The following is a 57,671-nucleotide window of genomic DNA, read 5'->3' as shown; positions in this document are numbered from 1 at the left end:
CGGCTTTTCCACCACAATGCGGTCGTGCTCCGGGTTGCTGGCGATGCCAACTAGTCCCAGGTTGATGGTGATGGGCTCAATAAAACGTGGCGACACCGACAGGTAGAACAGCCTGTTGGCGCGCGTGCCCCACAGGGCCTCGATGCCCTCGATCTTATCGGCCAGTTGCCTGTAAGCCTGCGGGTCGTTGATGTCGGATGACAGGTAATAGATCGAGTTCTGGAATGATTCCCACTGCACGTCAGCCGGCTTGCCGCTTCGCGAGAACTCGCCAAGCCCTTCGCGCAGGTGATGCTGGTAATCCTTGTCGTCGGACTCCGAGCGACCCAGGCCGATGACGGCGAATTGCTCGGGTAGCCATCCATCCAGAAACAGGTTGTAAAAGGCAGGTATGAGCTTCCGCTTCGCCAGGTCTCCTGTACCGCCGAATATCACGGCTATGGTAGGGCCCGTTTTATGGGTTTCTTTCATTAGGTGTTATGTAATAGGTATTGAAGGCGGCAAAAAGCTGTCTCAGCCGCCCGTGGCTATGCAAAGGTAAAGTATGGATTCTTCAGATCTTGTATTTCCGCTTTAAAAAGACTACCCCGAAGCAGGCACGTTAGCTCCACTGGGTATGGAAAAGGCCCTCCTGATCGATGCGCTCGTAGGTGTGCGCACCAAAGTAATCGCGCTGTGCCTGTATCAGGTTCGTCGGCAGAGTTTCGCTGCGGTAGGCGTCGAAGTAGCTGAGCGAGGCCATAAAGGCAGGCATGGGCATGCCTTTGTCGATGGCCAGCTTCAGGATGCTTCTGATGTCCTGCTGGCGGTCCAGCAGGTCTTTGCCGATTTTGGGGTCCAGCAGGAGGTTCGGCAGCTCAGGGTTTTTATCGTACGCCTGCCGGAAATCCTCCAGGCACACGGCACGGATAATACAGCCACCGCGCCAGATCTTGGCCACCTCCTGCAGTTGCAGGCCATAATTGTAGGCCTCGGACGCCAGGCGCAGCTGGGCCATGCCCTGCGCGTAGGTAGACACCATGGCAAAGTAAAAAGCGTTACGCAGGTGGTTCACAAGCTCGTCTCGCTGAGCAACTGTACTTGCCCCCAACGTATGGTTTGGTAAAAGTTTGGCCGCCTCCACGCGCTCCTCTTTATACTTCGACATGTCGCGCATCAGCACGGCCATATCAATGGACGGAACGGGCGCCTGCAGGTCCATGGCATTCTGGGAGGTCCACTTGCCCGTGCCTTTGGAGCGGGCCCTGTCGGAGATCACGCTCACCAGGCGCTTGCCTGTAACTTCGTCCTCTTTCTTGAGGATCTCGCCCGTGATCTCGATCAGGAAAGATTGCAGCTCTGTCTGGTTCCACTGCTCAAAAACAGCTTGCAGCTCCTCATCCGAAAAATTAAGCCCGCGCTTGAGCAGGTCGTAGGTTTCAGCAATCAGCTGCATAATGCCGTACTCGATGCCGTTGTGCACCATCTTTACATAGTTGCCCGCTGAGCCGTTGCCCAGGTAGGTGACGCATGGCTCGCCGTTAACCTTGGCGGCCACGGCCTCGAAGGTAGGGCGCAGCCGCTCGTAAGCTTCGCGGTTGCCGCCCGGCATCATGCTTGGGCCGAAACGCGCGCCTTTCTCGCCCCCGGAAATCCCCATCCCGAAGAAGTGGATCCCTTTCTCGGCCAGCTCCGTGACGCGACGGTCGGTGTCCGGGAAGTAGGAGTTGCCGCCATCCACGATAATATCGCCCGGCTCCAGCAGGGGCAGCAGGCTGGCGATGACCATATCCACAGGCTTGCCCGCCGGCACCAGCAGCATCAGCGCGCGCGGCCTGCGTATCGACTTCACGAATTCTTCGGCGGAGGTGGTACCACGGACCGGTTTGCCTGCCCCGGCCTCTGTTTCGAGCGCGCCGGCTTTTTCCGGGTCCAGATCCAGGCCAATCACCGCGACGCCATGGTCGGCCATGTTAAGCGCCAGGTTACGGCCCATCACGCCAAGGCCAACCATTCCGAATTCGTATAGTGTATTGTTCATTTGCAGGTTTAGGTTAAGGTTCCAGCAAGCGAAGGCCACACCGCCCGAGCAGGTGCAGAGGCCGTGTTGCTGATCTTCGGCTTTATTTTTAGGTAAAACTACAACATAAAATAAATCTATACATCAAAAAAAGCACGAATGTGTTTGCCGGAGAAGAGGATAGGCAGGGATTTATACTTTGCCTGATGAGACTTATACTTTCATCCTAAACTTAAATTAGAGCGGATGCAAAAGTATAAGAGGGGTGTTTTCATACTTTAAACAGAAACGAAGGATGGGTTCTGCAATGGATCAGGAGGAAGCCTCCATACTTGATTCCTTATCATAAAATCTATATTGCCTGAGTGAAAGTAATTTCCTTAAATCGCTATATTAGTTATATGAAGCTAAGGAGCAAACAGTACTATATCCGCAAATCGCACCGCTATCTGGGGCTTATACTTGGGGTGCAATTCCTCTTATGGACAGTCGGTGGACTGTATTTCAGCTGGAATGACATTGACGAAGTGCATGGGGATCACCTGCGGAAAGAAAAGAGACATATCCCTGCATCTGTTAGTATGGTTTCGCCGCAGGTGGTGCTGGATAAGCTAAAGGCGGAGAGCCAGGTAGATTCCATCCTTTCCATTCAGGTAATTGAGCTGGGAGGGGAGCCAGTTTACCAGCTTCGTTATTTTTCCGGAAGTACAGACCACGCAGCGCATGAGGCAGGAGCGCACGCTGCAGGCCAAGCCTCCAACATAAAAGTGCAGTTAGCAAATGCCGCCACCGGCTCCCTATTACCCGCGCTTACCGAAGCCCAGGCTATTGCCGTTGCCAAAAGCCAGCTAGCAGGCCCGTTCAAGGTTGAAAAAGCGGTGTACCTGACCGAAGTGGGATCGCACCACGAGTACCGCCATAAACCGCTTCCGGTGTGGGCCATCACGCTCAGCCAGCCTGCCGAATGCACAGCTTATGTAGCGGCGGAACTAGGTACCTTTCAATCCATTCGCCACGACCAATGGCGCGTGTTCGATTTCCTGTGGATGCTGCACACCATGGACTATGAGGGGCGGGATAATTTCGGGAATATCCTGCTGAAGGCATTCTCCATTTTTGGCCTGATGACGGTGGTCTCAGGCTTTGTACTGTATTTTATATCCTCTCCGTCTGCAAGAAAAGGCAAGAGGCGCCTACTTAAGGCTGGTTAGACAGGCCCAGGCTGGCGGGTAGCACTGTTGGGGGCATTTCTCTAAAGCGACACCTCCAGCTCATACTTCTTCCGTTCATTGTTCTGCTCCAGCTCCACCTCATACAGCAAATGAGTGCCTGCCGGAAAATAATCCTGGTCTACGTACGGCGACCTTGCCTGCTCCGTCAGGGTGTCCCAGGGGCCATTGTTCACGCTACGCCTCACCCTTACATCGCCCAGGCAGTCTTTGTTGAATGATATGCTGCGCCCCTGCTCCAGAAGTTCAACAGCAGGTAGTCTGTCTGGATGCTCTGTACTTACGTCTGTCATTTTGCTAAGTGTTTTGGGTTAAAGATGCCCCTCCCGAACTAAGGTTTTGGTAGTGTTCAAGCCTGGGGTAGGTCGTATTTTATTTGGTGGTATTGCTCATATTCTTCATCGCCTGCTGGTAGCAGTTCTCACCCATCATGCCTTTCTGGCGCATCTGCTGCATCATGCCCTGCATCAACTGGCGGTGCTGGGTCATCATCTGCGCCATCTGGGTGCAGTTAGCCGAGTCTTCGGCACAGGCGGCTATCATTTGCTGCATCATCGTGCGCATGTTTTCCCGGCTCATGCCACCCATCATAACGGTATCGCTCATCATGATGGTCGTATCCCCCATCATGCGGTCCTGGCCCATCCCGCTTCTTCCCATCATCATGCCGCCCTGCGGATGCGCGCGCATGGCCTGCATCATCTCCTGGCGCATCTCGGGGTTATCCATAATGGTGGCGTATACTTCTTTGCGCTGTGACTCGGAGTCCATTACCTCCTGCACGCTTGCCTGCCGCTGACAACTGCTTGCTGTTAGAAGAAGCAGGAAAATGGCTGGTGCTATTAAGTTTTTCATAGTTGTAGGGAGTTATATTTTTATATGTACGCGCGCTACAACGTATAGGGCCTTCCTTTCCTCAAAGTATAGCCGGTTTTACTTGATCTCCCTGCGCAGCAACTGGGCATTAATGGCCACGATCACCGTGCTCAGGCTCATCAGGGCAGCGCCCACGGCGGGCGAGACCATGATGCCCTGGTGGTAGAGCACGCCTGCGGCCAGGGGCAGGGCGATCAGGTTATAGCCGGTGGCCCAGATCAGGTTCTGAATCATTTTGCGATAGGTGGCTTTGCCGAAAAGGATAAGCGAGGCGATGTCCTGCGGGTTGCTGTTCACCAGGATGATGTCGGCCGTTTCGGCGGCCACGTCAGTGCCCGAGCCCACGGCGATGCCCACATCGGCCTGCGCCAGGGCAGGGGCGTCGTTCACGCCGTCGCCGGTCATGGCCACGAACTCGCCTTTTGCCTGCAGCTCTTTTACCTTCTCCTGTTTCTGGTGCGGCAGCACGTTGGCCAGGAAGCCATCCATCTGCAGGTGGTCGCTCACGCTTTTAGCTACCCGCTCGTTGTCTCCGGTCAGTAGCAGGTTCCGGATGCCATGCTGTTGCAGTACCTGTATGGCTTTAGCCGATTCTTCCCGTATCTGGTCGCGCATGGTAATGTAGCCAACCGGCTTTTTTTCCACCAGCACGTACACCACTGTTTCCACGCCTTCCTCTGCCTGACTGGCGGGCACGGAGATGTTGAATTCCCTGATGTAGTTCGGGCCCACTACTTTTACGTCTTTTCCTTCCACCATACCTTCGAGCCCTTTGCCCGGCAGGTAGTTAAATGCCTGTGAAGGAGGCACGGTTATACTTTCTTCCTTTGCCCTGCGAAGTATACTTTGGGCAATAAAGTGTTCCGAGTTCTGCTCCACAGCAGCGGCCAGGCGCAGCATTTCCTGCTCGTCCATGGCCTTGTCAAAAAGCACGACAGAGGCAATTTCATGGGAGCCCTGGGTCAGGGTGCCTGTCTTGTCGAAGATGACGGTGGTGATCTTGCGGGAGTTTTCGAAGGCAGTTCGGTTGCGGATAAGCAGGCCGTTGTTGGCCGAAACAGCCGTGGAGATAGCTACCACCAGCGGCACTGCCAGCCCCAGTGCGTGCGGGCAGGAGATCACCATTACCGTCACCATCCGCTCCAGGGCAAAAGCCAGGTTCTGGCCTAGTAGAAGCCATACGGCAAAGGTGCCGAAGCCGGCCGTTAGGGCCACGTACGTCAGCCATTTGGCAGCCCGGTCGGCCAGGCGCTGCGTCTCTGACTTAGTTTTCTGCGCTTCCTGCACCAGGGTGATCACTTTGTTGAGGTAGCTTTCCTTGCCCGTAAACTCCACCCGAATCCGTAGCGCCCCGTTGCCGTTTATGGCGCCGCCGATGACTTTTTCGCCCCTGGTTTTCTTCACCGGCTTGCTCTCGCCAGTCAGCATACTTTCATTCAGGTGGCTTTCCCCGTCCTCCACCACGCCATCGGCGGGCACTTTCTCGCCTGGCTTTACTAATATCAGGTCGCCTTTCTGCAGCTCCTCGATCGGTACTTTTACTGTTTCCCCGTCGCGGATCAGCATGGCCTCAGCAGGCATCATACTTACCAGCAGCTCCAACGCCTTGGAAGCGCCCAGCACCGAGCGCATCTCGATCCTATGGCCCAGCAACATGATCACAATCAGCGTGGCCAGCTCCCAGAAAAAGTCCATTCCCTCCAGCCCGAAAACGATGGCGGAGCTGTAGAGGTAGGCCACCGTGATGGCCACCCCTATGAGCGTCATCATGCCCGGCGCGCCTTTCTTCACCTCTTCTGCTAAGCCTGTTAAAAAAGGCCAGCCGCCGTAGAAATAAATGACAGAAGATAGTACAAAGGCGATGTATAGGCTGTAAGGAACATCCAGGGAGAAACCCAGTATGTGCTGCACCATCGGGCTGAGAATGATAACGGGCACAGACAGCACCAGCGATACCCAGAAGCGCTTCTTAAAGTCCGCGATCATCATGCGGTGGTGGTCGTGTCCGTGCTCACCATGCGGCGGATGTGTATCGCCGTGCATGGCTTGCTCGTGGCCGTGCAGCGCTTTTTCTTCCAAGCGTTCGGTTGCCTGGTCTTTCTGCTCCGTGGCCTGTTGGTGGTGATTTTTATTGTGCTGGTGCTCGTGGTTCATCTTATTTGCAGTTTGCCCGGTTTCAGAAGTTTATACTAAGGGGTATCGATTGTGTTGTCAATCCGGAAAATTGTGTAAATGATTTCTGTTTTTCTGTAAAACCATGATCAGCAGGGAGAACGATGCAGGCAAGAGAAGCTACTGGCACAAAGCCTGGTGTTTCGGCACCCATAACTTCTAAGCGGTGTTTGAGATGATATAAAGTAGAGAACCCGGAGAAATGATAGGAGAAGTAGCTGCTAGAGGGGAGGCACCTGCAGGGTAGGGGTAAAGTATAGCAGGAGGGAAGTAAGAAGGCCACGCATAGTAAAACGCCTCTCTGGCGCAGGCGTCCGCTTGTGCCTTTGCCGCTGCTATATTTCATCCTATCGCTGGCGCGAGTTTGCAACTCGTGTCCTACGATGGTGTCGGGTTTGCAACCTGACTGGCTCGGAGAGCCATACTTCAACTTTGGCTTTACTTCCTTAGCCGCCTCCCTGGCCTTTCGCTGGCGCGGGCTTGCAGCCCGTGCCTTTTATACTTGAGCCATACTTTATACTTTGGCTCTACGCTTCTAGCCGCTGCTTCCTGCAACTGGACACAAGCTATACTTAATAGCTACCGTTCATCCACTGCTTTACATCTAGCTCGTTTCATTTCTGGCTTTGGTGCCCTCCAGCCCGGGAGGGCTCGTCTTCCCGCATCGCGCTGTGTTCCCTTCCTTTGCTACCCTTCGGTCGCAATGCCGCCAAGGCGGCACCGGAATCTCACAAGGCGCTCAACGGAAAGACTGGGATCGGATTCGATAGCCACTGCTTTAGCGACGGAGCAAGTATAAGTGGAAGTGATTTTTACTTTGCCTCTTTTGTCCTAAGTCACATAGTCTTTCGTCCGAAATTCCGGATAGATCTCTCGCCCTGCTCGAGCTGACAGGGAAAGGAGCAAGTATAGCTCCCTCCCCTGTTCTTAGGGGAGGGCTGGGGAGGGGTAGTCCTCCTCGGAGGGTAGGGGTGGATGGGACCGGTGCTAAAGAATTCCCCTCCTCGGAGGGGCTAGGGGTGGGTTTATACTTGTAGTTGCAGCTTAGCCTCCCTTCCTCCAGGATCCTTCCAGGATGACAAAGAGGAAGGCGTAATTACGGTTCTCCTCAGGACTAACCAACACGCGGGTTTTGATGGAGCGAGCGTAGCTCCCAGGGGTAGGTTAACGGCAACTTGATACTCCCACATATCTGATAACGCTGGGAATTGAATGAGGGAGGTATAGCAGGATAGGGTTTCAGGATAAGCAGATCATCTTAGTAATTCCTTACAAAACACATGCACGAAGCATCTCTGTGTTTTGAGATGTTTCGTGCATGTGTTTTGAAAAAGTACTACCTGACTGTAGAGTCGCAGATTAAAGGGCTATTACTTCACCATCCTGCGGAATGATTAGCTTCTCTTTTGCGATTCCCGATTCCTCAGCTTTCTGGCGCAGCGTGGTTCTTGTGGTGCGGCAATGGTCCAACGCATCCATATGAACGGCTATTACCCCGGCATTTCCGCTTTCCTTTATCAGCGACACCGTCTGTTCTTCGTCCATCAGAATAGGCGTTGCTTCAAAGCCAGGGAAAGCCGCACCGCCCGAGTTCGTTACAATATAATCCGGTTTATACTTTTGGATGCTCTGCTCCACTTCGTCAATCCAGATGCTATCGCCCACAATATAAATGGTAGGCTGGTTCTCTGCTTGCAACACAAAGCCCGAAACAGTGCCCATTTGTTTCAGGATTTCTCCGCTGCCGTGCTCGCCACCTGTTCTGTAGATGGTGATGCCGTTCCAAACGGTGCTCTCCTGTACTGTTTCTGCATTGGTGAAGCCTTCCTTCTGAAAGAATTCCTCATCGGCAGGCTGATTGATTAGCTTTATACTTTTGTTCAGCGTTGCACTGGCCACCGGATCGAAGTGATCGGGATGGGTATGGGTTACCAATACCAGGTCTACGTCCTTCGTAATTTCTTCAATAGACGAAGGTAGATCAACCATTGGATTTCTTGCCTTGCCTGCCAATGGGTCGATGGACTCCTTCGGCATCAGCATAGGGTCTACCAAAATCTTCTTGCCGGCATAATGAACCACCAGAGTAGCATTCCGGACTAACTGTATACTATTGCTTTTTGACATATCGTATTGAATTTAAATCTATTAAGTTCAATGCAAAGGTAAGGGCGCAGTTGTTGTGCTTAGGTACCAAAGCTATTTGCCTTGCTACCATTTTGATAATCGGCAAGGAAGGCGGAGGTGGTTTGGCCGGTTTGGGTCTTGAAAAAGCGCATCAGGTGGTTGGGCTCCGAGAAATTCAACTCGTGCGCTATATCGGCTACCGTTAGGTCCGAATGAATCAGGTAATTTTTGATTTCGAAGAGCAGCCTCTGCTTAAGTAGGTGTGTAGCCGTTACGTTGAATTGGGCCTGTACCGATTTGTTGAGCGTGATCCTGCTTATCCCCAAAAGGTCCGCATACTCACTGATCCGCTGTTTTTCCTTGATTTGTAGCTCCAGCAGTTTCTTAAACTGATAGGCATAGTTGTTCTCCGGCTTTTCGAGCGGCAGGTTATTCTGGTGCGCGTAATCCCGGTTGAGCCTGAGCAGTAAATAATAGAGAAGGGAGCGGATGAGGTGTTCGCTGTCCGGATTGGCTTCTTTCAGCTCGGTATGGATCTCCGTAAGTGTACTGCAGGCTTTCTGGATATACTCTGCAGAAACGTTCATGCGCAGCGGATGATCGAGCTGGTAAAAGTATAGAAGCCGGTACGTGAACAGCTTATCGGCAAAAAAGTCGTTGAGAAAATCTTCCTGAAAGATCAGAAACGTGAAGTCCAGGTGGTCCGGGTCTAGTTGCCATTGCCGCTTCTGGAAGGGTGAAATAAAGACAATAGAATTATCGCTCAGGTTGATCTTTCGCTGGTTTAACAGCACGTGCCCATTTGCCTTCCGGAAAAGCAGAACCTCAAAGTAATCGGTGTTGTAAACCTCTGTGTCGGTGTAAGCTTCTTTTAACTCATTGCCTGAACCTACCCGAAGCAGGACTTCTACGCCGCACTGTGTTTTATCGAATTTTATTGTTCTCAAAAGTTCGGTCTTTTTCTGATGTACGCTTGGTGAGATGGTGAAAGTATACTGAACGGTTTAGAACTTTGTGTTGTGGAGGTAAGCCCAGCCTATATCTAAAAGCCTAATTGAAAAACTAATGTATAGCCTTTGATCGTCCGCCCACCACAACACAAAACCCATGTTGGCTGCAGGCTATTGTCATTTAATTTAATGCTCAAATTTTTTAGACGCAATATGAAAGAAGCAAATTCTATTTTTCATTAAGAAGCATCCACGACGTTCCAAACTTATCACGGAGCATAGCAAAGCGATTCGCAAAGAAAGTCTTTTCCATCTTCATAAAGATTTCGCCATCACTGGAAAGCAGGTTATAAATGAGTTCTGCTTTCTCCGGCGTGTCAAGTCTAAGCGTTAGATAGGCGCTGCGCATAGGTTCGGCATCAGGAATGTCGGCACCCCTGACCACAGTACCGCCAATCTCTATTATTGCATGAAGAATTGGTTTCTTCCATTCTTTTGGAAAATTGGGAGGCGGTTGTTGGTGAGGTGTCATCATTGTTATTTTTCCGCCAAGATGCTGCTCGTAAAACCGGAATGCTTTTTCGCAATGCCCGGGATAGTTGACATAGATGTCAAGTTTCATGGATTGGTCGGTACTCATAAGTCATGTTTTTTTAGCTTGTTTGATGGAAGGTTAAATTCTCCGTAAAGATGATTTTGACTTTCAAAATTTAAAGTGTGGAGTTACAATAAATTGAAGGCATAACTGCGTTAGTTATAAAAGATTCGTTTTAGTACGTTTGGTTCGACTCTAACCGGACGGCAGCTTATACTTCATACACCTTTTATATTTTCGTCGCGAAAATCAGAATCCGTACTTACCACCCAATCCCATAATCTTCGCCGTGGTTGCTGGAGCCTCCCCAGAGGCTGTTGTGTTTCCAGTCGAAGTATAGCGCGTTGATCGGGCCGCTGGTGCGGTCGTCGAACGTCAATGTATAACCCATCTTCTTGAGCTCGGTTCGTACAGTTTCGGGGGTGCTGTCGTGGAGTAGGATGTGGCCTGGCTTGGGCTGACGGTCTTCGGTTTTGGTGCCGCCCAACGAGAGCCACAGTTGGTTGGTGTTGAAGTTAGCCGCCTCGGATGCTTGCTGTACGTTCATGCCAAACTCCACAACGTTGAGGAAGAACTGCAGCAGGTTCTGGTCCTGCGTGTCACCGCCCTGCACCGCGAAAGATAAGTATGGCTTGCCGTCTTTTAGCGCCATGGATGGGGTTAAGGTCACGCGCGGCCTTTTGCCCGGTGCTACCACGTTAAAGGGGTTCAGCTGCTCATCCAGCACAAAACTCTGCATACGCTGGCTCATGCCAATACCTGTGTTGCCGGCAATGCAGGCAGGTAGCCAGCCCCCGCTCGGCGTAATCGACACCACCCAACCTTCTTTGTCTGCGGCTTCTATCGTAGTGGTGCCGCGCCACAACCTGTCCTGGTACTCCACCATAGAGGAGCCGTTGCGGATGTCGTGGGTCGGAGCGAAGTTGCGGCGGGTAGTATCAAGCTCAAAACCTCTTTCTTTCAGGAGCTTTAAGTAAGGGTTTTTCTTTCCTTCGAAAGGGTAGGGGTCGCCGGGGCCAATTTTTGCATCGTTTTTATCAAGATGAATAAGCGCGGCACGCTGCTTGGCATAGTCCTTGCTCAGTAAGCCTTTCATCGGTTCCTGTGGCGCAAAGTAGGGGTCGCCGTAGTAAAAATCGCGGTCGGCGAAAGCCAGGTTCATACTTTGGTAGAGCGTGTGGATGTACCTGGAGCTGTTGTAGCCCATACTTTGGAGGTCGAAGTTTTCGAGGATGTTGAGCGCCTGCAGCATGGTCGGTCCCTGCGTCCACTGCTGCAACTTGTACACGTCAACGCCTTTATAGTTTGTTACCAGCGGCTCTTCCTCCAAAACCTTCCAGTTGGCCAGGTCCTTCATCGTGATCAGGCCGCCCTGCTCTTTGCTGCCGCGCACAAACTCTTTGGCAATATCTCCTGTGTAAAAGCGGTCGTAAGCCGCCATAATGGCCTCTTTGCGGCTTTTGCCTTTTTTTAGTGCCGCCCTTTCTGCTTCTACCAGTTTGGTGAGGGTTTGCAGCAGGTCTTGCTGGACAAAGATTTCACCGGCCATGGGGGCTTCTCTTTCCTGACCCGGGTGCGTCAAAAAGACTTTTTTGCTGTAGGGCCACTGCTTTATTTTATCCTTTCCGCGCTCGATGCTGTTGGCAGTTTGGGCTTCGATGGGGTAGCCGGCAGCCAGTTCCATGGCGGGTGCCAGTACTTCTTCCAGGCTCAGGGTGCCGTAGTTGGCCAGCATGTGCATCAGGCCGCCGGCTGTACCTGGTGTGGTAGCCGCCAAAGGGCCCTGCTCCGGCGGGAAATTGTAGCCTTTGCTTTTGAAGAACTCCGGCGTGGCACCCGTTGGCGCAACTCCCAGGGCATTAATGGCAATGACTTTTTTCGTTTTGGGATTGTAGATCAGAGCCTGTGTTTCGCCTCCCCAGCTTAGCACGTCCCACATGGTGCAGGTGGCGGCCAGCATGGTGCAGGCAGCATCCACGGCATTGCCGCCTTTCTGAAAGGTGATGGCGCCGGCGGTGGCTGCCAGCGGTTTCCCGGTAATGGCCATCCAGTTTTTACCATGCAGTACCGGCTTCTGGGTTTGCTGGGCCGAGACCGTAAGTATGGCGGAAAGTAGGAGGAGCAGGGGTAGAAGCTGTTTCATGGAAGTGCCCGTTCATTTACTAAATATAAGTATAAACTAATTTAATGCTACTGACCCCAAGCGTTTTCGGTGGATATTTTCCCTTTACCAAAGTATAACCGCAACCACCCACCGGTAACAAAGTATACTTTCCATACTTAAACCACACGCATGACCAATTTTACCAAACTGCAAATCGGCACATCCGGCTGGAGCTACCGCTGGCAGGAGGTGCTGTACCCTCCGGAGCTCAAATCGGCAGACTACCTCAGCCACTATGCCACCCGCTTTAACGCCACCGAAATCAACAGCAGCTTTTACCATTTCACCATGGCCAAGACCATCGAAAAGTGGCTTTCGCAGACACCGACTAATTTTAAGTTCGCACCCAAGCTGCACCAGGAAATCACCCATAAAAGAAAGTTTAGGGACATAGAGGAGCCGCTGCAGAAATTTATGTCGCGCTACCTGCTGATGGGGGAGCGGCTGGGGCCGGTGCTGGTACAGATTGCAGCCAGTTTCCGCTTTGACAGGCTTGTGGCAACAGACTTTTTCCATACGTTGCGCGAGCTTTATCCGGAGCATGTTTTTGCCCTGGAGGCGCGGCATGTTTCCTGGTTTACGGAGGAGGCCCTGGACCTGCTCCGGGAGTATGACATTACCACCGTCATCGCCAGCGCCGGCAAGCGTTTTCCGGGGACGGAGGTGACGACCACCAACACGGCCTACCTGCGCCTGCACGGCGACGAAAAGATGTACTCCTCGGCTTACTCGGACGATAAACTAGAGCGCTATGCCTACATGGTGAAGGACTGGCTGGAAGACGGCAAGCAAGTATGGGTTTTCTTTAACAACACCATTCTGGGCAATGCCGTGACGGATGCGGATAAGCTGCGAAAGCTGGTGGAGGAGCTGTAATTCAGGAAATCAAAGTATAAGCTACAATTAAAATGGTTGTGCTATCTGGTGGTGTCCCGCCACTTTATTCCTATACTAAAATTTTAAGCAGCCAGAAGCTGCCTCGTACAGCACACGCGCCGGAGGCGAGCGAAGGCCTTTAAATGGGTGAGTTGATAAGAGTACACATTTCACTTTGCCCCTGCTTATACTTTCTATGATAGAAAGTATAAGCAGGGGCAAAGTGAGCAGCAGATCTCATACGTTGGCTAAACCCTGCTGATCGCTTAGATCCCGCGGCCCGGGTGCAAGTAATCCATTAAGTATAACCAGCCCTGTTTTTACTGCATGATCAGCAGGACGAGGTATCCGATGTAGAGGGCGAGGAAAACACCGCCTTCCCAACGCGCCAACTGCCTTCCCTTGCCCGTAAAAATGAACACAAAAAGCAGCAGGCCGGCGATGATGTTGACCACAATGTCTGTCAGCGACCCGGCATTCACGGCAAGTGGGGTAACGACGGTCGAGACACCCAGGATCAGGAAGATATTGAAGATATTGGAGCCTACCACATTGCCTATGGCTATGTCCACATTACGTTTCCGGACTGCCACCACGGATGTGGCTAACTCGGGAAGTGAGGTGCCGATGGAAACGATCGTCAGGGCAATGATACGCTCCGAAAGGCCCAGGAGCTGGGCAATGCTCACGGCGCTCGTCACGATCAACCGCCCACCGATAATCAGCCCGGCAAGACCCAGAACAATGAAAAGTCCGGATAGGAGGAACGAGTATTGCTTGGCTGGGACCTCATCCTCTCCGGTGCCCCCGGCAGCCAGGGTAATATTGTAGACCAGGAAAATAGCGAAAAACAGCAGGAGCACAATGCCATCTCCCCTGGCAATTAAATTGGTGGCTGCCCCATCCAGGAAAGCATCGTTGGCAACAACAAGCACAGCAATGGCCGCTAGCAGACTCAGCGGGATCTCGATCCAGGTGGTATTGGATTTAACGGATAGGGGATAGATGAGGGCGGTGATACCCAGGATGCCCAGCACGTTAAAGATGTTGCTGCCCAGCACGTTTCCGAGCACCATTTCCGTGTTGTTGTTAAGGGAGGCGAACAGGTTAACCACCAGTTCCGGGGCCGACGTGCCGAAGGCTACAATGGTAAGGCCGATAACGATGTTCGGGACACCGAGCCTGGTGGCAAGGCTGGAGGCGCCGTCCACTAATTTTGTGGCACCAAAAATCAGGGCAACGAAGCCCACGAGGAGGAGGAGAATGTCAACCATGCAGATGAAAACCTATAAAAGGGCTGTAAAGTTACTTTAATTTAATTCTGATCTGCAAGAAGGGGCTGGAAAGTATAATCATCCCTTATGAGTGCCGGTTTTCGGCTGGTGTTGGCTAACTTGCAGGCGCTGTTGGTCAAAGCACTTGCCCGGCTAGAGAGAGGGAGCATGGCCCGGGTCGGTGATGTGATGCATCCGACTTCCAGCTACACGTTTCACTGCCGCAGAGGTATCAATAAAAGTATAAAGTATGCAGAAGGCACTGGTTTTGATGTTTGTTGTTGTGGGCGTGGCCTATTTCCTGTTCTACCCGTGGCTAAAGCACGCCATTGGCAGGAAGCGGCTGTTCCGATGGTTTATGATTATCTACGCCATCGCCATGCTTTTATCCGCCGTAAATAACTACCTGCTGGACTAAACTTCTACGTCAAGTTCATTTGTGATTTTTGTAGGAAGACTTGTAGCTTAGCTCCAGCCACGGTTTATCCCAGACAATGCACGTTTTATACTTTATAACCACACTTTTAAAACTCTTAAGTTCTGGCTCTACTGCTGCTAAAGCGTTTGCCAGGCTGTAATAAACTGGTAGAAAAGGAGGGCGTCCCGACAGGGTAAGCCACACTACTCGCCCACAAAATCCTTACAGGATGACAAAAACAGCATGTATAGAGTCTAATTTCCCCGTAGGTTAAGGTTATTCTAGTCGCTGCCAAACTACTCCGAATCAAGTTCTAGGTTTTCAGTTTTCGGAATAATGAGTAAGTCAGAACGTAACAGACCTGATGGTCATTGGGCTATAATAACAGGTTTTTGATGTGGAGGTATACTTTCCTCCTATCAGAAATTAGGATTAGCATGCCAGGGAGCGAAGGCAATCGTCTAAATTATACTACCTTTGCCCCCTTAAATTTAGGATTATGATTTCAGTAGACGCGGTTGCAGTAGAGTTTAACGGGGCAGCTCTTTTCAGCAATGTTACCTTCAATATTAACGAGAACGACCGGATAGCCCTGATGGGGAAGAACGGGGCGGGTAAATCTACCCTGCTAAAGATCATCGCGGGCGTGAACAAACCCACCCGTGGTAAGGTTTCGGCTCCGAAGGATGCCGTAATTGCCTACCTGCCGCAGCACCTGCTCACCAACGACGACTGCACCGTTTTCGAGGAAGCCTCCAAGGCCTTTGCCAAGATCCTGGAGATGAAAAAGCAGATGGAGTTCCTGAACTCGGAACTGGAGACGCGCACCGATTACGAGTCGGACGAATACTACGCCATTATAGAACAGGTGTCGGAGCTGAGCGAGAAGTATTACTCGGTGGAAGAGATCAACTATGATGCGGAGGTAGAGAAAACGCTGAAGGGGCTGGGCTTCTCCAGGGCAGACCTTACGCGGCCCACCAAAGAGTTTAGCGGTGGCTGGCGCATGCGCATCGAGCTGGCCAAAATCCTGCTGCAGCAGCCCGACCTCATTCTGCTCGATGAGCCCACCAACCACCTCGACATCGAGTCCATCCAATGGCTGGAGGATTTCCTGGTGAACAACGCGAAGGCGGTGATCGTGATCTCGCACGACAAAGCCTTTGTCGACAACATCACCAACCGCACCATCGAGGTAACGATGGGCCGCATCTACGACTACAAGGTAAACTACAGCCAATACCTGCAGCTGCGCAAAGAGCGCCGCGAGCAGCAGCAAAAACAGTTTGAGGACCAGCAGAAGGAGATAGCCGAGATACAGACGTTCATTGATCGCTTTAAAGGTACTTACTCCAAAACGCTGCAGGTGCAGTCGCGGGTGAAGATGCTGGAGAAGATGGAGATCATTGAGGTGGATGAAGTGGATACCTCGGCGCTTAACCTTAAGTTTCCGCCGGCGCCGCGCTCAGGCAACTACCCGGTTATTGTGGAGGGCCTCACCAAAAAGTATGGCGACTATACTGTTTTCCAGGACGCTTCGCTAACGATTAACCGTGGCGAGAAGGTGGCCTTTGTAGGCAAGAACGGCGAAGGAAAGTCTACCCTGGTGAAAGCCATTATGGGCGAGCTGGAGTATGAGGGCAAACTGCAGCTGGGCCACAACAGTATGATCGGATACTTTGCCCAAAACCAGGCCTCGCTGCTGGATGAAAGCCTGACCGTGTTCCAGACCATTGATGAGATTGCCGTAGGTGACGTGCGCACCCGCGTAAAGGATTTGCTGGGTGCGTTTATGTTCAGCGGCGAAACCGTGGAGAAGAAAGTGAAGGTGCTCTCTGGTGGAGAGAAAACTCGCCTGGCCATGATCAAGCTGCTGCTGCAACCCGTGAACCTGCTTATACTTGACGAACCGACCAACCACCTGGACATCAAAACGAAGGATATCCTGAAGGACGCGCTGAAAGCTTTCGACGGCACCATCATCCTTGTTTCCCACGACAGGGACTTCCTCGACGGGCTGGCCACGAAGGTGTTCGAGTTCGGCAACAAGCGCATCCGCGAGCACTTCGAGGACATCAACGGCTTCCTGCGAAATAAGAAGATGGAGAACCTTCGTGAGATCGAGCGAAGTACTACTAAGTAACCCAATTTGCGATTCTCGAATGCAGTGCAGGTGTAAACCCACACCCTCCGAGGCGGGGAATCACATGTTAAGTTCAAAACTCCTATCGGAGGGGCCTACGATTCGGACACAAGTATAAAAGCCATTTGCTCTTCGGGATTTGTAATCCCGAAGCCTCTATTATGAGGATTTGCAATCCGACTTCCGGCTTATAGCTGTAGTTCAACAGCTGGCAAAGTATAAAATCGGATTGCAAATCCTGACAATAGCATACTTTCGGATTGCAAATCCGAAAGAGCGGAGTTGATGCCGATTTCTATACTTAGTATAAAGTATAAATACCTTATCCGCCTTACTTCCCCGGCTCGTGCACGTGCGATTCTTCCACCTTGTGCTCGTCCATTTTGCTTTCTGCCCATTCCAAGTCCTCTTCGTCTGCTTCGAGGCCTTCCTGGTCGGCCCCGTGCGCCACGTCATACACCAGCTCCACCAGCATCGGGAAATGGTCGGAGCCAAAGTATGGGAGCCTGCTGATGTGCGATAAGGTGAAATGCTCGCTATGGAAGAGGTGGTCGAGGGGCCAGCGGGCGAACCGGAAACCGGCATGGAAGGTATTGTACATGCCCCGCCCGATGCGTGGGTCCAGCAAGCCGCTTAGTTTCCGGAAGAGGCGCGTTGTCTCCGACCACGCCACGTCGTTCAGGTCACCGGATACGATGATTGGTTCGTGCTCATCAGACACACTTTTAGCTACTACCAGTAACTCAGCGTCGCGCTCCGAAGAGTCTGGGTTCTCGGTTGGGCTTGGCGGGGCCGGGTGCAGGAAGTGGGCGCGTATCTTAACCCCGGAGGGCAGCACCACCAGCGCATGCATACTTGGTACATGAGGCTCTACCAGAAATTGTATGGCGGCATCCTCCAGTGGCAGCCTGGAGTATACATTCATCCCATACTTGTTGTCTAAGGGGCACTTCATGGTATGGAGGTATTCCTTTTCCAGCACGCTCAGTTTTCCTTCCCACCACAGGTCTGTCTCCAGGGCTACCAGTACATCCGGCTGATGCTGCTTTACAAGCTCCAATAGACCTTTATAATTGCGGTTGGGCATAAGCACATTGGCCGTCATAATACGGATAAGGTTGTTGCGCTTCCGGTGTCGCGCTGTTTTTACCTCCACAGGGAAGATCGTGGTGTAGGGAAGTATCCAACCCAAATGAAAGCAGAAGCATCCGAAGGCAATCCCCACCATCACCCAGGTGGTGTAGCGCGAAAAGTCCAGGGCAATAGTTTCTGCCACCAGCATGAAGAAGGAGAAGGCCATGAACTGGAGCCGGGGAAAATCGAAGCCCCGCACCCACCAGGCGTTGTGGCGCCACAGCGGCAGCACTGTTACAATGGCCAGCACATACGTAAGCACCACCAGTATTTTATAAACCATCAGATACAAACCTTAACTACCACAAGTATACTTTTTCAAGCCAGTAAATGATGATACGTTCCAGGAGCAGGAGGGTAGGCTCAGAGGGTGATTTATACTTCTGCCGGCCCACAATTAGGGAGAAGTATGGGCTGGTACTGTCGTTGATGAGTGCCGGCAGAGGAGAAATGTACGGAGCGTTTAATACTCACTCCAGATGATGCGGAGGAGCCTTGCAAGCTAAACAGCCGGGATAAGTTGTATGATGCATTTGATATATAAAGTCCTGCTTATTAGTAGGATAGGAGACTTGTTTAATGTCGGAAGTATAAGATAGCCGATGAGCTGCTTTATGTTAAGCAAGATTTTCAGCTAAAGTATAAAGGAGGAGGGGTGGCAAGATTTCCGGCTTGGTCTCTTCGTTTAAATGCGATAAACTTAATATATTACGCTTTTAACCATCCTATGCTACTGCAAAGAACCCATGATAACGGTTCGCTGCTGGTGGCATTTCACCCTTACCATAATTAATGAATAAGCTTAAAGTAAACACGGGCAATCTAGAAGCCAGCTCGGGCCTTCTCAAGACGAAACAGCACTTTGTCATCCTCGATGGGTTAAGGGGAGTAGCTGCTCTGGCTGTCGTGATTTTCCATTTCATGGAGTGGGTTCACCCACCAGACTCCGGCAAGATTTTCATCGGGCACGGCTTTTTGGCCGTGGACTTCTTTTTCTGTCTGTCCGGCTTTGTCATTGGGTACGCTTATGACGACCGTATAGGGAAAATGGGGTTTATGGAGTTTTTTAAAGCCAGGCTGATACGGCTGCACCCTCTGGTTATACTTGGCTCGGTGCTGGGCCTGTTGGCTTTTCTCTTTGATCCATTTGCCGCCTATACAGGAGCGTATGGCACAGGCAAACTTATTCTGGTGTTTCTTTGCTCTGCCCTTCTCATTCCTTATCCGGTGATGGAAGAGCGTGCTTTCAACTTGTTCGGGCTCAATGCTCCTTCATGGTCCTTGTTCTGGGAATACGTGGCCAATATCGTGTATGCCCTTATCCTCTACAGGCTCTCCCGCCGCTATTTGACTGTACTGACAGTACTGGCAGCGGTTACTCTTTGCTTTGTTAGCTATCGTGCCGGAAACCTGCTGGGGGGCTGGTCAGGGGAGAATTTCTGGGATGGCGGCGCTCGTATCTTCTACTCCTTCTCAGCCGGGTTGTTGATCTATCGTTCTAACTGGATCATCAAAAACAGGCTCGGGTTCATCGGCCTGGCTATCCTGCTGTCGCTGGCCTTCGTCATGCCTTATTTTAAATGGAATTGGGTGGCAGAGACAATGGTTGTCCTGTTCTATTTTCCATTGCTGGTTGCATTGGGAGCCGGCTCCAGCCTGTCACCAGGATTGAAAAAGCTCTGTGTGTTCTCCGGAAATATATCGTACCCCCTCTACATGACCCATTACGCCGTGATCTGGATGTTTGGAAACTATTTCACAAGCAGCAAGCCAGGAGCAAACGAACTGTTTCTTATCGTGTCAATAGGAACAGTCCTGCTGGTCGGTGTAGCCTATGTTGTAATGGTGGCGTATGATATCCCTGTCAGGAGGTACCTGAGCAGCAAATGGCGGCAACGGTAGAAGCAGGAACAATGGTTGTGTTTTAAGGCATGCTCCCTAAAACAAAGCGAGTGTAATTTGTTTTAACTGAACCGGGTTGCTGATTCAGGTTTTGTGCGGAGTAGTATGAAGCCCACCGCTGCCGATAGCCGCTCCCCGCGAGAGTGTTAAAAGCGGCCCCTGCTATTTCATATGGCAGGGGCCGTTTCTTTTATACCCCCCGTCAACCTCCCAAATAATGGCACCCGTTACCCAACTGGTTTCATCGGATAGCAGAAAAGCTATCGTATTAGCTATGTCTCCTGGTCTGCCCACTCTTCCGATCGGGTGGAAGGAAGTTAACCCTTGGAGCGACTCTATCAATGAGAGAACCATAAATAGGGGGCACCAAAACAGCCGGCGAAACCGCGTTCACACTGATATTGAAATCGGCAAGTCCCATGGCAAGATGTTGTGTCAGGCTTTGTAAGCCTGCTTTGACCATGGAAGAAGCGGAGGAAGGTGTAGCCTTTATTGCCTGCCAGGCCCAGATGGAGCCAATGTTCACAATAGAACCGCCGCCGTTCGCTTTCATAACTTTAGCAACTGCCTGCGTAGCAAAGAAAAATGCTTTACATTTTTTCATTTTTACCATCAATAATTCGCTGGAAAGCCTGATTTTTGTTAAATGAAGACGAGTGAACGCATCATTATAGTGGGAGGAGGGTTAAGCGGTCTTACGTTAGCTTATCTGTTATCTCTAAAGAGTGTAGAAGCAATAGTCTTAGAAGCTTCTCCCAGACTAGGCGGCAGGATACAAACTGTGGAAGGGGCTCTGGGTACGCCAATGGAATTAGGCGCCACTTGGTTTTCAGACGTGCATACCCATTTATTGGCTTTGATGATAGAACTCGGTTTAGAGAAGTACCCTCAGTTTTCAGAAGGGATTTCCCTCTTTCAAACCAAATCATTCGAGCCGCCTCAAAAGTTCTTCGTGCCAGAGGCAGAAACACCTTCCTACAGACTTGCCGGGGGAACCCAAGCCTTGATAGCTACCTTAGCACAGAAACTGGAACCTCAAAAGGTCAGGTTAAATGCAAGGGTAACGGGTATAAGCGATTCGGAGAATACAATAACAGTAGAAACTGTAAGCGGGGAAGTGTATGAAGCAGATAAAGTAGTGCTTTGCTTGCCGCCACAGTTAGTTGCCTCGCACATAGCGTTCTCTCCAGAGTTACCAGATGCTATCGGCCAAGTTCTACCATCGGTACAAACGTGGATGGCTGGTGCTGTAAAGTTTGCCCTAGAGTATGCGGAACCGTTCTGGCGAAACGAAGGCTTTTCAGGTATGCTGTACAGCCACGCGGGCATTATTACCGAAATGTACGACCATACCAATTTCGAAGAAGACAAATTTGGCTTTACAGGTTTTCTAAATAGCGGGGCCGCATCCTATACCCAGGAGGTGCGAAAAGAATTTGTGTTACGCCAACTCGGAGAGCTGTTAGGAGGTAAAGCGCTACAGCCTACTGCTTATTTTGATAAAGTGTGGACGGATGAATTTGTTTTGGCAGGCAATCAGGTAATTCATCGTCCACACCAGAATAACGGACATCCTTTATTGCAGCAAAAGTATATGGGTGGAAGGCTTTTTTTCTGTGGTACAGAGACGGCACCTGAGTTTGCCGGGTATATGGAAGGAGCGGTAATGGCTGCCAAAAAAATAGCCGACACTCATGCATAGCACTTTATAGCAGTTTGATGATTAATAGGTTTAAGTGTTGCATAATTCTCCTGGCGTGAAGCAGTCCAGAAAGAGCAGCGAAGTATCAAAAACAAAAACCAGCTTATTTAGCTAAGCTGGTTTTTGTTTTTGTAGGCCATAGGGTAGACATATCGAAGTTTTATTAAAGGCACTAGTTTTGGGCGGGCGCTGGGGGGGATGGCCAGTTCAAACAGTAGTTGATGTTGTTCTCATTGTGCTGACTACTATTGCGGACACCATAGCTCCTGTTGGGAAAGACAAAACAAATAAGTGGCCGGCACCCCCTATGCCTGGCCACACTAATGGTGCTGCCTCCCTGCGGCTCTTGCGTATAGCTTGGACAATGGCGTGGAACTGAGGCCATGCACTACCACCGAAGCACAGGCAACCAAGCTTACTACATCCCACACAAGGGGCTCTTTTAACCTATGCTCGGCCATGGCACCGTAGTAGATAGCGGCTACGGCAATCGGGCCGAACCAACCCAGAAACAAAGCATCCTTCGTGCTTCTCAGGCTCGGCAGTAAAGGCTTCAGGAGCAACAGCACGGGAGGGCGACGCAGCAAAAGTAAAGCTATCACCAGCAGTATACCGCTCCAGCCCAGCGCTGTCCAACCGGACCAGGGGATAGCCGTGCCAAGCAGGGCGAAGATAGGGTAGGAGAAAAAGCGGTTAACCGCCTCCTGGCCTTTTTCCTCCTCGCCGCGTTCTTCCTCGCTTGCAACCTGAACAAAAGCAGCGCCGGCGGCAAAAACCACCAATACCTCATCGCTTTTGATCAGCTTACCGCCCCCAACTGCCAGCAGCGAGAGCGCAACGGTGTAGATCAGTCTCCAGTTCTCCTGTATCAGGTCGTGCTTTTCAGACGCGTTCAGGAGTTTGGCCGCTATGTAACCGAGCGTCAGCCCGAAAGCGGTAGCTCCTAGCACCTCCCACAGCAGCGTTGTGGTGAGCCAATGTGAAAGAGCGCCTTCAGGTGTGCGCGTCAGCATCAGGAGCGGCAGGAACACGAACAGGTAACTAAGGCCGTCGTTGGCACCGGACTCCAAAGAGATGGCGTGGCGTAGGCGCTCCGGCAGGTTCTTCTTGGCTACCGGCCCTGTTACGATAGGGCTTGCGGCTATAGGGTCGGTCGGGGCGATGATGGCGCCGATCAGGGCTGCGAGCCAGAAAGGTATATCCAGTATGAGGTAGATCAGCATGGTGCCTATTGCCCACATCAGCACCATGCCTAACCCCACCAGCGTTAATATCTGCCGCCAGTTCCTGCGCGGATACTCCTTTGGGATGCGGAGGGCTACGCTGATCAGCCCGATCCCGAGTACTAGCCTGGCCGTTGTTTCCAGGATGGTGGCCTTGTCCCCAAGCTTTTCCGGGTCTATGACATCCAGTACCTTAGGGCCCAGCAGTATGCCTATGAGCAGGGCAAGCAGGGTCGCCGGGATGACGCTCTCCTCCAGCTTTTTGGAACCGAGCCCCAGCATAAGCACCAGGCCTCCTAAAATCGTGATGAAGACATTTATCTCGTTACTGCCCATTTAGTTCATGCGTTTATGTGCAAAACTCTCTTCTGCAGCAACAGCGGCTGCAGGAGTACAGTACCCTGCATGCAATGTGAAGGTTATCTTGATTGGCTGGGGTCAGAGGCTATGCCTTCAAATTTTAGATATTACTCCTATAGTAAGTGCAAGTAGTAAGCGCAAGGAGAAATCTGTCGCATTGTACTACCAAGCGGTATTTTGATTCCTTGTAGCTATCCTTTCCTGCTGTTACTTTTGTAAAGGAAGGCGGGCAATCCATGGCGGATAGTACAGGCCACGCTTTTCAGCTAAAATGGAAAGGGCGGGCATCACCACGCTGTGGGAATTTAGTGGGTGCTAGCCTATAATTCAATATGAACCGGAGGGGGTAATGTATCTACAGCAAAAAGTCGCTCCATCTAATGTAGAGAGGCTTTTTGCTGTAGTAGACCGATGGATTGAATCATTGAGCTGCTTAGTGCAGGATATACAGCTTATATTTAATTTCTAGAACATTTGATAGTGAATCATTTCCTTCAGCTATTCAGAAAATAATTGCATTTAAGCGTATATAGTAGGTAGGTGTGGAAATCCGGGCATAGCATGGGCCGAAATCACGTAGGAATAAATTTAAGGAGACAATGAGTACCAGATCAAGAGACCAACAGAAGAAGCAGCGCCAGAAAGAATTCAAGGAAAGGAAAGAACATCAGGAACTCCTTAAAGCTGCGGCAAAAAAAGCTAAACGCGTTTCATCTGGAAATGAAGATAAAATTGATAGGACGTCCGAAATTGAAGACTAAGCTTGTCCCTTTCTTTTTCAGGATGGGGTGCGGTTCCTTGCCTGAATGAAGGGTCTTTCTTAGAAAGTAAGATTGGTTATTAAATTAATAGATTAAAAAGCCGCTCCAGTTCTAAATGAAGCGGCTTTGGTAGACTGAAAGGTGAATTATCGAACTTTTTCCACAGGGATTTGGCTGTTCTAGAAGAATGCTTTAAAATAGGAGAGAGTGAGGCTTGAAACTCCTATTACGTATACTAGTAGGTTTTCTCGACAAGGTTTCTGGAGCTATACCCATAGCTCCCATGCCTTTGATAAAGGAACTAGCAGTTGGATAATTTCTAGCATTCACCTACCTTATTAATTACATAAACACATGCGTACTTCAGCCACAAGTAACAGATCTTGACAGCAAATGAGCGCGAAAGCACGCTGCAGCTGTTTGGAGTAGATTATAGTAAAGTGTACGATAAGAAGAAAATAATCAAAGAGGGATCTAATACGCTCTGGAACTATGCCGAAGAACTGATCGATGATAGCATAAAAAGAGGCATGCTGGAAAAATGATTAAAGCTATTCTCAAATCTGAATAGAGTTAAACATTCCTCTATCATAGCATAAGAAAACCTGCTGCTCGCACCTTTTAATATAGCCTTAAAATTGGTAGTACCTGCAATTTACTCCATGGGTATTCGCTTTCCATTTTCAGCTAGCCACGAGTCAAAGGATTTCAATTCAGGGTTTAGCTCTTTTGAAAAGTTGACGTTACGCACACTATTGCAGACCTGGTCAAAATCACGGTAGAATTGAAACATATTGCCCAGGTCGTCTGCTCCAGGAAAGCCGAACCCCCGATAAGTTTCTGGCGAGATGCTGTTATAGGTTACATCCTGCCCCAATGCTTTCGTCATGGCTTGTGCCATTTCCTGACCAGTAAGCTGATCGCCTGCCACGCCCACGGTTTTACCAATCATTTCTTTGCCACGTTTAAAAATGCCATAGGCACATTTTCCTATGTCTTCAGAAGCAATGCCTGCCATCTTTTTGTCTCCCATCGGTAAGGTTAGATAATACTTTCCGTCGTCTCCTTTTTTAGGCCCCATCCCAAAGTAGATGAAGTTATCCCAGTAGAACGAAGCACGAAGGAAACTGGTAGGTACTCCCAAATCAGTAAAGAAATTATCCGCTTCACCTTTCGCATCAAAGTGAGGTACTTTATACTTTTCCTGCAGGGTAGGCATCCGGTCATCATCCAGCGGCACCCATTTGCGGGTATCTTCCAGCGTAGACCAAATTACATGTTCTAATCCTGCTTCTTTAGCAGCTTCGGCCATGCTTTTGGCCTCTTCATATTCCTTTTCAGGAGAGAAATGTGCCCAGAAGAAGGTAACAAGGTACGCTCCATAAGCACCATCCAGTGCCCGTTTCATACTTTCTTTATCGTCAATATCTGCTTTTACTACTTCTGCACCCATAGCAGCAAGTTCTTTCGCTTTGTCTGAGTCAGGGTTTCTGGTGACGGCGCGAACCGCAAACTCACTGTTGCTGTCTTCCAATATAGCCCGTGCAACCCCGCCGCCTTGAGCGCCGGTTGCCCCAAACACTGTTATAATTTTTTTCTCAGGCATAGAAATACATTATTGAATTTGTTGTAGTATAAGTATAGCATGTTATACTTACGAAAGGTTCAGTGGGGTGATGGCGAAAAGGGAAAAACTTCGTAACCAACTATTATACTTAGTCGGAACAGCTTTATTGGAAAGTAGCATTAGTCCTTTTCATGTTGTAAGAGTAAGTTAAGCTACTAAATAAATCATTTGATAGCTTGATATACTTTTGAATTGATACTGTTAAAAAGCGTTTTTGGGGCGAATAGGATACCTTAAATTTAAATACGATTAGCAGAGAGATGCTTAACAAAAAACAATAGAGAAAGATGAGGTTGGTTCTTTAGGAAAGACAACCTATAGAATTAAATGAGGGAAGTTTTTTGGAAGTGTCTCAAAATGTTTCCTTAAAAGATCGCTAACTCTGACCAAAGGGGAAATCTATCGAACCAAAAAAGCTGCCCAGTTTTACTTGAAGCTGCTTTTTGTAGTAGTAGACCAAAGGATCGAATTATCGAACTTAATACACAAGAACTTGAAAGCTATTATGGAATAGGTTACTTGCAATATTTGCTTTTCTTCTTCAGACGTTTTAGAATCTCCCAGGCAACAACATCTATCATGATGAAAGAAAACTTGCTGCATTTTCTTCAGAGTACGGGCCTTGTCTGCCATCAAACGGCGCTAGAAGTAGCCCATCATTTTATTGATAGAAAAATCTCCCGGAACGAATTTTTTCTCCAGGAAGGAAAGGTGTCCGATGAATACCTGTTTTTAGAAGAAGGATGCCTGCGTGCCTTCGCCTATGATACGAACGGAAGCGAAGTGACTACAGGCTTTTACACCGATAAGCAGGTAGTCTTCGAAGTATCTTCATTCTTTAATAAATTACCATCAAAGGAAAATATAAAGGCCTTAACAGATTGTGAAGGCTGGAGTATAGCCTTCGCAGAATTGAATCACTTATTTCATGCGATACCGGAGTTCAGAGAATTTGGCAGATCCATCTTAGTGAAAGGATTTGCCAGCCTGAAAGACAGGATGCTGACAATGATCACCGAATCGGCTGAAGAACGTTACGTCCATTTGCTAAGAACAAGACCGGAACTGTTTCAGCATGCTCAACTGAAATACATAGCGTCTTACTTGGGGGTAACTGATAGCTCTCTGAGCCGCATCCGAAAAGAATATTCAAAAAAATAACCTGCTATTCATTTCTTGTCATTTGGCAAGTGGAATGCTTTGCAGTTTGTTTTCCTTTGCAGTGATACATTTAAAACATCATGCTATGGAAAATTTACCTGTCTTCATCCCAATTATCTTTGCCTCAATAACCGCCTTCGTCACCTGGATGTTGTATAAGGCAACCAGCAATTCCAAAGTTGTTGTACTGGCTCTGATCTGGCTTGGCGGGCAGGGCATACTCGGGGTAACAGATTTTTATACTGTAACTTATACGCTTCCCCCTAGGATGTTGCTGCTAGTACTGCCGCCTCTTGTTCTGATAGCTGTATTGTTCGTTACAAGGCAGGGCAGGGTTTTTATAGATAGCCTGCATACAGGTTTCCTGACGCTGTTACATTTGGCACGTATCCCCGTAGAGTTAGTTCTGTTCTGGTTATTCGTACATGGTAATGTGCCGGAACTAATGACCTTCGAAGGCAGGAATCTTGATATACTGGCCGGTCTGTCTGCCCCGATTATTTACTATTTTGGGTTTTTAAGGCACAGATTTCCTGCAAGCGTGATAATTGGCTGGAACATCATATGTTTGGGCCTGCTGGTGAATATTGTCATACATGGGATATTGTCAGTTCCCACACCCTTCCAACAGTTTGGATTTGAGCAGCCTAATACAGCTCTTTTATACTTTCCTTTTATCTGGTTGCCAGGCTATATAGTTCCGGTAGTTCTATTTTCACACCTGGCCACTATCCGGCAAATGCTTTACCACAAGTTGAATGTAGCTGGCAGGGGAGTTCATGAATCGGTAAATTATCTTTAGTCATGATGGGAAAGTAAGGGAAAAAAATTGTTATTAAAACTGAAGAGGATGCATTGTCGAACAAAAAAAGCCGCTTCATTTGATGTGGAGCGGCTTTTTTCTATAGTAGACCGAAGGATGGGATTACCGAACCTTTTCCACTATGATTTAGTGGCTGTGCGTCAGTATCTGGAGATAGGTATTAATTGTTAGAGCAGTTCATTATTCTTTTGCTATAGTAGCGAAGGAGATGTAAAGCTCCACATTTAGCCTAACATACTGCTACCATCGAATTATAAAGTTAAAGCAGTCTAAAAGGTTGTTTACCCAGTATTTATACTATCCCACAATGATTATCTACTAACCTTGTAGAATCGTACTCATATATAAAACAACTGAAAAAAGGAACAGTATAAATAAAAGATATTCAATAGTAAAGCCCATTCTTGAGAATGCAGCATTTTTCTCCTCCCTCGCTTTGAAGCCTCTTGCCAAAAGAGCTCTTGCTCATGAATTTTGCTTCTCTCTAATCCTAAATAGGTACCTACAGGAAGTGACACTGTGCTTTTGCTACGGCGCAAGCCTGTGCTAGTCTTGGAACCTATGGGCAGTACTAACATTAAGAACTGCCAATAATTTCCAAGCTTATAACTATGAGTCAAATTGCCGGAGCGAATCTGTTTCCTGCAACAACGTCCGCTTTAATCCCAATGTGCTGGGAGCCATTCCTGTACTTTTGGGTACGTGAAAGTTTGTCTTTTCTATTGCTCCCCGTTGGCTGCTGCTATAAGTGGCCTAATTAATTCCCACCTCATTATTGGTTTTTTGCACCATTATTTCAATCCATGACATTATGAAAAAAGGGATCATACTTTACTTCAGCTACTATTTGGCAATCTGCTCCTGTTTACTGCCCTACAGTAGCCTATTCGCACAGACCCAACAGACGGGCAAGGCCGAAATGCCCATCACAACCAATTCAGAGGAAGCACGCCAATTGTACCTGCAGGGCAGAGACTTAAGGATGGCTCAGTACAAATTTAAGGAAGCAGCAGATGTACTTGACAAAGCCCTTTCCCTTGATCCTGATTTTGCTCTGGCACATTTGGAAAGAGCGATGGCATCAATGGAAGGAGGGATGGCATCAAGTCCTGATATGGAGTCTTTTCGCAAGCATTTACAGAAAGCTTCTGCGCTGAAAGGAAATGTGTCTGAAGGAGAGCAGCTGATGATCAGTTCCATGGAAGCGCAGTTTAACAACAAACCTGAAGAAGCCATTGCCCTTTTTACCAGGTTAGCTGAACTCTATCCACAGGATAAAAATATTCAATATGACCTCGGTACCTTTTACTTTGTGAATAATAATTATGATAAAGCCATAGAATATTACAAGAAGGCCACGGCCATAGACCCCGACTTTGCCCCGGTTTATAATGAGCTAGGGTATGCTTATACCTACACCAGGGATTATCCGCAGGCGGAAGCTGCTTATAAGAATTATATCAGTCTGGTACCCCAGGAAGCGAATCCCTACGATTCAATGGGCGATTTATACGTGAAAATGGGGAAGCACGAGGATGCCATCAAATACTTCAGGAAGGCAGCAGAACTGGATCCTGAAAACTTTAACATGTCGCTCACAAAAGCCGGTACTACGATGGCTCTTATGGGGAAGTTGGAGGAAAGTCGCAGAGCCCTGCAGGAAGCGGAAAGCAAGGCTACTACCAATGTAAATAAAGTAAACAATATGCTGGCCCGTGCGCAAACGTATCTCTACGAGGCGCGCTACAAAGATGCCTTACAGCTTGCCGACAAAGCAGCACAACTGTTGGACAAAGAAATGAATCCGGATTACCTTGCCCAGCTATACCTTGGCAAGGGAGAGGTCTATACACAACTAAGAGACACAGCGCAGGCCCAGCAAAGCTTTGATGACTACAGAACCCTGAAAAGCACCAGTGAAATGCCGCCGCTTTACCTGAATAATTTTGATCAGCGGCTCCTGTTCGACGAAGCTATTCTGGCTGCAAAAGTAAAGAATTTCAATCTGGCCAACAGGAAGGCCGAAGAATACAAGCAAATGGTCAGTGGTAGTGAAAACCCAGATGTAGTAAAAAGCCACCATGCTTTGATCGGGCTGATTCAGTATGAGGCTGGGAATTATCAGAAGGCAATCACGGCACTGGAGCAGGCAGATCAGCAACATCCACGGGTGCTGTATGTGCAGGCTTTGGCACACGAAAAGGCAGGTAACAAAGCCAAAGCAAACGAACTGAAAAATAAACTGGCGGCCCTGAATGAACCCGATTTCGATTTTGCCCTGGTAAAGGCTTCGATGTATAAAAAGCCAAAGGTAGCCACCACGAAGTAGCTGTAGCCTTCGGAACAGGAATATTACCATAAGGTCAGAGCGGACATCAACCGTTCTGGCTTCCTTTTCTAATATTGCTTCCAGAGAAGGGTAGCGCCAACCAGCAACTCCAGTGCCTGGTGTCCCCATAGAGTGGTGCGAGGCAATTCTTTAGATGTATAACGCCTCGTATTTCGACAGGTTCAGGTACCTGCCTGGCTGAAAACGTCTCCTTATATCGGGTAGGAGAATGCCTGTTTCCGATGCATTTCTTCGCAGTGAGCAGGAAGAGATAATACCGCAACCCACTATATCGGATTTTTCTTAGACAAAAATCCTAAGCTTTGCCAGTTGCTTGTAGAGAGCGTTATGTTCCTGCACAGGGTTGTATAAATTAGCGTATGAGCCTGGATAGTATCTGAAGTGCACAAAAAAAGCCCCTCAGTGTTAACTGAGAGGCTTTTGTGTAGCCCGTAGGGGAATCGAACCCCTGTTACCAGAATGAAAATCTGGCGTCCTAACCCCTAGACGAACGGGCCGTTCTGTCTGATTGTGGTGCAAATATAGCGGGTGTTTCTTAATCCGCAATAGGGCTGGTTAAAACTTTTTCCGGGCAAAAAGGATGTGGTTGATTATCAAGATGAAAAAATCATCCTTTCCGCCGCCGCTGGTAAATGTTAACCAATAATGCCTTCTTGCGTTAGTATGAATCTATTCTTAAACCTGAAATAATACTGAGGAATGGCTAAAAACCTACAATACGAAGGCATCAAGCCTGAAGCTTTCGACCAACTGAAAAGCAAGCTGCAGACCTATGGCATCAAACTGCAGTCCAACAGCGGCAGCTTCAGCGAGAAAGGTGTGTCGGGTAGCTACGACTATAACCCGGAAGCGGAAACGCTGAGGCTGGACAGCCTAACAGTGGGCTTCCCTGCAAGTATGATGGTGAACGAAGATTCGCTGCAGGCGCGCATGGATGAGCTGATGGTGCAGCACGGTGGAAGGCCGCAGCATTAGCATAAAATTATACTTTTTACCTAAGCTCCGTATATGTTGAATAGCAATCTATAAACACATGAAAACTATGGAAAACAATACATCGCAAAACAAGAACAACAATAGCAATAACGATAACGGCGGCAACAGTGGTGGCAGCCAGCAGAAAGGTGAGCAGAAGAAGGAGGGAAGCATGATGCAGCTGCTGCAGCCGCATGATATGTCGAGGACGGTAGAATCGGCGATGCACGTGTTTCAGGGACGCCATGATAAGCTGCCTGACCTGATGCAGGACCTGGGCCACATTATCGTGAAAGCAACCAGGCGCCTTACCACCACCCAGTTAATCCTGGCTACAGGCGCGCTGACCATTGGCGCTATTCTGGTAGCCCGCTACAGCAGCGGAGATGATGCGTACGCCTACGAAGAAGACTGATCTTTTTTAAAAGGATTTTCAAAACCCTTGGCCCCCGGCTAAGGGTTTTTTATTGGCCTCCGTACTTTATGGCACATGGTTTGCGTTGGGTCACTATAATAGATATTCACTATATTTTTGCTTAACTAACGTAAACCAAAAGCTACTACTATGAAGAAGATGAATCTGATGTTGCTCCTGAGCCTGTTTTTTGTTTCGGCTCTTTCTGTGCAGGCCCAGCAGGGGCAGGTGCTGCCTCCATTGGTCAGCGTGAACGGTACCGGCGAGGTGCGGGTGCAGCCAAACGAGGTGGTGGTGAACCTGGGCGTGGAGACGCGCGGCAAGACGCTGGACGAGGCCAGAAAAGAAACAGACAAGAAAGCCGCCGCCATCATCAGCTACCTTAAAAAGCAGGGCGTGGATGCCAAGCACATCCAAACCTCTTTTGTGACACTGCAGCCCATCTACAACAGCGGCGAGTATGGCCGCACCACCCCGGACTTTTACATGGCCCAGAAAAGTATGACGGTAACCGTGAAAAAGCTGGATAAGTTTGATGAGCTACTTTCTGGCTTGTATGGCGTGGGAGTGAACCATGTGCACGGGGTGCAGTTCCAGGTTTCTGACGCTGACGTAGAGAAGTATAAAGCAGAGGCCCGCAAGAAAGCCGTTGCCAACGCGAAGGCAAAAGCTACGCAGCTTACTTCTGAGCTTGGCTCGAAGCTAGGCCGCGTGTATGCCATCAGCGAAAGCAGCAGCAACGGCGGACCAAGGCCTATGTATAAAATGGCCATGATGGAATCAGCAGCCTACGACAGCGCCGGCGGCCCTACGATTGCTGGCGGTGAGGTGGTGATTACCTCCAATGTGGATGTGAGCTTTGTGATAGAGTAATCGCAAGTAAAACTAAAACCAGCGGCGGCACTCATACTTGATGGGTGCCGCCGCTGGTTTTTTATACCTGGTATGCTAGCTTTCAAAAAGCTATACTTCCTGGTTAGTTATACTTCCTCCTGCCGATTCTCAATTCCATACTTGTTTGGAAAAGTTAGAACTCATCTCTGGGAGGTTGGCAACTTTGTAGCCTACACCATACAAAGTAAAGACTCTCTTCTCCTTAAATTTTTTCAGAAAGATCAGTTCTGTTCAGGTAGGGCAGAAACTCTCCTCCAGATTTTATACCTGTTTCACGTACCGCTCCATCGGTTTAAACTGGTTATACTCATCGAGCAAAAAGCTGAGCGGTTGCCTGGGGTTCTGCAGGATCTGCTGTTCCCGGATGCTCCACGGTTTCCACATCTCCTCCAGCATATGCGCGTAAGCCGGCATCTCCCAGGGGTTAAAGATCTCATTCGTTACGTCATCGATCAGGGTATCCAGCACCAGGTGGTCGTCGCCGGATTTTTGCGGGCGGATGAAATACTCCGGCACCACGTTGAAAATATAGGCAGCATAGAAAACCCGCGCCTTAAACTCAGCTAGCTGGATGGGGTGCAGCTGCTGTCCCTCCGTCACCTGGTACAACCTGCCCAGCGCCTTCCGGATAATGCCGTTATCGAGCAAGGTACATACAATAGCCACAGGGCCCAGCTTTATGCTGAAGGCCATGGTCGTCAGCTCGTCCTGGTACTCAAACGGAAGTTCGTCCTCGGTGGGGCTTACCTCCAGCAGAAACAGCGAACAAGGCAGGAAGCCGTCAAACTCCATCGGCACGCGCAGCGACTGCAGCACCTGGTAAAAAGAGCGGAACTTGCCCAGCATCTTCGGATCTTCACTCACGGCATACTCCGGCATTACCAGCGGGTCGGCCTCCTTTATCAGTTCGGTTACCAGCGTGCCGTAGTACATCTTGCCGATCCACTGGAATAGGCGCTGCGGCGGCATGGCCTGCAGGCCGGCCATGCCTTTAGCGGCCGCCTGTTCCACCTCATGCTCCAGGGGAAGCAGGTAATGGGTGTGGCAGCGGTCGCAGCAGGGGATACTGAGCCGGCCGAAGGTGGTTACGCTCTTGTCGAGCAGCAGCAGTTCCTTGTCCTTCAGGTTATACTTTTGCTGCAGCCACTCGCCAAACACCGGCGCACGGTGCTCCTTAGTAATAATGGTGCCGCACAAAAAGCAGTTGGTGTCGGTAAACTGCATTTTCTCGAACGGGTCATATAGTGTCAGGTCGATCATAGTTTCTTCATCTGTGATATACAAAGATACAGAAGCGAAATTTAGTTGTTGGATATTGGAGGTTAGTTATTGGCTATCGTTACTTTTCTGTCGCCTCTAACCCTCTAAACCCATCTTGCCTTATTTTTTAGGTGGATGTTGCACTTCTTTTAGATAACGCGGGTTGAATGGCAGTAGAAAATGTACGAACTTTGTAAACTCATGAAGCTACAGATCACATCGTTAAATTCGGGGAGCAACGGCAACTGCTATTACATTGGCAACGACCGCGAGGCGGTGCTGGTGGATGCGGGCATTTCCTGCCGCGAGACCGAGAAGCGCATGAGGCGCCTGAGCCTTTCGATGAGCAAGGTGAAGGCAATTTTTGTATCGCATGAGCACTCCGACCACATCAAGGGAATTCCGGTGCTGGCCCGCAAGTATAACCTGCCGGTGTACATTTCCCCAGGTACGCTCTACAACTGCCGGTTGGATTTTACGGGCGTGCAGGTGCTGCATTTTGAGGCGCACGAGACGGTGCAAGTAGGCAGGATTGAAGTAAAGGCGTTCCCGAAGCTGCACGACGCCCGCGACCCGCATAGCTTTGTGGTGTCCTGCCAGGAGGTGAAGGTAGGGGTGTTTACCGACATCGGTGCGCCCTGCGACCACGTGATTGAACATTTTCAGCAGTGCCACGCGGTGTTTCTGGAAGCCAATTACGATGAGGGGCTGCTGGAGAAAGGCCATTACCCCTACTACCTGAAAAACCGCATCCGGGGTGGCAGGGGCCACCTTTCCAACAGGCAGGCGCTTAGCTTGTTCACGGCATATAAGCCTGATTTTATGAGCCATGTGCTGCTCTCGCACCTCTCCAAAGATAACAACTGCCCCAAGCTGGTAAAAGACCTGTTCACGCTTCACGCCGACGGAACCAAGGTGGTGGTGGCCTCACGCTTTGAGGAAACGCCGGTGTATACTATCAGCAACGTGCCGGTGGTAGTAAAAAGCATCGGCAGGCAGATCAGCCTGTTCAATGCCGTATTGGAGTAGGTCTGTCCTTTCCGTGGAAGTATACTTTCGCACCTATTTTATACTTCCTGCGCGCTGCCGCGCATTTATACTTCAAAAATCCTATCTTTAAGTCAGGATGTACGTTTGCAGAATTAGCCTTATGTCGGTTTCAACGATGTATGGCTATCTGTATAATCCTTACCCGTAAACCACTGGATGATATGAAGATTACCGTCATAATGGTATTGCTAGGCCTGTTTAGTTATGCAGTGCAGGCGCAGACCAAATCCACTAAGAAAGCTCCTGCTGCTGATGCCCAGATCAAGGCTGCCGTACTAGCCGCACCTGCCGATAAACGCGAAGGTGCCGCCGTGTATGGCTACGATGCCAGCGGCAAGTTCGTGCTGCTGCGCAAAGGCACCAACGAGCTCATCTGTCTGGCCGACGATCCGGCGCAGGAAGGTTTGTCTGTATCCTGCTACCACAAAGATCTGGAGCCGTTTATGGCCCGTGGCCGCGAACTGAGAAAAGCCGGCAAAAGCTCTGAGGAGATCTTTAAGGCAAGGGAGGCGGAGGCCAAAAGCGGCAAAATGAAAATGCCCAGGCAGCCCACCACACTTTTTGTGTACTCGGCACCTGCAGAAGGCTTTAACGCGGCCACCGGCGAGGTAAAGGACGGCTACCTGCGCTATGTGGTCTACATCCCGTACGCCACCGCCGAAAGCACCGGCCTGCCCCTGAAACCGGATGCGCCGGCCATGCCCTGGATCATGCACCCCGGTACCCACGGCGCGCACATCATGATCAACCCGCCGCGCAACTAAAGTATAATGTATTAAAAATTACGAGGCCGTCTCTCCTGCACGCAGGGGAGACGGTTTCTTTTTTACAGAAGTATAGAAGTATAATTTTTTAGTGAAGCTGTCAAAAGAAGAAGGGAGCAGCTTTCAGCTGCTTACATGACCTTTACCTGCCTGCACAGCTGCTGTCGGTGGCTCGGCCTTCTATGCAAACCCGCCGCCGCATTGCCTCGTTTCTTAGTGGAAACCTTAACTATTTTTCACTTAAGAAAGGAGGACAGATGTTTTATCACGTAAAGGAGTTACAGTTTAACGCCCGCGTGTCTAAGCCCGACCCGGCTTTTGCCAGCCTGCTGCTCGAGCAGTTTGGTGGGGCCAACGGTGAACTGAAGGCGGCCATGCAGTACTTTGTGCAGGCTTTTGCCATGCGCCAGCCCCACCCCGAAAAGTATGATTTGCTGATGGACATTGCCACGGAGGAATTCAGTCACCTGGAGATCGTTGGCGCTACTATACAGATGCTGCTTGGCCCGATCAACGGCGAACTGAAGAATGCAGCCGAGGAGTCGGAGATCATGCAGTTGCTCGACGGCAAGGCCAGGAAGGAGGATTTTATCCATAACGCCATGGTGAACCCGCAGTTCTTCGTGCTGAGTGGCGGCGGCCCAACCCTCACCAACAGCCAGGGTGTGCCCTGGAACGGCTCTTATGTAGATGCCAACGGCGACCCATCCGTAGACCTGCGCTCCAACATTGCTGCTGAGTCGAGGGCTAAGATCGTGTATGAATACCTGCTGCAGTTTACGGACGACCCCTACGTGAAGGAGACGCTCCGATTCCTGATGACGCGTGAGGTGGCGCATTACCAGATGTTCGAGGCGGCGCTGGAGACCATTCAGCCAAACTTCCCGCCGGGCGTGCTGCAGGGCGACCCACGCTATAGCAATTCATACTTTAACATGTCGAGCGGAGGTGATGCCCGAGGGCCCTGGAACGAAGGAAAGAGCCCGAGCCTGGGAGAAACCTGGCAGTATGTGGAGGAGCCATTCAGCCATGTAGTAGAGACGAACGGTATGCTAGACCACGGGCTGCGCGGCACCGACCGTACGGAGGCCTCCGTGGAGAAAATGAACAAGGCTTTAAGCGAGGAACGCAGCAAAAAAGTAAAAGCAGCCGTACCTAGTGGCATGAACCAATGGTGTGAGTACCCTCAGAACGGAATGGCCTAAGGGTAGTATTCGAAGCAAATGATAAAAAAAGAAAGCAAACTAAAAGATACAAAGCAAACGAAAACGGGGTCGGTGGAGATAGAGGTCTACACCGACCCTCTTTGTTGCTGGAGCTGGGCCCTGGAGCCGCAGTGGCGCCGCCTGCGCTACGCCTACCAGGGCAGCCTGAAGTGGCGCTACCGCATGGGAGGCCTTATTCCAAACTGGGATTCCTTTAACGACCCCATGCATGCTATTAGCCGGCCGCTGCAGATGGGGCCGCTGTGGATGGAGGCCCGCTATACTTCGGGTATGCCTATCAAAGACAAAGTATGGTTTGATAACCCGCCCTCCTCCTCGTACCCGGCCTGTATTGCCGTAAAGGCCGCGGAACTGCAGTCGCCGGTGGCAGCGGAGACCTACCTGCGCAAAGTGCGCGAGGCAGTGATGCTGCACGGGCAGAACATTGCGGAGTGGGAGGTGTTGCGGCAGACAGGGAAGGAGCTGGCACAGGAGCACCCTGAAATACTGGATACCGAAAAGTTTGAGGACGACCTGAGCGGCCGCGAAGCCCGTAAGGCCTTTGAGGAAGATCTCCTGCGGGTGCGCCTGCACAACATCAGCCGCTTCCCTACGTTTACCATGCGCCTGACAGGAGCCACAGCAGGCGTGATGATCGTGGGCTACAGGCCGTACGAAGCACTGGAAAAAGCCCTGAAGCAGGTGGCCCCCGAGCTAGAGCCCATCCCGCACACAACCGATGAACTGGAATACCGAAGGTACTGGGGAAGTATAACCGACCGCGAGGTGCAGGAGGCACTGAAGCAGGGGGGAGTTCAGCCTTGAGACTTTTGCTATTACAGCTATCCTTGCGTCTCCTTTATAGGGAAGTTATACTTGTAGGATAATCCCCCTTAAAAGGAGTGTTGAGATGATCCCATACATGAATAGAAAGAATACCGCTCTTACTGCCCATACTTTCTAAAGCCAAAAAGGCGCGATGCTTTGCTGCACCGCGCCTTTTTATACTTGTGTTTATACTTTTTACAGTTTCTTCAGGCCTTTCAGGTCCTGCTTGCTGCCTTCCTTCACGCTAATGGCTACACCGCCGCCTGGTGCCAGGTACTGCTTTAGCACGCTCTTGGAGTTAACCCGCACCTTTCGGATCTCATACTTTTGCGGGTTCTTGTTCCAGCTCGCGTCCTTGGCATCGGCATAGATGGTGGCGATGTACTCTTTGCCTTTTGGCAGGTAATCGAAGCGGATGGTGGCCGTGCGGGAGTTCTCGTCGGTAACACCGCCGATGTACCACTCGTTCTTGCCTTTTGCCTTACGGGCGATAGTTACGTAATCGCCTGGCTCGGCTTCCTGCACCCAGGTATCGTCCCAGTCCAGGGCCACGTCCTTGATGAACTGGAAGGCATCCGGGAAGCGCTCATAGTTCTCCGGCAAGTCGGCGGCCATTTGCAGCGGGCTGTACATGGTCACATAGTAGGCCAGCTGCTTCACCAGCGTGGTGTTCACGCGCTGGTTGCTGCCAGTGCCGTAGTAGGAAAGGTCCGTCTGGAAGATACCCGGAGTATAGTCCATCGGGCCGCCCATCAGGCGCGTGAAAGGCAGAATGGTGGTGTGGTCCGGGGCAAGGCCGCCCATAGACTCAAACTCGGTGCCGCGGGCGGATTCCTGCGCGATCCAGTTCGGGTAAGTGCGGTGGATACCTGTGGGGCGAACCGCCTCGTGACTGTTGACCATGATCTTATACTTGGCAGCCGTTTCTGCCACGTAGATGTAATGGTTTACCATCCACTGGCCATCGTGGTGCTCGCCACGCGGGATGATCTTGCCCACATAGCCGGTCTTTACAGAGTTGTAGCCGTGGTCCTGCATAAACTGGAAGGCCTCGTGCAGGCGCCGCTCGTAGTTGGTGGCAGAGCCGGAGGTCTCGTGGTGCATCATTAACTTTACGCCCTTATCAGCGGCATATTGCTGAAGCTCCTTCTCGTCAAAGTCGGGGTATGAGGTCACGAAATCGAACACGTTCTCCTTCCAGTTGCCAAACCAGTCTTCCCAGCCTATGTTCCAGCCTTCCACCAGCACCGCGTCGAAGCCGTGCTTGGCGGCAAAGTCAATGCGGCTCTTTACGTTTTCGGTGTTAGCGCCGTGGCGGTTATTGGGCGTCAGCTTTGTAAAGTCATCGCTCAGCTTTACGTTTGTCTCCGTGCCGTAGGCCCAGGTGCTTTTGCCGGCCACAAAGTATTCCCACCACACCCCAATGTACTTCACAGGCTTAATCCAGGACACGTCCTCATACTTGGTAGGCTCGTTCAGGTTCAGGATCAGCCGCGACTCGAGGATGTCCGTGGCCTTATCACTGACCACGATCGTGCGCCACGGCGTGTGGGCATCAGTCTGCACGTAGCCTTTGTTACCGACGGCGTCTGGCGTCAGGTGCGAGCTGAACTTGAAGTTCTTCGGGTCCACGTTCAGGTGCATTGCCGGGTAGTCGATCAGGGCCGCCTCGTGGATGTTGATGTAGAGTCCATCAGCGGTCTTCATCATGGAAGGCGTTTGCACTGACAGCGTGTCGATTGGGAACTGCGCGTGCACATCGTGGGTAGCCTTCTCGATCAGGGCCGGGATCTCTGAGATCTGCGAGGTAGTATAGGCATACTCATTGGTGTCGTAGTCGCCCCTGATCCAAAAGATCTTGTGGTCGCCGGTCAGGTTAAACTCCGTGTGCTCCTCCTCGATGATGAAGTAGTTCAATTCCGGCTGCTCCGGAAATTCGTAGCGAAAGCCCAGGCCATCGTTGAATAAACGGAAGCGAACGCGGATGTGGCGGCCTTTCTGGTCTTTCTGCGCCAGCGTTACCAGCAGCTCGTTGTAGTGGTTGCGGATGGTTTTCTGCTCTCCCATAATCGGCTCCCAGGTATCGTTCACGGTTGCCTGCTTGGTATCGGTTACAGTAAAGCCCTCCAGAAACGAAGGCACGTCCTGGGTGGCCAGGCCCAGCTTGCTTTGCTTTATGACCGGCTTCTTTTTGTAGGTCAGCTGGTAAGTCGGCTCTCCCTGGGCAGTCAGCTCAAACTTCATGGTAAAGTTCTTGTCCGGGGAGGTGATGGTCTGCGCATAGGCAAGCGTGGTGAAGGTGCAGAGGAACAGGAGTAGAAACATCCTGCGCACGCCGCGATGGGTTCGCCTGCTGCGTTCGGTGGTTTGAGTAAGATTCATGGTATACTTGTCGTTCATTAAATTTTGATAGGTTTTGCTGTGAATTTTATACGTTGCGCCAGGCTTCCCGGCAAATCAGGCTGTCAGTTGTTTTCCCCTGGCTCTCTTATAGCCTGATTAAAATACAGGTGGCTGTTTGAAGGCAGCCATCCTTCTTATAGTAGTGTTTTGCCGCGTCTTTTATCCCTTCTGGAAGGAATTTAAATTTTTGAGCCGGGTTTATGGTACTTTTGATCCGGATTGACTGGGATGCTGCGTTAGGCGCTTGAAGAGGTGATAAATAATTGACCTGTAATTGATTCAAGCACACAAGGGGCGTGTATGAAATCAAAAGTATCAGATGGGGGTTATCTGTAGGGAAGTATACTTATCAGAATGACGGAAGAAGAATTTAACGACAACTATACGGATGCCCTGGATGCTATTATCGCCGCCATGGCTGAGGAGCAGGTGATAGACCCGGGCAAATTCTATAGCATGATTTGCGTGTTGGAGAATCTGCGCTATTTCAGCCCGGTGCTCTATGGGGCTATCCGCAGCAAGAAAAAGTAACAATGGCCGGCACCCCAAGCTGGAGGTGCGGCTGAAATTATGATAACATTGGTTGAGTTACCAGCTTTAACACACAGCAGCCTCTCCGCATACCCGGCGAGGCTGCTGTGTGTTGAGGACCGCCGGTACTTTATTCTTTGAAATCTACTCCACCACTCCTTCAATAACCGAAACAACCGAGGCACCGAAATACCCCATGGCTCCGTTGCTGATGTTGCCCGGGGCATTGGCGGGGGTGCTTTCAAAGGGGCCGCCGCTGGCGTTTTGCTGGTTCACCAGGGCAAGCCAGAATTTATAGGCTGGTTTATCAATGCCATACATTTCCACTTTTAGCTTGTCACCTTTTTTCAGGGCAAAGCCCATGTCTGCGTGGCCGTAGTTGCCATCGTAAAGCTCATCATTCAACACGGCCAGTTCGCCGGGTTCCGGCACATCGTTCACATAAATGTTCCAGCGGTAGTAGTTGCCTTTGCCCAATGGGTCGCGGAAGTGGATGAACGGGTGGTAGCCTTCGTCTTCCTCGTCCATGGCTGTCTGGTACTCAAATGTCAGGGAGTCGAGGGGAGAAACCGTAGGCATAAAGCTTTGGGCCGTGTATTCATTTCCGTTGACAATGGCTTTAAAGTAGTAAGTTGAGCCAGACGTGCCCTGCAGTTTTGTGGTCTGGTATACTCCTTCGCTCACCTGCCGGAGCGTATCGATAAGGCCGTGGTTATCAGAAACGATCACCAGGGCACCGTTCACGCCCGGCGTGCTGCCCGCTTCCAGGTAGCCTTTGGTGTTGGAAAGGCGCACGTTATACGGGCCGGGCTGGTTGGTGATCAGGCCCTCCACCACCAGTTTGGTGTTCGCACTCCTGAGCTCGTAATCAATGACTTCTTCGCAGCTGCTAAAGCCCAGGGCCAGCATAGCTGTCAAGTATAAAACGATCTTTTTCATAGTATAAAAGGCAGGTTAAAAGTTGAAGTTGTAAGTAAGCGACGGCAAGAGGCCGAACAGGTACGTTTTCACGGCCTCGGTTCTGGTTCTGTCGTCTTCGCTTTCCCGGAAGTAGATGGAAAAGGCGTTTTTGCGGGCGTAGGCATTGTAGATGCTCAGCGTCCAGCTGCCGCTATACTTTTTAAACTCGTTGCGCGGCTTCTCATAAGTGGCCGACAGGTCGAGGCGGTGGTAGGCCGGCAGGCGGTAGCCATTGCGCTCAGAATACACCGGGTAAGTTTTGCCGTTGTATTCGTAGCGGCCCACCGGCATCGTAATCGCGCCGCCGGTGCTGTAGGTCCAGTTGGCGCCGAAGTTTATACTTGGGCTGAACTGGTAGGCCAGCACCAGGTTACCGGAGTGGCGGCGGTCGTGGCGCAGCGGGTAAGGGTTGCCCTCGTTAATGCCGGGCACGGTACGCTCCGTCTTCGACAAAGTGTAGCTCAGCCATCCGGTCAGTTGTCCTTTCTGCTTGCGCAGGTAAAACTCCGCTCCGTAAGCCTCTCCGGTGCCCGTCAGAAGCTCTGTCTCCAGCCGCTCGTTCAGGAAGATCTCCGCGTAGTCTTTGTAGTCTATCTGATTGTCCATCCACTTGTAGTATAACTCTACCGAGCCCTCGAACATGTTGTCGTTAAAATTGCGGAAATAACCCGCGACAACCTGGTCTGCCAATTGTGGCTTTACATAGGTGTTGCTCGGAATCCAGACATCAAAAGGCATGGCAGAAGTGGAGTTGGAAACCTGGTGCAGGTACTGCAGCGTGCGGTTGTAGGAAGCCTTGATGGAGCTCACCTCGTTCAGGTCATACTTGGCAGCGAGGCGCGGCTCCAGCCCTCCGTAGCTTTTTATCTTCTCGAAGCGGCCATAGTTTACCGTGTCGATCGGTGTCTCAAAGCGCTCGTCGTAGCGGTATACTTTGCCTGGGCCCAGGTTGGTGAAGTTGGAGAAGCGCAGGCCGTAATCTACGGTAAGGCGGTCCGTGAGCTGGTGCTCGTTGCTTACATATAAGGCTCCCTCCAACGCGCTGTTAGCATTCAGTTTCAGCTCGTTTACATACGATGTTTTGCCCGGTTTAACCTCGGCTGGCATAAAGTTGTGGTAGGTAACCTGCACGCCAAAGCGCAGCTGGTTCTTCGGGTTCAGAAAGAAAGTATAGTCGTTCTTGATGCCGTAGTCCTTGATGTGCGATTTCCAGGTAAACTCCGACTCCTCCAGGGTAGAGCCCAGTGCATAATCGAAGTCGGAGAAGATGAACGTGGTGTTGGAGAAAAGCCTGTCTGAGAAGAGGTGGTTCCAGCGCACGGTGGCCGTAGCGTTGCCCCAGTTCATCATAAAGCTGTTGGTTGCGGCCACATCCCTGCCAAAGTAACCCGACACAAACAGGCGGTTCTTCTCATTCAAAGTATAATTTACCTTGGCATTGAGGTCGTAGAAGTATAAATCGTTGTCTTTGATATGCTCGTCCTTGCTTAGGCCAAAGAACACATCGGCATAGGTGCGGCGACCGGAAAGTATAAACGAGCTCTTGTCTTTGACGATGGGAGCCTCCAGGGTAAGGCGGCTGGCGATGGTTCCAATGCCGCCGGATACTTCCATTTTCTGGTTGTTGCCCTCTTTCATGCGGATGTCGAGCAGTGAGGAAAGCCTGCTGCCGTGCTGTGCCGGAATGCCGCCTTTGTAAAGCTGCACATCCTTTATGGCATCTGCATTAAACACGGAGAAAAAACCCATCAGGTGCGAGGCATTGTAAACAGGGGCTTCGTCGAGCAGGATCAGGTTCTGGTCGGCGCCGCCGCCGCGCACGTAGAACCCGCTGGTTCCTTCCCCGGCGGTCTGCACGCCCGGCATCATCTGTATGGCTTTTACCACATCCACCTCACCCAGCAGCGCCGGCATATTCTTGATTTCCGATACCTGCATTTTCAGGGTGCTCATCTCCATCGAGCGCACGTTGTTGTCTTCCTTGCGCGTGGTAATTTCCACCTCTTTCAGGGCGGTAGCGCTTTGGCCCAACGCCACGTCCAGCTTCTGAGTGGTGGTAAGCTGAAGAGCTTTGCTGGTGGTAACGTAACCGATGTAATTAAATAGTAACGTGTATTGGCCCTTCGGCAAGGTGAGGGAGTAGAAGCCATACTCGTTGGTGGCGACGACGGTGCCCGGAAGTTCCTGCACGCTCACCGAGGCCCCGATCAGCCCCTCGCCGGTGGCGCCGTCTTTTACGTAACCGCTTACGGTGACCTTGTCCTGCGCCCGGACCGCCGTGGAGAGCAGGCAAAGCAGCAGGATAACAGAAGTAATCAATCTTTTCATCATAGTTTTATTTTGTAGATAATGGAGTAGGCGTTGGCTGCAGAAGCAAAACAACGGCGCAAAAGTAGCCGGTGCTCTTCCGGAGAGTTTTATATAATTCCACCTAAGGATTATAAGATTATGATCCCGGGGAGGCGCGCTTGGGGCAATATTACGTTACCTATTTAACGGTGAAGGAGCCGGAGACCAACGGGGTTACGGATGGCAGCTGGCAGATATACTGCCGGAGCAGGCGTAGTGGGATAAGCCCGAGGTGGGCTTTTACATTTTTTTTCATGGTTTTATTTTTTGTAGTAGGATACTGGTTGCGTCGCGATTCCGGAGCGGCGGTTTAGATGTGACATCCCCTGAAATCGGCCGCAAAAGTAGCGCTTATTTAATGGAAGCAAAAGGCTGGCGTTATAGTTAATCCGGAAATTATATAAACAGGCAGATTTTATAGATGAAGCAAGTATAATTCCCTTGTAGCAGATTCTCCGAATTATGAAAAAGATACGAGCCCTCGCCATACTTAACGCAGTGTTTTTCCTGTTGCACCTGGTACCCTCGCAGCTAACCCAGCTCAAGCTGCTGAGCGGCCAGACAATTGGGGATGTGTCGGATAAGTACCCGACGCTGTTTACACCGGCAAGCATCACGTTCTCCATCTGGGGCCTTATTTACCTGGCGCTGATCATCTTCTGTATCTATCACCTGATAATGGCTTTCAAGGCGGGTGCCACCCTTGAGGCCAACCGCGATGTGCAGCGGCTAGGCTATCTGTTTATACTTAACAACCTGGCCACTGGCGCCTGGACCATCGCCTGGGTGCATGAGCTGCTGGTGCTGTCAGTTGTGTTGATGCTCATGCAACTCCTAACGCTGGTGGGCATGCAGCTAAGGATTGGTATTTTTGATCCTGCACGTCCCGCTGCCTCCAGGTGGTGCACGCAGTTTCCGCTTAGTTTATACTTTGGCTGGATCTGTATTGCCACTATTGCCAACGTCAGTGCCATGCTGGTGGGCGTGGGCTGGGATGGTTTTGGGCTTTCTCCTGAGTTCTGGACGGTCGTGATGTTGGTGGTAGCCACGCTGCTGACCCTGTTTGTGGTGCTGGCGCGGCATAACTCGTTTGTGGGACTCGTTACCATCTGGGCATTTTATGGCATCATACTGAAGCAGCGGGAGTTGTATCCTGCCTCTTTCCCCGAAATTGTCGTTACGGCCTGGGCAGGAATGGCCCTGGTGGCCGTAGCCGTAATAGGTATACTTTACAGGAACGCGCAGGCGCGCGAAAGAGCCGTGGCGCAAGTATAAAGTATACATACCGGCGGCCTCAACTCAGCTCCCAGCATCCTACTTTAAAGTCCGTTAAAGGGCGCTTGTTCTATCCGGCGACCGAAACAGTTAGTCTTTCCTGGCGCTGGCGACGATGATTTGCTTCTCCTCTTCCTTGCCGCCGCTTTGCTCCGGGTACAGGAACTGCTCTATCTCCTTCAGGTGCCTGAAGCTGCCGTTGGGCACATTGCTCAGTATAATCAGGGCGCTGTGGTCTTTGGGATTCCGGAGCAGGTAGGTGGCGTAGCCGTGCCACAAGCCACCGTGGTACACCACCGTGTCGCCGTTGCTGAGCTCTTTGATGCGCCAGCCAAACCCGTAGTCCTCGTCTTTTTTCCTTTCCTGGCGCGTGCCGGTAAAAGCTTTCTGCAGCGTTTCGTGCTTCACCAGCTTCTCCGTGTACAGCGCCTGGTCCCACTTATACAGATCCTCCACAGTAGAGTACATGCCTTTGTCGCCCAACACGTAATCCAGGTAATCCGGCCACCGCTTCCGCCTGCCGCCGGTGTGTCCGGTAGCTACCTTATCCGTTTGCGCCACCAGGCTGTCGCTGAAGGTGAACGTGTTCGTCATCTGCAGGGGGGCAAAGATTCTCTTCTGCAGGAAGGTGGCAAAGGGCACCCCGGAGGCTTTCTCCACGATAGAGGCCAGTAAGAAATAGCCCGTGTTGCTGTAGTCGAAGCGCTTGTCTGGCTGGAAGTATACCGGCGGCTGGTGCGTAGCCATCAGGCCCAGCACATCGTCGTTGGTGATCGGCACTTTCCGGTCGGGCCAGAGCTCGTCGCTGAAGTAAGTATAGTTCGATAGACCTGAGCGGTGCGTGAGCAGCTGGCGGATGGTGATGCCGCTGTAGGGGAAATCGGGGATGTACTGTTGCACGCTGTCGTCATACTGCAGTTTGCCCTGTTCCTGCAGCATCATTACGGCCATGGCCGTGAACTGCTTCGACACGGAAGCCAGCTGAAAAGCGGTCTGCGTGTGCAGGGAGTCCCTGCGCTGAAAGTCGGCATAGCCAAAGGCGCCCGTATACACCACCTGGTCATACTTAGTGACCAGCACCGTGCCGTTAAAGCCTTTGCGCTTATGAAGGTGGGTGAAGATGGAGTCGAGGTGGCGGCCCAGCTGGCGGGCGCTGTCTGGGGTGAAGTAGGCGGGGACCGGAATGCGCAGCCTGCCGTGCTCCTCCACCTCCGCTACCTTCGTCTCCCCCAAATTATCCTGCCTTGCCTCCTGGCAGGAAAAGAGGAAAAGACAGGAGAGAGAAGCAATAACACCCCGAAGTAATAGTAATTGTACTTTTAGAAAGGCCATACCTGATTCTACCAACAAGAGATTCCGACATAAATATAAGGGTTCAACTGAAGCAGGGCACGAATAATTGCAAGCAGACCAGTATTTCAGGAAAAGATGAAAAACAGGAAAAGTATCTTACAAAAAGGCTTCGGTTGTTAATGCTCTTACTGAGAAAAGGGGATACGTAGCCGGCGGGTCGGTTGCACGCCATCTTTTCCGCTACTGCTGGCGAAAAGGTGTTAAAGTATCTCCCTTTCCTTCCGGAACTGCCTGGGCGATAGCCCGCTCTTTCGCCGGAAGAACTTGCCAAAGGCCGATTGATCCGAAAAATGCAGCATATCCGCGATCTGCTGAATCGACAACCGGGGCTGCTGCAGTAACAGACGGGCCTCGCTGTAAAGCATCTGGAAGATAAAGTTCGCCACCGTCTGGCCCGTGATCCGCTTTACTACCAGCGTGAGGTAGTGCGGCGTGATGTGTAGCTGGTTGGCATAAAAAGATACGTGGTGCTCTGTCTTGTAATGGTCGGCCAGCAGTTCGATAAAGGACTGGATGATGAACTCGTCGCGGGAAAGGTTTGGCCGCTGCGAGATAGAACGCTCGTTCTCGATGATGTTGCTAAGGTCCAGTAAAAAGATGAGCAGCGCGTTCAGGACCATCTCTTTGTAGTAGTTGTGCGTCGGCTCGGCCAGCATCTCCTCCGTAAATAGCATTCTTTTGTTAAGCAGTCCCGCCTTCTCCGGGTTCAGGTCCAGCACGGGGATGCTGTGCATCCTGACGCCGTACTTCACCCGCTTGTAGAGCATGTCGGTAGAGTACATCTCATCGCTAAACTCCTTGCCGATGTACAGGCACTTGCACCGGAAGTCTGTGCTTACATGCGTGAACATGAAGAAGTGCCCGAAGGAGAGCAGCAGCATGTTATCCTGCTCCAGCTCATACTCCTTAAAGTTGATCTGCAGCCGGCCGCTTCCACTTAAAACCAAAATAAACATCGATGACTTGAGATACACAGAGGTGCCGATAAAGCTACTGATGCCGCCATTGTTCAGGTAAAAGCTGTTTACCCTCTTCCTTAATCCGCTAAAGTAGGATTGATTTTCAAATAGTTCAGCATCTGTTTTTATATCTATTCCTGACTTCATGGGAGGCTTCGTGTTAGGGCGCGATGTTCAAATTAAACCAAATTAGTCTAATTGTGGAACAGTAGGTGGCGGGTTTTTTTCCGGAAGTTTGCACCCGGTTTTAATACTATAGCTTCTAAACAATCCATACATGCAACACGGGAAATTATTTCTATTCCTGCTACTTCTAACGGTAAGTACCCATCCTTTGTCTGCCCAGAATGCCGCAGCGCTGAAACTCAATCTGGAAGACTTATTCGAGATGGCAGAGGCAAAGAACCGCGCGCTTAAGATCTCGGATTATAACCGGCAGCTGGCGGATGCGGCGGTAACGGATGCCAAAAAGAAGGCCCTGCCCTCGCTGGAAGCCTCAGTTTCAGCCAGCTACCTGGGCGATGGCTGGATCGCTGACCGTGATTTCTCGAACGGCTTGAAAGCGCCGATGCCGCATTTTGGGAACAACTTCGCTATCGAGGCCTCGCAAGTGATCTATGCCGGTGGCGCCGTGGATGCCACCATTAAAAACGCGGAGCTAGGTGAGCAGGTCGCGGCTTTGCAAAAAGACAACGACAGGCAGGGCATCCGGTTTTTGCTGGCCGGCTATTACCTGGAGATGGCCAAGCTGGAGAACCAGAAGCAGGTGCTGCAGAACAGCATCAGCCAGACGCAGAAGCTGCTGGAACAGATCAACGCCAAGTATAAGCAGGGGCTGGCGCTGCGCAGCAATATTACTCGCTACGAGCTGCAGCTGAAATCGCTGGAGCTGAACCTGGTAAAGCTGGAGAACAGCAGCACCATCCTCAACAGCGAGCTGGCCACAGCGCTTAATTTGCCAAAAGGCACCACCATTCAGGTAGATGAGCTGCAAACGATCGCGCCAAATTACCAGGCCGACCCGAACTACTGGCAGGACCTGGCGGTAGCCAATGCCCCGGTATTGAAGCAATTGGACCTGCGCGCAGAGCAGTCCAAAAACCAGGAGACGCTGGCCAGGGCAGACAAGAAACCGCAGGTGGTGGCCTTTGCCGCAAACAAGCTTGATGGCCCGGTCGTGATCGAAGTGCCGCCGCTGGACAAGAACTTCAACTACTGGTATCTGGGGGTGGGCCTGACGTATAACATCGCCTCCCTCTACAAAGCCGACAGCAGGGTTAACCTGGCGCAGCTGAGCATGCAGAAGGTGCTGGAGCAAAACGAGCTGGTGAAAGATAACCTGTTCCAGGAGATCCACGCCGCCTACATCCGCTACCAGGAGACCTTCCAAGTATACGACACCCACCTGAAAAGCCAGGAACTGGCCAACGAGAACTACACCGTTATCCGGAACCGCTACCTGGACGAGCTGGTGCTGATCACGGAGATGCTGGACGCCCAGAACGCTAAAATCGATGCCGAGCTGCAGGCGGCCAACGCCCAGATCAACATCCTTTTCAGTTTTTACAACCTTAAGAAATTAACAGGCACTTTATAACACATCAAACCGAACATTAAAATGAGACATAGAACAAAGAAGCTGATCTACAATGCTGTAGTGATTACATTAGTGGTGGGTGGCATCGTATGGGTAAGCTCCAGGTTCATCCACCTGGGCAACGTGGAGTACACCGATAACGCCCAGGTAAAGCAACTGATCGTACCGGTTAATTCGCGGGTGCCGGGCTTTGTGAAGGCTGTGTATTTTGAAGAGCACCAGCCGGTTAAAAAGGGTGATACGCTGGCCATCATCGAAGACGCTGAGTTTATACTTCGCCTGGCGCAGGCCGAGGCAGACTACCAGAATGCACTGGCCGGTAAAATGGTCGTGTCCTCGTCTGTAAGCACGGCTCAGAACAACGTCTCGGTTTCGGATGCCAGTATAGCCGAAGTGAAGGCACTGCTCGACAACGCCGAAAAAGACTACAAGCGCTACAAAAACCTGCTGGCGCAGGAGTCGGTCACGCAGAAGGAGTTCGACGAAGTGTCGACACGCTACAAATCCCTGAAGGCAAAGTACCAGACGCTGGTGCGGCAGAAACAAACGATGGTTTCGGTAAAGAACGAGCATAACACCCGGCTGGAGCAGAACGAAGCCGTTATCAAGCTCGCCGAAGCAGCCCTTGACCTGGCCAAGCTCAATCTCTCCTACACCGTTATTGTAGCGCCCACCGATGGCTACACAGGCAGAAAAAACATACAGGAAGGGCAGCTGATACAGCCCGGCCAGACGATCGTGGATGTGGTGGACAACAACGAAAAGTGGGTCGTTGCCAACTATAAGGAGACACAGACGCACCATATCAGGGAAGGCCAGTCGGTGGAGATTGAGGTGGACGCGCTGCCAGGCGCGAAGCTGAAGGGCGTGGTAAAATCCATCTCCGGTGCCACAGGTGCCAGTTTCTCTATGATCCCGCAGGATAACTCGGCAGGAAACTTTGTGAAAGTGGAGCAGCGCATCCCGGTTCGGATTGAGTTTGCAAAGGAAAGTGCGGAGCTGCTGAACAGACTGCGCGCCGGTATGAACGTGGAGTGCCTGGTGCAGTACTAGGTGGCCGGGCAAAGGAAAGTGTGACAAAAGAAAAGGGTTAAAGCAGTAATTTTTTTACATACTGAAGGCAACCTGTCATACTTTCCATTGTCCTGCTGCTTCATTTACAGTCAGTCCTACAATTAAAGCCTGCTTTGGCCTCCTGCCTGATGAATGATCCATCCTGCGACGCATTCATCAGTCATTATTTATAATTCATAATTTTCTATGCATCATCAAGGACCTTTTTCTATACCTGCCATTAACAACGTAGTGCCCGAGAAGTGGAAGCCCTGGCTGCTCATTTTCTTTGTGATCATCTTTCAGTTTTCGGGCGGCATTTACCTGGCGGCGGCCAACGAAATGGTAGGAGGCACGGCCTTACTGCACGAAGACATCCTGATGGCCGGGTATGCCTCCATGATCGGGATGGCATTGACTTTTACGGTGATGCTGCGGCTGAAAATGCGGTTCACGTCCAGGTATACTTTCCTGGTCTGCAGCAGCGCGCTCATTATCTGCAATGTTATCGCCATCTCTACGCACAACCTTCCGGTGCTGGTGGCAACCTGTTTTTTTGCGGGCATCTTCCGGATGTGGGCTACCTTTGAGTGCAACTCCAGCATACAGCTGTGGCTAACGCCCACGCGCGACCTGTCGGTCTTTTTCTGCTACATCTATTTGCTGGTGCAGAGCAGCATCCTGCTTTCCGGTATCTCGGGTATTTACGTGGCGCTGTTTTCGAACTGGCAGTACATCCACCGGGCTGTTGCTGCTGGTGATGCTGGTCACGATCCTGCTATTCAACAATAACCGTATGATGCGACCTTTCCCGCTGTTTGGCATCGACTGGCTGGGTGGTTTGATGTGGGGGTTGATCCTGTTGACCATCAACTTTATCTGCATTTATGGCGAGCACTACGACTGGCTCCAGTCCTTCGAGATCCGGACGGCGGTGGTGATTCTGGCTATACTTTTATTCCTGAATTTCTGGCGGGCTTCCTTTATCAGGCACCCCTTTATCTCGCTCCAGACCTTCAAGTATAAAGCCGTTTACATGACGTTCTTTTTATACATCATGGTGGATATTTTTTTAGCGCCGGCGCACCTGATCGAGCATATCTACCTGGAAGCCGTGCTGCACTACGATGCCGGGCATCTGATCTCGATGAACTGGTTTGGATGGGCCGGGGTGCTTGTGGGAGCCTTTTTTGCCTATTATTTTTTTGCGCTGAAGAAACATTCCTACAAAAGTATGTTCCTGATCGGCTTTTCCGCCCTGGTTTTATACTTACTGCTGATGTATTTCCTGATCGATTACACCACTGTCAGGGAAATGCTGTTCGTGCCTATCTTTTTCAGGAACTTCGGCTATGTGATCATCTCTATCGTGCTGCTGACCAACCTCGTGAAAGTGCCTTTCCAACACTTTTGGCAGGCGTTATCGATACAGGCTTTTGTAAGCGCCGGCTTTGGGGGCGTGCTTGGAACGGCTGTTCTGCACCATTTCCTGAACGTGCTGACAGCGAAGAACTTTATGCTCCTGTCTTCAGGACTAGACAGTGTAAACTATAAGTTGCAGCAGGTGGATATGGGAGCGCTATTCGGACAGTTGCAGGGCCATGTAATGCTAGTGTCATTTAAAGAGCTGTACGGTTACCTGGTGATGGCGGCGTTGGGTTTTTTGTTGCTGTTTATACTTTACAGATACCCGCTTTACCCGAAATTCACGCTATACCCGAAGCGCAGGACTATCCTAAAATTTTTGCGTAAGGAGATTGCCTGATTCAGCAAGGGCTTTAAGCCCTTCAGAAAACCATAGCGTGGAGCGGGCTCTGATGTTCGCTCCATGCTATTTTTGGCCTATACGAACGAAGTCTCCTTTTTTAATAGACTGCTCAGGAAGTATAACGTAGCGCTATGTATCAGCCATTGCTGGTTTTTCATAATTACACCTCATTATACCGCAGGTCTGCGCGAAGCGGTAAAGGTGGTAAGTATAAAAGCCAGTTCATAAATGGCATTATACTCATTCTGATACTTTCGCCAGTTATAAACTGGCTTCATGCGCTGCCACAAGTTACGCTAACGCTAAACTTGCGGCAGGGTCTGTTATAAAGTATAAGGGCTGCCTAAAGTATAAACTTTCCCCTTGAGGGGCCAATTTTACTGTGCAGAAATAAACAGGTGGTGAATTTGATAGTATGGATTATTGTGATACATTGCCTACAGAAATGAGCACTACACACCAGCATACAGCATACGCCAGCTATTATTATCATACCTTATGTCATAAGGGTGGCTGACCTGTGTGCTGAAAAATACATCTTACACAAGCCTCCCGAACGGAGGCTTTTTTTATGCGACATGATGAAGCTGAACCTTACCCTATATTACCCTTTTTACTATTACTACTTCTATTTCAGGAAGGAGAAGGGACATCTATGGTAATCTAAAGCAGGCACATTACCTAGAAAGAGTCCCCAACCGGCGGACTCTTTTTTGTTTAGCAACAGGATTGAAAAAGAGCAGGAAAAGCAGGAACAGAGAACACCTGAGTTAAAGTATAACGGCTTCCTGCGCACTGACTAAGGGTTGTTATAGCATTAAGCTGAATAAATCATTATAGAACATCAAAACAGAAAAGAAATGAAAATCGGAATCGTAGGATTGGGGCTCATTGGAGGCTCCGTGGCATTGGACCTGAGGCAAAGGGGCTTTGCTAGCAGCGTAATAGGCACAGACAGCAATCCGGAGCATGTTCGGGTTGCAAAACAGGCAGGCATCTTACAGGAAGAAGGCAGTTTGTCAGACCTGGCCCGGGGATGTGACCTGATCATCCTGGCCACGCCGGTGGATGTAGCTCCCGCCATTCTTTTAAGTCTTTTAGAACTTGCCAGCGATAAGACAATCATACTGGATGTTGGGTCCACGAAGGAACATATCTGCCAGGCAGTGGAGAAACATCCCCGCCGGAAGCAGTTTGTAGCCTGCCACCCCATTGCAGGTACGGAGAATACCGGCCCCGGCGCGGCGCACCACGGGCTCTTCGATAATAAGGTCAATATCATCTGCAACGCCGCAGACAGCGATGCCCATGCTGTAGAAACAGCAGAAGAGTTGTTTGCCTGCCTAAAGATGGAAACCGTTCATATGGACGCACGTGCGCACGACCGGCACCTCGCCTTCGTCTCGCACCTTTCCCATATTACTTCCTTTGCCTTGGGGCTTACGGTACTGGAGATAGAAAAAGACGAGAAAAGCATCTTTAACCTGGCAGGGAGCGGATTTGCCTCCACCGTAAGGCTTGCAAAGAGCTCGCCGGCCATGTGGGCCCCCATCTTCAGGCAAAACGCCGGCCATGTATCCGAAGCACTCGATGCCTATATTCAACAACTGCTGCGCTTTAAAGAGGCGATCGATCAGGGAATGGTGACGGAAACCTATGATATGATTTCCAGGGCAAACCACGTAAGCCGTGTCCTTAGCGGTATAGAACTGAAAAACAAGCAAAACCCGCCTGTAAAACCTGCGCCTACGGCGGAGTAAGATTCGACTCTCAGACAGTAAGTAAAATCCAGGGCGCGATTCATAAATGCTGTAAAAGTATAGCCCGATCCAAAGGTAATAAGTATAACAGACGATGCTCCTCCAGGCGCCGGGGTGGGTTGTGAAGTGGCATAGGAAAAGTATAAGCGGCAAGCTTACGGCAAGTATAAATCACCGAAAATAACCTTAGGCCAGCGTTTAGCATATACATGGAGTAGAGCGCTACACGTAAGGAGTACTGAGTTATATTATTGCGAATAACAACCACATAATGCAGCACCTATGGACACCATGACCACCGTATCAGAAGTTTTGAGCAAGCTCAAGCAGGAAGGCTATACCGTAGATTTCAACCTGGAAGCTAACTGCCTGGTCTGTAACGGCAACTCCCTTCGGATCTTCCCCCATGAGTTTGTGGTAGACAGGCACTTTCGCTTCGAGGGTATATCGGACCCGGGTGATGAAGCCGTGGTGTATGCCATCTCTTCCACAAAACATAACGTGAAGGGCACGCTGGTGGACGGGTACGGGATCTACAGCGAAGGGGCAACCAGTGAACTGATACAGGCGCTGCAGCAAAAAGCGGCTTCAGGCTCCACAGATACTGCCCTGCCAGTGGAGAAGTCGAATGAGGCCACGCCGCAACGCCCGGAAGGGGATCGCCCGCTGGACGCGCCGCTGGTAGATATGGACCTCACTTCGTTCAGGAGGCAGATTAAGGAGGAGCAGGCCTGGCAGAACAGCGACCGCAATGCTATTACGATCTTCAAGACGAATGGCATGCGCCTCGTGTTAGTTGGCCTGCACCAGGGTGCGGAGATGAAGACCCATACCGCTCCCGGCATCATTACTGTGCAGGTGCTGGAGGGGAGGATTCGGTTTGCGACGGAGCAGCAGACGGTTGAGATAGGAGAGGGCCAGATGCTGGCACTTCATGCGGGCATTCCGCACAGCGTGTTTGCCCTCGAGGAGTCTGTCTTCCTGCTCACGCTCGCTGTCTCTAAACCTGCCCGGTAAAGCCTATGGCCTACGTTTTAGAGGTAATCTAACGCACCTGTATAGTATGAATTCAAAGCCGGTGATCATACTTCGAAGGGCTCGGAGGCAGGCTACACTTGGCACTTCACAAGAGGCTACCCTTTCCTATTTACACCACTAAAAGCAGCCACAGCCGGATAGGTAACAAGAATGACGCAAGCTAAAAACACCATCTGGACCTTTGGCCACTCTACCCGAAGCGCGGAGGAATTTGTGGCGGCGCTGCAATCCTTCCGGATAGAGGTGCTGGTAGATGTGCGTCGGTATCCCGGCTCCAGAAAGTACCCTCACTTCAGTGCAGAGGCGCTGGAAGTATACCTGCCGGAGGCGGGCATCAGGTATGTGCCGGCGGTGGAGTTAGGCGGCCGCAGAAAGCCGAGGCCAGACTCCGCCAATATGGCCTGGAGAAGCGCGTCTTTCCGGGGCTATGCCGACTACTCGGAAACGATGGAGTTCGCGGACGGGATAGCGAAACTGACGGCGCTGGCCAGTCAGCAGCGAGCGGCTTACATGTGCTCCGAGGCGGTGTGGTGGCGGTGCCATCGCGCCATCATCTCAGATTATTTAAAGGAGAGGGGATGGACGGTTCTGCACATCATGAGTGAAGGTGTTGCCAAGGAACATCCCTATACTTCAGCATACCTGGAGACGCATTAAAAACAAGCAGGACTCTGCCGCGTCCTTTGGAATGTGTGAGACGGAAGATGAAGTTGCAGGGCAGAGAGCTTCCTGGCCTACAAGTATGAATTCTACCTATTAGTAGGACTATGGTCATGTAAGTCCCTGGGATGAACGCTTAACTAGCGCAACTTTAGGAATGGGATTGGACTTCTCTTGATTCTGGTTAGCCCTTCTGGTGAAATGGCAGGTGTATATAGATAGCGTGCGATCATTCCTTTTCAAAAGAATGATCGCACGCTGCCAATTACAATTATCTGGTTTATAAATTATGCTGTTCTTCCCGAAGCTACTGGGTAATGATTATAAATCAGCGCACTAGAACGCAATCAGATACACTCTTGTTTTAAAAGCGGGTTATACTTGTTTAGTTAACAGCCTGCTGCAGCCCTGTCGTCCATAAGCTCACGCTCGAAGTATACAAGCTCCTTTTCCAGGGGATGCGCCAGGTTGGTGCAGTAATAGACGCGCTTTACGTAGCGCCTCACCGCCAGCCTAAGGCCAGGGTTAACTTTGGCATACACGATAGATCCCACGGGATATTTATTTTTCATTGCAGAGTTGGAATAAGCGTGCATTAGTTGTTGTCTGCCTTGCGTGTTGCCTTGGCTGCTTTCTTAGCCTGCTTGTCGGCTTCCGCACGGTTCCGTTGTGCCTTTGCTTCCATTCTGTCGGCGCGTTTCGCTTGTTTAGCCGCATAGGCAGCTTCCTTGTCAATGCGTTTCGCTTCCTTTGCATTTGACTTGGCAACCCGGGCATCAGCTTTAGTTTTTTTTCTTAAGTCTGAGGTGTCATCCAGGCGCTGTTTAGCTGCTTTTTCCTGCTCTTTTGCTTCCTGCTTCTCGGTTTTGTTTTCCTGAGTGGCTTGTGTCGTCTGGGCGAAGGTAAAAGTGGAGGCTATAGTCAGCAGTCCGGTAAGCAGCGTGAGTAATAAGGTTCTGGTCTTCATAGTGGCAGGAAAAGGTGTATTCTATTATCCTTCTTAGGTATACGGCTACACAAGCGTGTTAGCTAGAAATGGTTGATAATAAGATGTTTATAATTGAAAAGGGCCTGCCTGCCTGTCCCAAGGCACATCCTGTGGCCGCATTTCTTTCCTATTTGGAGCAGGGTAGGGACATATTCTCCTGCTTTCTGTAATGAACCCGTGGATATCTAAACTAACACTGCTCGTGCTTTGTTATAGGGCTACACAAACCCATAGCCAGCCCAATGACCTAAACCGCCCAGCCAGAGCTGTCTGCCCCCGCTGTTAAACTTCGACCATGAAAAATGACAAATACCTACAGCGACTGTTCAGTTTACCATACACAGCTTTTAGGGGGGAGCACAGCCCAGCGGAATGGAATGAGTTCAAAAGCAATGAGGATCTGGTGCTGATTAAGAGGCGATCACCGCAGAATGACATTTACCGGATCTCCTTCTCTAGCAGCACAGCCAGGCAGTTGCCGAATGACGGGGTTATTTGTGGCAGCTCCATACAACTGCACAGCCAAGAGGGAGGGAGGGTGCCGTTTCTACTCTGCTATATTCGAGAAAGAGGAAGCAGTGGAAAAGCATTACCTGGTCCCTGGTTGCCTCGGTTGTAGTGGGTGAAATAAGAACCACACTGGTGCAGCGCGTGTGGCTGATCACCTTTGAGGACCTGGTTCACCATTACAGCCCCATCATGTATAACTTACCTTAATTTTTCTACCAATGACACAGGAGCAGTTTTATTATTGCCTTAGCAGAGTTTTAGAGCTTAGGGAGAGGATAAAAGCAACTTATGACATCCGCAGAAAGGCGCAGGCTCTGGAGGCTACCCAGGCTGAGGAGCAGCAGGCGGACTTTGATTCGCTGAGGCGCTTTGCTGAGAACAAAGAAAGCGCCGACAGAAACACTGCAGAGTCGCAGGCACTACTTAAAGAACTGGCTGCGCAGGAGGCTAAGATCAGGGCCTTTGTACCTTTGTCACTCTATGGCATCAGGATTGAGGCAACACAGCCGGGACAGCTTCTGCTGCATGTGCAAGTGGATACCGATCAGATACGTATAGAGAAAGCCGAAGGGTAACATGCCTGTCGTATCGGACACCCCTTTCCGGAATTTTCCTCCTGCGAATTTCTTGATACACATACTTCCTTAGCCGTGCCTCCTGCAATTTTAACCTGGCTATGCCTGTAAGCAGCCGCTAATCCTACAGCCTTTTGAGCCTCTTGGTTTCAGTTATACTTGCTGCCCAACAGGATGGGAATCCTCCATCTATAAGGATGGATACTTCCGGAATAATCAGCAAGAGCCGGCCAGGCTCCGTTTATCAGGCCTTCTTGGTAAAATAAGTAGCTCCCGCACTTGCCGTGATCACGCAGAAGACCGAAACCCATTGTGTCAGGCTTAGGTACTCCTCCAGGAAGAGCAAACCAGAGAGTGCGGCAAAGGCTGGGTGCAGGCTCATCAGAATGCCGAAGTGTTTGGGGGAAAGTTGCCGTAAGGCACCCATCTCTAGGGTATACGGAAGGGCACTTGTTAGGAGGGCTACGGCAACCCCTATTAACAGCAGGGGACCATTTACTGCCGCCAGATCACCGCTCAAAGCCCCGAATGGCACGACAAAGGCAGCGGCAAAAAGCATTCCTACAGCTACCGCATCGCCGCCTTTCATAATCCTGGATAGCTTTCCGCCCAACACGATGTAGCCTGCCCACAAG

General features: G+C 50.7%; 52 protein-coding genes and 1 tRNA gene (2 of these 53 only partly in view). 28 read left to right on the top strand and 25 right to left on the bottom strand.

Annotation, left to right across the window (positions count from 1 at the left end; all coding sequences use genetic code 11):
- Together zwf and gndA are read right to left on the bottom strand one after the other, a co-directional pair.
- Positions 1-471, bottom strand: partial view of a glucose-6-phosphate dehydrogenase gene (zwf, locus tag OH144_RS08730; protein WP_266205914.1) — the 5' portion only. 1,038 nt of this gene lie to the left of the window's left edge; the window shows 471 of its 1,509 coding nt (coding positions 1-471); the start codon lies at positions 469-471; the stop codon falls past the left edge of the window.
- A gap of 130 nt (positions 472-601) precedes the next feature.
- The gene (gene gndA / locus OH144_RS08725; protein ID WP_266205913.1) at positions 602-2,020 is read right to left on the bottom strand and encodes an NADP-dependent phosphogluconate dehydrogenase; all 1,419 of its coding nucleotides are present in this window, start codon (positions 2,018-2,020) and stop codon (positions 602-604) included.
- 380 nt (positions 2,021-2,400) lie between these two features.
- Between gndA and OH144_RS08720 the strand changes: the two genes are divergently transcribed.
- Positions 2,401-3,210, top strand: coding sequence for a PepSY domain-containing protein (locus OH144_RS08720; protein ID WP_266205912.1), 810 nt, complete (start codon positions 2,401-2,403; stop codon positions 3,208-3,210).
- 41 nt (positions 3,211-3,251) lie between these two features.
- Here OH144_RS08720 and OH144_RS08715 read toward each other — a convergent pair whose 3' ends face one another.
- The 7 genes from OH144_RS08715 to OH144_RS08685 all read right to left on the bottom strand — a co-directional run bounded on the left by OH144_RS08715 (position 3,252) and on the right by OH144_RS08685 (position 12,091).
- The gene (locus OH144_RS08715; RefSeq protein WP_266205911.1) at positions 3,252-3,521 is read right to left on the bottom strand and encodes a hypothetical protein; all 270 of its coding nucleotides are present in this window, start codon (positions 3,519-3,521) and stop codon (positions 3,252-3,254) included.
- A 79-nt stretch (positions 3,522-3,600) separates the two neighbouring features.
- On the bottom strand, positions 3,601-4,083 hold the full coding sequence (locus OH144_RS08710; RefSeq protein WP_266205910.1) for a hypothetical protein: 483 nt from the start codon (positions 4,081-4,083) through the stop codon (positions 3,601-3,603).
- 78 nt (positions 4,084-4,161) lie between these two features.
- The gene (locus tag OH144_RS08705; protein WP_266205909.1) at positions 4,162-6,258 is read right to left on the bottom strand and encodes a copper-translocating P-type ATPase; all 2,097 of its coding nucleotides are present in this window, start codon (positions 6,256-6,258) and stop codon (positions 4,162-4,164) included.
- 1,377 nt (positions 6,259-7,635) lie between these two features.
- Positions 7,636-8,403 carry an MBL fold metallo-hydrolase gene (locus tag OH144_RS08700; protein WP_266205908.1) on the bottom strand — a complete coding sequence of 256 codons (768 nt, stop codon included), beginning with the start codon at positions 8,401-8,403 and terminating at the stop codon, positions 7,636-7,638.
- 59 nt (positions 8,404-8,462) lie between these two features.
- Positions 8,463-9,350, bottom strand: a complete 888-nt coding sequence (locus tag OH144_RS08695) for a helix-turn-helix domain-containing protein (protein ID WP_266205907.1) — start codon at positions 9,348-9,350, stop codon at positions 8,463-8,465.
- Positions 9,351-9,582: 232 nt separating this feature from the next.
- Positions 9,583-9,975, bottom strand: a complete 393-nt coding sequence (locus OH144_RS08690; RefSeq protein WP_266205906.1) for a VOC family protein — start codon at positions 9,973-9,975, stop codon at positions 9,583-9,585.
- Between the two features lie 235 nt (positions 9,976-10,210).
- A complete protein-coding gene (locus OH144_RS08685) occupies positions 10,211-12,091 on the bottom strand; it encodes a gamma-glutamyltransferase family protein (protein ID WP_266205905.1) in 1,881 nt (626 codons plus the stop codon).
- Positions 12,092-12,241: 150 nt separating this feature from the next.
- Between OH144_RS08685 and OH144_RS08680 the strand changes: the two genes are divergently transcribed.
- On the top strand, positions 12,242-12,988 hold the full coding sequence (locus OH144_RS08680) for a DUF72 domain-containing protein (RefSeq protein WP_266205904.1): 747 nt from the start codon (positions 12,242-12,244) through the stop codon (positions 12,986-12,988).
- 320 nt (positions 12,989-13,308) lie between these two features.
- On the opposite strand, the gene OH144_RS08675 is transcribed toward OH144_RS08680, so the two are convergent.
- Complete coding sequence (locus OH144_RS08675; RefSeq protein ID WP_266205903.1) at positions 13,309-14,262, bottom strand: calcium/sodium antiporter; 954 nt, start codon at positions 14,260-14,262, stop codon at positions 13,309-13,311.
- 250 nt (positions 14,263-14,512) lie between these two features.
- On the opposite strand from OH144_RS08675, the gene OH144_RS08670 reads away from it, so the two are divergent.
- Entirely contained in the window at positions 14,513-14,680 is a 168-nt protein-coding gene (locus tag OH144_RS08670; RefSeq protein ID WP_266205902.1) for a hypothetical protein, read from the top strand.
- Positions 14,681-15,179: 499 nt separating this feature from the next.
- Positions 15,180-16,823 carry an ABC-F family ATP-binding cassette domain-containing protein gene (locus OH144_RS08665; protein ID WP_266205901.1) on the top strand — a complete coding sequence of 548 codons (1,644 nt, stop codon included), beginning with the start codon at positions 15,180-15,182 and terminating at the stop codon, positions 16,821-16,823.
- 331 nt (positions 16,824-17,154) lie between these two features.
- Here the strand turns inward: OH144_RS08665 and OH144_RS08660 are convergent, their stop codons facing one another.
- A complete protein-coding gene (locus OH144_RS08660) occupies positions 17,155-18,240 on the bottom strand; it encodes an endonuclease/exonuclease/phosphatase family protein (RefSeq protein WP_266205900.1) in 1,086 nt (361 codons plus the stop codon).
- A 509-nt stretch (positions 18,241-18,749) separates the two neighbouring features.
- On the opposite strand from OH144_RS08660, the gene OH144_RS08655 reads away from it, so the two are divergent.
- Positions 18,750-19,859, top strand: a complete 1,110-nt coding sequence (locus OH144_RS08655; protein WP_266205899.1) for an acyltransferase family protein — start codon at positions 18,750-18,752, stop codon at positions 19,857-19,859.
- A gap of 162 nt (positions 19,860-20,021) precedes the next feature.
- On the opposite strand, the gene OH144_RS21630 is transcribed toward OH144_RS08655, so the two are convergent.
- Complete coding sequence (locus OH144_RS21630; protein ID WP_407676622.1) at positions 20,022-20,213, bottom strand: SDR family oxidoreductase; 192 nt, start codon at positions 20,211-20,213, stop codon at positions 20,022-20,024.
- Entirely contained in the window at positions 20,128-20,472 is a 345-nt protein-coding gene (locus OH144_RS08650; protein ID WP_266205898.1) for an SDR family oxidoreductase, read from the bottom strand. Before OH144_RS08650 ends, OH144_RS21630 begins: the two co-directional genes overlap by 86 nt.
- Before the next feature lie 33 nt (positions 20,473-20,505).
- Here OH144_RS08650 and OH144_RS08645 point away from each other — a divergent pair, with 33 nt between their 5' ends.
- A complete protein-coding gene (locus OH144_RS08645) occupies positions 20,506-21,561 on the top strand; it encodes a flavin monoamine oxidase family protein (RefSeq protein ID WP_266205897.1) in 1,056 nt (351 codons plus the stop codon).
- Between the two features lie 320 nt (positions 21,562-21,881).
- On the opposite strand, the gene OH144_RS08640 is transcribed toward OH144_RS08645, so the two are convergent.
- Complete coding sequence (locus OH144_RS08640) at positions 21,882-23,120, bottom strand: cation:proton antiporter (protein WP_266205896.1); 1,239 nt, start codon at positions 23,118-23,120, stop codon at positions 21,882-21,884.
- Positions 23,121-23,743: 623 nt separating this feature from the next.
- Between OH144_RS08640 and OH144_RS08635 the strand changes: the two genes are divergently transcribed.
- Together OH144_RS08635 and OH144_RS08630 are read left to right on the top strand one after the other, a co-directional pair.
- Positions 23,744-23,905: a hypothetical protein gene (locus tag OH144_RS08635; protein WP_266205895.1), complete on the top strand. Its 162-nt coding sequence runs from the start codon at positions 23,744-23,746 to the stop codon at positions 23,903-23,905.
- A gap of 383 nt (positions 23,906-24,288) precedes the next feature.
- Positions 24,289-24,450 carry a hypothetical protein gene (locus OH144_RS08630; RefSeq protein ID WP_266205894.1) on the top strand — a complete coding sequence of 54 codons (162 nt, stop codon included), beginning with the start codon at positions 24,289-24,291 and terminating at the stop codon, positions 24,448-24,450.
- A gap of 110 nt (positions 24,451-24,560) precedes the next feature.
- Here the strand turns inward: OH144_RS08630 and OH144_RS08625 are convergent, their stop codons facing one another.
- The gene (locus tag OH144_RS08625) at positions 24,561-25,511 is read right to left on the bottom strand and encodes an NmrA/HSCARG family protein (RefSeq protein ID WP_266205893.1); all 951 of its coding nucleotides are present in this window, start codon (positions 25,509-25,511) and stop codon (positions 24,561-24,563) included.
- Between the two features lie 600 nt (positions 25,512-26,111).
- Between OH144_RS08625 and OH144_RS08620 the strand changes: the two genes are divergently transcribed.
- The 3 genes from OH144_RS08620 (at position 26,112) to OH144_RS08610 (ending at position 29,845) form a co-directional block, all read left to right on the top strand.
- On the top strand, positions 26,112-26,693 hold the full coding sequence (locus OH144_RS08620; RefSeq protein WP_266205892.1) for a Crp/Fnr family transcriptional regulator: 582 nt from the start codon (positions 26,112-26,114) through the stop codon (positions 26,691-26,693).
- Between the two features lie 85 nt (positions 26,694-26,778).
- Complete coding sequence (locus tag OH144_RS08615) at positions 26,779-27,495, top strand: hypothetical protein (RefSeq protein ID WP_266205891.1); 717 nt, start codon at positions 26,779-26,781, stop codon at positions 27,493-27,495.
- 832 nt (positions 27,496-28,327) lie between these two features.
- Positions 28,328-29,845 carry a tetratricopeptide repeat protein gene (locus tag OH144_RS08610; RefSeq protein WP_266205890.1) on the top strand — a complete coding sequence of 506 codons (1,518 nt, stop codon included), beginning with the start codon at positions 28,328-28,330 and terminating at the stop codon, positions 29,843-29,845.
- A 446-nt stretch (positions 29,846-30,291) separates the two neighbouring features.
- On the opposite strand, the gene OH144_RS08605 is transcribed toward OH144_RS08610, so the two are convergent.
- A tRNA-Glu gene (locus OH144_RS08605) sits at positions 30,292-30,363 on the bottom strand.
- A 202-nt stretch (positions 30,364-30,565) separates the two neighbouring features.
- On the opposite strand from OH144_RS08605, the gene OH144_RS08600 reads away from it, so the two are divergent.
- The 3 genes from OH144_RS08600 to OH144_RS08590 all read left to right on the top strand — a co-directional run bounded on the left by OH144_RS08600 (position 30,566) and on the right by OH144_RS08590 (position 32,129).
- Positions 30,566-30,841, top strand: coding sequence for a hypothetical protein (locus tag OH144_RS08600; protein WP_266205889.1), 276 nt, complete (start codon positions 30,566-30,568; stop codon positions 30,839-30,841).
- Positions 30,842-30,908: 67 nt separating this feature from the next.
- Entirely contained in the window at positions 30,909-31,256 is a 348-nt protein-coding gene (locus OH144_RS08595) for a hypothetical protein (RefSeq protein ID WP_266205888.1), read from the top strand.
- Between the two features lie 150 nt (positions 31,257-31,406).
- Positions 31,407-32,129, top strand: coding sequence for an SIMPL domain-containing protein (locus OH144_RS08590; RefSeq protein ID WP_266205887.1), 723 nt, complete (start codon positions 31,407-31,409; stop codon positions 32,127-32,129).
- Positions 32,130-32,411: 282 nt separating this feature from the next.
- Here OH144_RS08590 and OH144_RS08585 read toward each other — a convergent pair whose 3' ends face one another.
- Complete coding sequence (locus OH144_RS08585) at positions 32,412-33,410, bottom strand: hypothetical protein (RefSeq protein ID WP_266205886.1); 999 nt, start codon at positions 33,408-33,410, stop codon at positions 32,412-32,414.
- Between the two features lie 201 nt (positions 33,411-33,611).
- Between OH144_RS08585 and OH144_RS08580 the strand changes: the two genes are divergently transcribed.
- From OH144_RS08580 to OH144_RS08565, 4 genes are all read left to right on the top strand, one after another.
- A complete protein-coding gene (locus OH144_RS08580) occupies positions 33,612-34,439 on the top strand; it encodes an MBL fold metallo-hydrolase (RefSeq protein ID WP_266205885.1) in 828 nt (275 codons plus the stop codon).
- Between the two features lie 182 nt (positions 34,440-34,621).
- Complete coding sequence (locus tag OH144_RS08575) at positions 34,622-35,224, top strand: hypothetical protein (RefSeq protein WP_266205884.1); 603 nt, start codon at positions 34,622-34,624, stop codon at positions 35,222-35,224.
- Positions 35,225-35,481: 257 nt separating this feature from the next.
- On the top strand, positions 35,482-36,429 hold the full coding sequence (locus OH144_RS08570) for a manganese catalase family protein (RefSeq protein ID WP_266205883.1): 948 nt from the start codon (positions 35,482-35,484) through the stop codon (positions 36,427-36,429).
- Between the two features lie 18 nt (positions 36,430-36,447).
- Complete coding sequence (locus OH144_RS08565) at positions 36,448-37,254, top strand: DsbA family oxidoreductase (protein WP_266205882.1); 807 nt, start codon at positions 36,448-36,450, stop codon at positions 37,252-37,254.
- Positions 37,255-37,452: 198 nt separating this feature from the next.
- Here OH144_RS08565 and OH144_RS08560 read toward each other — a convergent pair whose 3' ends face one another.
- Complete coding sequence (locus OH144_RS08560) at positions 37,453-39,639, bottom strand: glycoside hydrolase family 97 protein (protein ID WP_323134786.1); 2,187 nt, start codon at positions 39,637-39,639, stop codon at positions 37,453-37,455.
- Positions 39,640-40,014: 375 nt separating this feature from the next.
- Between OH144_RS08560 and OH144_RS08555 the strand changes: the two genes are divergently transcribed.
- Positions 40,015-40,191 (top strand): hypothetical protein, encoded by a 177-nt coding sequence (locus OH144_RS08555; protein WP_266205881.1) that lies wholly within the window; start codon positions 40,015-40,017, stop codon positions 40,189-40,191.
- 144 nt (positions 40,192-40,335) lie between these two features.
- On the opposite strand, the gene OH144_RS08550 is transcribed toward OH144_RS08555, so the two are convergent.
- Together OH144_RS08550 and OH144_RS08545 are read right to left on the bottom strand one after the other, a co-directional pair.
- The gene (locus tag OH144_RS08550; RefSeq protein WP_266205880.1) at positions 40,336-41,130 is read right to left on the bottom strand and encodes a DUF4249 domain-containing protein; all 795 of its coding nucleotides are present in this window, start codon (positions 41,128-41,130) and stop codon (positions 40,336-40,338) included.
- Between the two features lie 15 nt (positions 41,131-41,145).
- Positions 41,146-43,482 carry a TonB-dependent receptor gene (locus tag OH144_RS08545; protein ID WP_266205879.1) on the bottom strand — a complete coding sequence of 779 codons (2,337 nt, stop codon included), beginning with the start codon at positions 43,480-43,482 and terminating at the stop codon, positions 41,146-41,148.
- Between the two features lie 480 nt (positions 43,483-43,962).
- On the opposite strand from OH144_RS08545, the gene OH144_RS08540 reads away from it, so the two are divergent.
- A complete protein-coding gene (locus OH144_RS08540) occupies positions 43,963-44,775 on the top strand; it encodes a hypothetical protein (RefSeq protein WP_266205878.1) in 813 nt (270 codons plus the stop codon).
- A gap of 90 nt (positions 44,776-44,865) precedes the next feature.
- On the opposite strand, the gene OH144_RS08535 is transcribed toward OH144_RS08540, so the two are convergent.
- Both OH144_RS08535 and OH144_RS08530 read right to left on the bottom strand, forming a co-directional pair.
- On the bottom strand, positions 44,866-46,008 hold the full coding sequence (locus OH144_RS08535) for a serine hydrolase domain-containing protein (protein WP_266205877.1): 1,143 nt from the start codon (positions 46,006-46,008) through the stop codon (positions 44,866-44,868).
- 320 nt (positions 46,009-46,328) lie between these two features.
- Positions 46,329-47,234: an AraC family transcriptional regulator gene (locus tag OH144_RS08530; protein WP_266205876.1), complete on the bottom strand. Its 906-nt coding sequence runs from the start codon at positions 47,232-47,234 to the stop codon at positions 46,329-46,331.
- Positions 47,235-47,364: 130 nt separating this feature from the next.
- Here OH144_RS08530 and OH144_RS08525 point away from each other — a divergent pair, with 130 nt between their 5' ends.
- The 7 genes from OH144_RS08525 to OH144_RS08495 all read left to right on the top strand — a co-directional run bounded on the left by OH144_RS08525 (position 47,365) and on the right by OH144_RS08495 (position 54,960).
- On the top strand, positions 47,365-48,684 hold the full coding sequence (locus OH144_RS08525) for a TolC family protein (protein ID WP_266205875.1): 1,320 nt from the start codon (positions 47,365-47,367) through the stop codon (positions 48,682-48,684).
- A gap of 21 nt (positions 48,685-48,705) precedes the next feature.
- A complete protein-coding gene (locus tag OH144_RS08520; protein ID WP_266205874.1) occupies positions 48,706-49,737 on the top strand; it encodes an HlyD family secretion protein in 1,032 nt (343 codons plus the stop codon).
- Positions 49,738-49,944: 207 nt separating this feature from the next.
- On the top strand, positions 49,945-50,529 hold the full coding sequence (locus OH144_RS08515) for a hypothetical protein (RefSeq protein WP_266205873.1): 585 nt from the start codon (positions 49,945-49,947) through the stop codon (positions 50,527-50,529).
- Between the two features lie 4 nt (positions 50,530-50,533).
- Positions 50,534-51,502, top strand: a complete 969-nt coding sequence (locus OH144_RS08510) for an MFS transporter (protein WP_266205872.1) — start codon at positions 50,534-50,536, stop codon at positions 51,500-51,502.
- Positions 51,503-52,365: 863 nt separating this feature from the next.
- Entirely contained in the window at positions 52,366-53,265 is a 900-nt protein-coding gene (locus OH144_RS08505) for a prephenate dehydrogenase (RefSeq protein ID WP_266205871.1), read from the top strand.
- A 282-nt stretch (positions 53,266-53,547) separates the two neighbouring features.
- Positions 53,548-54,282, top strand: a complete 735-nt coding sequence (locus OH144_RS08500) for a cupin domain-containing protein (protein WP_266205870.1) — start codon at positions 53,548-53,550, stop codon at positions 54,280-54,282.
- A gap of 171 nt (positions 54,283-54,453) precedes the next feature.
- Positions 54,454-54,960 carry a DUF488 domain-containing protein gene (locus OH144_RS08495; RefSeq protein WP_266205869.1) on the top strand — a complete coding sequence of 169 codons (507 nt, stop codon included), beginning with the start codon at positions 54,454-54,456 and terminating at the stop codon, positions 54,958-54,960.
- A 392-nt stretch (positions 54,961-55,352) separates the two neighbouring features.
- Here the strand turns inward: OH144_RS08495 and OH144_RS08490 are convergent, their stop codons facing one another.
- A complete protein-coding gene (locus OH144_RS08490; RefSeq protein WP_266205868.1) occupies positions 55,353-55,535 on the bottom strand; it encodes a hypothetical protein in 183 nt (60 codons plus the stop codon).
- A 23-nt stretch (positions 55,536-55,558) separates the two neighbouring features.
- Entirely contained in the window at positions 55,559-55,930 is a 372-nt protein-coding gene (locus OH144_RS08485; protein ID WP_266205867.1) for a hypothetical protein, read from the bottom strand.
- Positions 55,931-56,679: 749 nt separating this feature from the next.
- Between OH144_RS08485 and OH144_RS08480 the strand changes: the two genes are divergently transcribed.
- The gene (locus OH144_RS08480) at positions 56,680-57,036 is read left to right on the top strand and encodes a hypothetical protein (protein ID WP_266205866.1); all 357 of its coding nucleotides are present in this window, start codon (positions 56,680-56,682) and stop codon (positions 57,034-57,036) included.
- A gap of 244 nt (positions 57,037-57,280) precedes the next feature.
- On the opposite strand, the gene OH144_RS08475 is transcribed toward OH144_RS08480, so the two are convergent.
- A protein-coding gene (locus tag OH144_RS08475) for an EamA family transporter (RefSeq protein ID WP_266205865.1) crosses the window boundary here: on the bottom strand, positions 57,281-57,671 show its end. The gene runs 467 nt beyond the window's last position; the window shows 391 of its 858 coding nt (coding positions 468-858); the start codon falls outside the window, past its right edge — the gene reads right to left on this strand; its stop codon occupies positions 57,281-57,283.

This window comes from Pontibacter kalidii (assembly GCF_026278245.1).
Lineage (GTDB): Bacteria > Bacteroidota > Bacteroidia > Cytophagales > Hymenobacteraceae > Pontibacter > Pontibacter kalidii.
This window is presented reverse-complemented; position numbering and strand designations above follow the sequence as displayed.

Coding starts and splice junctions, on each gene's coding strand:
- OH144_RS08495 (WP_266205869.1), top strand. CDS start 54,454: ATGACGCAAGCTAAAAACACCATCTGGACCTTTGGCCACTCTACCCGA.
- OH144_RS08525 (WP_266205875.1), top strand. CDS start 47,365: ATGCAACACGGGAAATTATTTCTATTCCTGCTACTTCTAACGGTAAGT.
- OH144_RS08565 (WP_266205882.1), top strand. CDS start 36,448: ATGATAAAAAAAGAAAGCAAACTAAAAGATACAAAGCAAACGAAAACG.
- OH144_RS08720 (WP_266205912.1), top strand. CDS start 2,401: ATGAAGCTAAGGAGCAAACAGTACTATATCCGCAAATCGCACCGCTAT.
- OH144_RS08550 (WP_266205880.1), bottom strand. CDS start 41,130: ATGAAAAAGATCGTTTTATACTTGACAGCTATGCTGGCCCTGGGCTTT.
- OH144_RS08520 (WP_266205874.1), top strand. CDS start 48,706: ATGAGACATAGAACAAAGAAGCTGATCTACAATGCTGTAGTGATTACA.
- OH144_RS08705 (WP_266205909.1), bottom strand. CDS start 6,258: ATGAACCACGAGCACCAGCACAATAAAAATCACCACCAACAGGCCACG.
- OH144_RS08555 (WP_266205881.1), top strand. CDS start 40,015: ATGACGGAAGAAGAATTTAACGACAACTATACGGATGCCCTGGATGCT.
- OH144_RS08645 (WP_266205897.1), top strand. CDS start 20,506: ATGAAGACGAGTGAACGCATCATTATAGTGGGAGGAGGGTTAAGCGGT.
- OH144_RS08585 (WP_266205886.1), bottom strand. CDS start 33,410: ATGATCGACCTGACACTATATGACCCGTTCGAGAAAATGCAGTTTACC.
- OH144_RS08700 (WP_266205908.1), bottom strand. CDS start 8,403: ATGTCAAAAAGCAATAGTATACAGTTAGTCCGGAATGCTACTCTGGTG.
- OH144_RS08580 (WP_266205885.1), top strand. CDS start 33,612: ATGAAGCTACAGATCACATCGTTAAATTCGGGGAGCAACGGCAACTGC.
- OH144_RS08680 (WP_266205904.1), top strand. CDS start 12,242: ATGACCAATTTTACCAAACTGCAAATCGGCACATCCGGCTGGAGCTAC.
- OH144_RS08610 (WP_266205890.1), top strand. CDS start 28,328: ATGAAAAAAGGGATCATACTTTACTTCAGCTACTATTTGGCAATCTGC.
- gndA (WP_266205913.1), bottom strand. CDS start 2,020: ATGAACAATACACTATACGAATTCGGAATGGTTGGCCTTGGCGTGATG.
- OH144_RS08485 (WP_266205867.1), bottom strand. CDS start 55,930: ATGAAGACCAGAACCTTATTACTCACGCTGCTTACCGGACTGCTGACT.
- OH144_RS08620 (WP_266205892.1), top strand. CDS start 26,112: ATGATGAAAGAAAACTTGCTGCATTTTCTTCAGAGTACGGGCCTTGTC.
- OH144_RS08545 (WP_266205879.1), bottom strand. CDS start 43,482: ATGATGAAAAGATTGATTACTTCTGTTATCCTGCTGCTTTGCCTGCTC.
- OH144_RS08480 (WP_266205866.1), top strand. CDS start 56,680: ATGACACAGGAGCAGTTTTATTATTGCCTTAGCAGAGTTTTAGAGCTT.
- OH144_RS08600 (WP_266205889.1), top strand. CDS start 30,566: ATGGCTAAAAACCTACAATACGAAGGCATCAAGCCTGAAGCTTTCGAC.
- OH144_RS08685 (WP_266205905.1), bottom strand. CDS start 12,091: ATGAAACAGCTTCTACCCCTGCTCCTCCTACTTTCCGCCATACTTACG.
- OH144_RS08510 (WP_266205872.1), top strand. CDS start 50,534: ATGATGCGACCTTTCCCGCTGTTTGGCATCGACTGGCTGGGTGGTTTG.
- OH144_RS08500 (WP_266205870.1), top strand. CDS start 53,548: ATGGACACCATGACCACCGTATCAGAAGTTTTGAGCAAGCTCAAGCAG.
- OH144_RS08515 (WP_266205873.1), top strand. CDS start 49,945: ATGCATCATCAAGGACCTTTTTCTATACCTGCCATTAACAACGTAGTG.
- OH144_RS08490 (WP_266205868.1), bottom strand. CDS start 55,535: ATGAAAAATAAATATCCCGTGGGATCTATCGTGTATGCCAAAGTTAAC.
- OH144_RS08505 (WP_266205871.1), top strand. CDS start 52,366: ATGAAAATCGGAATCGTAGGATTGGGGCTCATTGGAGGCTCCGTGGCA.
- OH144_RS08540 (WP_266205878.1), top strand. CDS start 43,963: ATGAAAAAGATACGAGCCCTCGCCATACTTAACGCAGTGTTTTTCCTG.
- OH144_RS08670 (WP_266205902.1), top strand. CDS start 14,513: ATGCAGAAGGCACTGGTTTTGATGTTTGTTGTTGTGGGCGTGGCCTAT.
- OH144_RS08640 (WP_266205896.1), bottom strand. CDS start 23,120: ATGGGCAGTAACGAGATAAATGTCTTCATCACGATTTTAGGAGGCCTG.
- OH144_RS08715 (WP_266205911.1), bottom strand. CDS start 3,521: ATGACAGACGTAAGTACAGAGCATCCAGACAGACTACCTGCTGTTGAA.
- OH144_RS08530 (WP_266205876.1), bottom strand. CDS start 47,234: ATGAAGTCAGGAATAGATATAAAAACAGATGCTGAACTATTTGAAAAT.
- OH144_RS08575 (WP_266205884.1), top strand. CDS start 34,622: ATGAAGATTACCGTCATAATGGTATTGCTAGGCCTGTTTAGTTATGCA.
- OH144_RS08570 (WP_266205883.1), top strand. CDS start 35,482: ATGTTTTATCACGTAAAGGAGTTACAGTTTAACGCCCGCGTGTCTAAG.
- OH144_RS08675 (WP_266205903.1), bottom strand. CDS start 14,262: ATGGTTGACATTCTCCTCCTCCTCGTGGGCTTCGTTGCCCTGATTTTT.
- OH144_RS08655 (WP_266205899.1), top strand. CDS start 18,750: ATGAATAAGCTTAAAGTAAACACGGGCAATCTAGAAGCCAGCTCGGGC.
- OH144_RS08595 (WP_266205888.1), top strand. CDS start 30,909: ATGGAAAACAATACATCGCAAAACAAGAACAACAATAGCAATAACGAT.
- OH144_RS08660 (WP_266205900.1), bottom strand. CDS start 18,240: ATGGTTTATAAAATACTGGTGGTGCTTACGTATGTGCTGGCCATTGTA.
- OH144_RS08710 (WP_266205910.1), bottom strand. CDS start 4,083: ATGAAAAACTTAATAGCACCAGCCATTTTCCTGCTTCTTCTAACAGCA.
- OH144_RS08665 (WP_266205901.1), top strand. CDS start 15,180: ATGATTTCAGTAGACGCGGTTGCAGTAGAGTTTAACGGGGCAGCTCTT.
- OH144_RS08560 (WP_323134786.1), bottom strand. CDS start 39,639: ATGAATCTTACTCAAACCACCGAACGCAGCAGGCGAACCCATCGCGGC.
- OH144_RS08625 (WP_266205893.1), bottom strand. CDS start 25,511: ATGCCTGAGAAAAAAATTATAACAGTGTTTGGGGCAACCGGCGCTCAA.
- OH144_RS08615 (WP_266205891.1), top strand. CDS start 26,779: ATGGAAAATTTACCTGTCTTCATCCCAATTATCTTTGCCTCAATAACC.
- OH144_RS08635 (WP_266205895.1), top strand. CDS start 23,744: ATGAGTACCAGATCAAGAGACCAACAGAAGAAGCAGCGCCAGAAAGAA.
- OH144_RS08590 (WP_266205887.1), top strand. CDS start 31,407: ATGAAGAAGATGAATCTGATGTTGCTCCTGAGCCTGTTTTTTGTTTCG.
- OH144_RS08650 (WP_266205898.1), bottom strand. CDS start 20,472: ATGGTAAAAATGAAAAAATGTAAAGCATTTTTCTTTGCTACGCAGGCA.
- OH144_RS21630 (WP_407676622.1), bottom strand. CDS start 20,213: ATGGTTCTCTCATTGATAGAGTCGCTCCAAGGGTTAACTTCCTTCCAC.
- OH144_RS08690 (WP_266205906.1), bottom strand. CDS start 9,975: ATGAAACTTGACATCTATGTCAACTATCCCGGGCATTGCGAAAAAGCA.